This window comes from Oceanimonas sp. CAM02 (assembly GCF_032842915.1).
Lineage (GTDB): Bacteria > Pseudomonadota > Gammaproteobacteria > Enterobacterales > Aeromonadaceae > Oceanimonas > Oceanimonas smirnovii.
Map to the genome: position 1 here is coordinate 114,368 of NZ_JAWJBK010000024.1, position 47,593 is coordinate 161,960.

The 47,593-nt window shown below is 57.9% G+C and carries 44 protein-coding genes (1 of these 44 only partly in view); 20 read left to right on the plus strand and 24 right to left on the minus strand.

Annotation, left to right across the window (positions count from 1 at the left end; all coding sequences use genetic code 11):
• Positions 1–2,116, minus strand: partial view of a putative bifunctional diguanylate cyclase/phosphodiesterase gene (locus R0I78_RS07905; RefSeq protein ID WP_317074953.1) — the 5' portion only. Its footprint begins 287 nt before the window's first position; the window shows 2,116 of its 2,403 coding nt (coding positions 1–2,116); it begins with the start codon at positions 2,114–2,116; the stop codon falls past the left edge of the window.
• Positions 2,117–2,229: 113 nt separating this feature from the next.
• Positions 2,230–4,272, minus strand: a complete 2,043-nt coding sequence (gene prlC / locus R0I78_RS07910; protein WP_317074954.1) for an oligopeptidase A — start codon at positions 4,270–4,272, stop codon at positions 2,230–2,232.
• A gap of 215 nt (positions 4,273–4,487) precedes the next feature.
• Here prlC and gorA point away from each other — a divergent pair, with 215 nt between their 5' ends.
• Together gorA and phaR are read left to right on the plus strand one after the other, a co-directional pair.
• Positions 4,488–5,840, plus strand: a complete 1,353-nt coding sequence (gorA, locus tag R0I78_RS07915; protein WP_317074955.1) for a glutathione-disulfide reductase — start codon at positions 4,488–4,490, stop codon at positions 5,838–5,840.
• A gap of 132 nt (positions 5,841–5,972) precedes the next feature.
• Positions 5,973–6,488, plus strand: coding sequence for a polyhydroxyalkanoate synthesis repressor PhaR (gene phaR, locus R0I78_RS07920; RefSeq protein WP_019934543.1), 516 nt, complete (start codon positions 5,973–5,975; stop codon positions 6,486–6,488).
• Positions 6,489–6,659: 171 nt separating this feature from the next.
• Here phaR and R0I78_RS07925 read toward each other — a convergent pair whose 3' ends face one another.
• Together R0I78_RS07925 and R0I78_RS07930 are read right to left on the minus strand one after the other, a co-directional pair.
• Entirely contained in the window at positions 6,660–7,142 is a 483-nt protein-coding gene (locus R0I78_RS07925) for a peptidylprolyl isomerase (RefSeq protein WP_019934544.1), read from the minus strand.
• A gap of 126 nt (positions 7,143–7,268) precedes the next feature.
• A complete protein-coding gene (locus tag R0I78_RS07930) occupies positions 7,269–7,907 on the minus strand; it encodes a phasin family protein (RefSeq protein WP_317074956.1) in 639 nt (212 codons plus the stop codon).
• A gap of 642 nt (positions 7,908–8,549) precedes the next feature.
• Between R0I78_RS07930 and gcl the strand changes: the two genes are divergently transcribed.
• The 6 genes from gcl (at position 8,550) to R0I78_RS07960 (ending at position 16,124) form a co-directional block, all read left to right on the plus strand.
• Positions 8,550–10,325, plus strand: coding sequence for a glyoxylate carboligase (gene gcl, locus R0I78_RS07935; protein ID WP_019934547.1), 1,776 nt, complete (start codon positions 8,550–8,552; stop codon positions 10,323–10,325).
• Positions 10,326–10,386: 61 nt separating this feature from the next.
• Positions 10,387–11,169 carry a hydroxypyruvate isomerase gene (gene hyi / locus R0I78_RS07940; RefSeq protein WP_019934548.1) on the plus strand — a complete coding sequence of 261 codons (783 nt, stop codon included), beginning with the start codon at positions 10,387–10,389 and terminating at the stop codon, positions 11,167–11,169.
• Between the two features lie 36 nt (positions 11,170–11,205).
• Positions 11,206–12,093: a 2-hydroxy-3-oxopropionate reductase gene (locus tag R0I78_RS07945; RefSeq protein ID WP_019934549.1), complete on the plus strand. Its 888-nt coding sequence runs from the start codon at positions 11,206–11,208 to the stop codon at positions 12,091–12,093.
• Positions 12,094–12,277: 184 nt separating this feature from the next.
• Positions 12,278–13,546 carry a glycerate kinase gene (locus R0I78_RS07950; RefSeq protein ID WP_317074957.1) on the plus strand — a complete coding sequence of 423 codons (1,269 nt, stop codon included), beginning with the start codon at positions 12,278–12,280 and terminating at the stop codon, positions 13,544–13,546.
• Positions 13,547–13,730: 184 nt separating this feature from the next.
• Positions 13,731–14,834, plus strand: a complete 1,104-nt coding sequence (locus tag R0I78_RS07955) for a carboxynorspermidine decarboxylase (protein ID WP_317074958.1) — start codon at positions 13,731–13,733, stop codon at positions 14,832–14,834.
• 51 nt (positions 14,835–14,885) lie between these two features.
• On the plus strand, positions 14,886–16,124 hold the full coding sequence (locus R0I78_RS07960) for a saccharopine dehydrogenase family protein (protein WP_317074959.1): 1,239 nt from the start codon (positions 14,886–14,888) through the stop codon (positions 16,122–16,124).
• Between the two features lie 65 nt (positions 16,125–16,189).
• Here the strand turns inward: R0I78_RS07960 and R0I78_RS07965 are convergent, their stop codons facing one another.
• The 4 genes from R0I78_RS07965 to phnW all read right to left on the minus strand — a co-directional run bounded on the left by R0I78_RS07965 (position 16,190) and on the right by phnW (position 20,746).
• On the minus strand, positions 16,190–17,536 hold the full coding sequence (locus R0I78_RS07965; protein ID WP_317074960.1) for a DASH family cryptochrome: 1,347 nt from the start codon (positions 17,534–17,536) through the stop codon (positions 16,190–16,192).
• A 67-nt stretch (positions 17,537–17,603) separates the two neighbouring features.
• Positions 17,604–18,614, minus strand: coding sequence for a putative 2-aminoethylphosphonate ABC transporter substrate-binding protein (locus tag R0I78_RS07970; protein WP_019934554.1), 1,011 nt, complete (start codon positions 18,612–18,614; stop codon positions 17,604–17,606).
• A gap of 168 nt (positions 18,615–18,782) precedes the next feature.
• Positions 18,783–19,613: a phosphonoacetaldehyde hydrolase gene (phnX, locus tag R0I78_RS07975; RefSeq protein WP_317074961.1), complete on the minus strand. Its 831-nt coding sequence runs from the start codon at positions 19,611–19,613 to the stop codon at positions 18,783–18,785.
• Positions 19,614–19,627: 14 nt separating this feature from the next.
• Positions 19,628–20,746, minus strand: a complete 1,119-nt coding sequence (gene phnW / locus R0I78_RS07980; RefSeq protein ID WP_410506571.1) for a 2-aminoethylphosphonate--pyruvate transaminase — start codon at positions 20,744–20,746, stop codon at positions 19,628–19,630.
• A gap of 190 nt (positions 20,747–20,936) precedes the next feature.
• On the opposite strand from phnW, the gene R0I78_RS07985 reads away from it, so the two are divergent.
• The 4 genes from R0I78_RS07985 (at position 20,937) to R0I78_RS08000 (ending at position 25,865) form a co-directional block, all read left to right on the plus strand.
• A complete protein-coding gene (locus R0I78_RS07985; RefSeq protein WP_317074963.1) occupies positions 20,937–21,638 on the plus strand; it encodes a UTRA domain-containing protein in 702 nt (233 codons plus the stop codon).
• A 95-nt stretch (positions 21,639–21,733) separates the two neighbouring features.
• The gene (locus tag R0I78_RS07990; protein WP_317074964.1) at positions 21,734–22,789 is read left to right on the plus strand and encodes a putative 2-aminoethylphosphonate ABC transporter ATP-binding protein; all 1,056 of its coding nucleotides are present in this window, start codon (positions 21,734–21,736) and stop codon (positions 22,787–22,789) included.
• Positions 22,786–24,462 carry a putative 2-aminoethylphosphonate ABC transporter permease subunit gene (locus R0I78_RS07995; protein ID WP_317074965.1) on the plus strand — a complete coding sequence of 559 codons (1,677 nt, stop codon included), beginning with the start codon at positions 22,786–22,788 and terminating at the stop codon, positions 24,460–24,462. The genes R0I78_RS07990 and R0I78_RS07995 overlap by 4 nt, the downstream gene beginning before the upstream one ends.
• On the plus strand, positions 24,462–25,865 hold the full coding sequence (locus R0I78_RS08000; RefSeq protein WP_317074966.1) for an FAD-dependent oxidoreductase: 1,404 nt from the start codon (positions 24,462–24,464) through the stop codon (positions 25,863–25,865). The genes R0I78_RS07995 and R0I78_RS08000 overlap by 1 nt, the downstream gene beginning before the upstream one ends.
• A gap of 50 nt (positions 25,866–25,915) precedes the next feature.
• Here R0I78_RS08000 and glpX read toward each other — a convergent pair whose 3' ends face one another.
• The 6 genes from glpX to ftsY all read right to left on the minus strand — a co-directional run bounded on the left by glpX (position 25,916) and on the right by ftsY (position 31,741).
• Complete coding sequence (gene glpX / locus R0I78_RS08005) at positions 25,916–26,923, minus strand: class II fructose-bisphosphatase (protein WP_019934561.1); 1,008 nt, start codon at positions 26,921–26,923, stop codon at positions 25,916–25,918.
• A 21-nt stretch (positions 26,924–26,944) separates the two neighbouring features.
• Entirely contained in the window at positions 26,945–27,601 is a 657-nt protein-coding gene (can, locus tag R0I78_RS08010) for a carbonate dehydratase (RefSeq protein ID WP_019934562.1), read from the minus strand.
• 107 nt (positions 27,602–27,708) lie between these two features.
• Positions 27,709–28,566, minus strand: a complete 858-nt coding sequence (gene rpoH, locus R0I78_RS08015) for an RNA polymerase sigma factor RpoH (protein WP_019934563.1) — start codon at positions 28,564–28,566, stop codon at positions 27,709–27,711.
• Between the two features lie 176 nt (positions 28,567–28,742).
• Positions 28,743–29,693 (minus strand): permease-like cell division protein FtsX, encoded by a 951-nt coding sequence (ftsX, locus tag R0I78_RS08020; RefSeq protein WP_019934564.1) that lies wholly within the window; start codon positions 29,691–29,693, stop codon positions 28,743–28,745.
• Positions 29,690–30,355 (minus strand): cell division ATP-binding protein FtsE, encoded by a 666-nt coding sequence (gene ftsE / locus R0I78_RS08025; protein WP_317074967.1) that lies wholly within the window; start codon positions 30,353–30,355, stop codon positions 29,690–29,692. The genes ftsX and ftsE overlap by 4 nt, the downstream gene beginning before the upstream one ends.
• A complete protein-coding gene (gene ftsY / locus R0I78_RS08030) occupies positions 30,356–31,741 on the minus strand; it encodes a signal recognition particle-docking protein FtsY (RefSeq protein ID WP_317074968.1) in 1,386 nt (461 codons plus the stop codon).
• 155 nt (positions 31,742–31,896) lie between these two features.
• Here ftsY and rsmD point away from each other — a divergent pair, with 155 nt between their 5' ends.
• Together rsmD and R0I78_RS08040 are read left to right on the plus strand one after the other, a co-directional pair.
• Entirely contained in the window at positions 31,897–32,490 is a 594-nt protein-coding gene (rsmD, locus tag R0I78_RS08035; protein ID WP_317074969.1) for a 16S rRNA (guanine(966)-N(2))-methyltransferase RsmD, read from the plus strand.
• Between the two features lie 2 nt (positions 32,491–32,492).
• A complete protein-coding gene (locus R0I78_RS08040) occupies positions 32,493–32,777 on the plus strand; it encodes a DUF1145 domain-containing protein (RefSeq protein ID WP_019934568.1) in 285 nt (94 codons plus the stop codon).
• A gap of 4 nt (positions 32,778–32,781) precedes the next feature.
• Here R0I78_RS08040 and R0I78_RS08045 read toward each other — a convergent pair whose 3' ends face one another.
• On the minus strand, positions 32,782–33,099 hold the full coding sequence (locus R0I78_RS08045; RefSeq protein WP_019934569.1) for a DUF2007 domain-containing protein: 318 nt from the start codon (positions 33,097–33,099) through the stop codon (positions 32,782–32,784).
• A gap of 587 nt (positions 33,100–33,686) precedes the next feature.
• Here R0I78_RS08045 and sseA point away from each other — a divergent pair.
• Positions 33,687–34,547: a 3-mercaptopyruvate sulfurtransferase gene (gene sseA / locus R0I78_RS08050; RefSeq protein ID WP_317074970.1), complete on the plus strand. Its 861-nt coding sequence runs from the start codon at positions 33,687–33,689 to the stop codon at positions 34,545–34,547.
• Positions 34,548–34,597: 50 nt separating this feature from the next.
• Here the strand turns inward: sseA and R0I78_RS08055 are convergent, their stop codons facing one another.
• Together R0I78_RS08055 and fabR are read right to left on the minus strand one after the other, a co-directional pair.
• Positions 34,598–34,975 carry a YijD family membrane protein gene (locus R0I78_RS08055; RefSeq protein ID WP_019934571.1) on the minus strand — a complete coding sequence of 126 codons (378 nt, stop codon included), beginning with the start codon at positions 34,973–34,975 and terminating at the stop codon, positions 34,598–34,600.
• Between the two features lie 22 nt (positions 34,976–34,997).
• Positions 34,998–35,609 carry an HTH-type transcriptional repressor FabR gene (fabR, locus tag R0I78_RS08060; RefSeq protein WP_019934572.1) on the minus strand — a complete coding sequence of 204 codons (612 nt, stop codon included), beginning with the start codon at positions 35,607–35,609 and terminating at the stop codon, positions 34,998–35,000.
• Between the two features lie 310 nt (positions 35,610–35,919).
• Here fabR and R0I78_RS08065 point away from each other — a divergent pair, with 310 nt between their 5' ends.
• Positions 35,920–37,263 (plus strand): sodium-dependent transporter, encoded by a 1,344-nt coding sequence (locus R0I78_RS08065; RefSeq protein ID WP_019934573.1) that lies wholly within the window; start codon positions 35,920–35,922, stop codon positions 37,261–37,263.
• A gap of 59 nt (positions 37,264–37,322) precedes the next feature.
• On the opposite strand, the gene R0I78_RS08070 is transcribed toward R0I78_RS08065, so the two are convergent.
• The 4 genes from R0I78_RS08070 to R0I78_RS08085 all read right to left on the minus strand — a co-directional run bounded on the left by R0I78_RS08070 (position 37,323) and on the right by R0I78_RS08085 (position 41,926).
• Positions 37,323–39,503, minus strand: a complete 2,181-nt coding sequence (locus R0I78_RS08070; RefSeq protein ID WP_395535324.1) for a S9 family peptidase — start codon at positions 39,501–39,503, stop codon at positions 37,323–37,325.
• A 146-nt stretch (positions 39,504–39,649) separates the two neighbouring features.
• Entirely contained in the window at positions 39,650–39,964 is a 315-nt protein-coding gene (locus R0I78_RS08075; RefSeq protein WP_245541395.1) for a YdbL family protein, read from the minus strand.
• Between the two features lie 10 nt (positions 39,965–39,974).
• Complete coding sequence (locus R0I78_RS08080) at positions 39,975–40,157, minus strand: YnbE family lipoprotein (protein WP_019934576.1); 183 nt, start codon at positions 40,155–40,157, stop codon at positions 39,975–39,977.
• Positions 40,154–41,926, minus strand: coding sequence for a YdbH domain-containing protein (locus R0I78_RS08085; RefSeq protein WP_317074972.1), 1,773 nt, complete (start codon positions 41,924–41,926; stop codon positions 40,154–40,156). The genes R0I78_RS08080 and R0I78_RS08085 overlap by 4 nt, the downstream gene beginning before the upstream one ends.
• A 65-nt stretch (positions 41,927–41,991) precedes the next feature.
• On the opposite strand from R0I78_RS08085, the gene R0I78_RS08090 reads away from it, so the two are divergent.
• A complete protein-coding gene (locus R0I78_RS08090) occupies positions 41,992–42,348 on the plus strand; it encodes a DUF2500 domain-containing protein (protein ID WP_317074973.1) in 357 nt (118 codons plus the stop codon).
• Here R0I78_RS08090 and R0I78_RS08095 read toward each other — a convergent pair.
• Positions 42,329–42,766, minus strand: coding sequence for a DUF411 domain-containing protein (locus R0I78_RS08095; protein WP_317074974.1), 438 nt, complete (start codon positions 42,764–42,766; stop codon positions 42,329–42,331). The genes R0I78_RS08090 and R0I78_RS08095 overlap by 20 nt on opposite strands.
• Before the next feature lie 132 nt (positions 42,767–42,898).
• Between R0I78_RS08095 and R0I78_RS08100 the strand changes: the two genes are divergently transcribed.
• Complete coding sequence (locus tag R0I78_RS08100; RefSeq protein WP_317074975.1) at positions 42,899–43,288, plus strand: SirB2 family protein; 390 nt, start codon at positions 42,899–42,901, stop codon at positions 43,286–43,288.
• On the opposite strand, the gene R0I78_RS08105 is transcribed toward R0I78_RS08100, so the two are convergent.
• Positions 43,240–44,733 carry a M14 family zinc carboxypeptidase gene (locus R0I78_RS08105; RefSeq protein WP_317074976.1) on the minus strand — a complete coding sequence of 498 codons (1,494 nt, stop codon included), beginning with the start codon at positions 44,731–44,733 and terminating at the stop codon, positions 43,240–43,242. The genes R0I78_RS08100 and R0I78_RS08105 overlap by 49 nt on opposite strands.
• A 289-nt stretch (positions 44,734–45,022) precedes the next feature.
• Between R0I78_RS08105 and R0I78_RS08110 the strand changes: the two genes are divergently transcribed.
• Positions 45,023–45,985 (plus strand): helix-turn-helix transcriptional regulator, encoded by a 963-nt coding sequence (locus tag R0I78_RS08110; protein ID WP_317074977.1) that lies wholly within the window; start codon positions 45,023–45,025, stop codon positions 45,983–45,985.
• 63 nt (positions 45,986–46,048) lie between these two features.
• Positions 46,049–47,131 (plus strand): cell division protein FtsZ, encoded by a 1,083-nt coding sequence (ftsZ, locus tag R0I78_RS08115; RefSeq protein WP_317074978.1) that lies wholly within the window; start codon positions 46,049–46,051, stop codon positions 47,129–47,131.
• A gap of 114 nt (positions 47,132–47,245) precedes the next feature.
• Here ftsZ and R0I78_RS08120 read toward each other — a convergent pair whose 3' ends face one another.
• Entirely contained in the window at positions 47,246–47,446 is a 201-nt protein-coding gene (locus tag R0I78_RS08120) for a sodium/glutamate symporter (protein WP_317074979.1), read from the minus strand.
• Between the last annotated feature and the right edge of the window lie 147 nt (positions 47,447–47,593).

Sequence of the window (47,593 nt, forward strand, 5' to 3'; positions counted from 1 at the left end):
GATAATTCAGCGCCGAAAAGCCGGTGCCGAAGTCGTCGATGACAATGCGGCAACCCGCCTTGCGCAGAGCGTCAATGCGCTCCAGATGGTGTTCATTGCCCTGCATAAACAGCGATTCGGTAATTTCAAAAATAATCTGCTGAGGATCCAGCCCGTGGCGTTCAATAATGGATAACCATTCGTCGCCGTCCAGCCCCAGACTCTGAAACTCCAGGCTGGAACGGTTAATGGCCATATGCAGAGACTGGCCGGCCAGCTTGAGCCGGTGCAGATCGGCACAGGCGCGGTTCAGCACCCAGTCGCCCAGCGCCTGCACCATGCCGCACTCTTCTGCCACCGGCACAAACTCCATGGGCGAAATGGGGCCAAGCTCGGCATGATGCCAGCGCACCAGCGCTTCCAGCTTGGTGATTCTGCCGCTGGCAGTATCGACGATGGGCTGATAATGCAGGCGCAACCCGCCCTGACGAATGGCATCGGTCAGATCGTGCTGCAACCGGATTCGGCGGCTCTGACTGCGGTTCAGCTCATCATCATACAGTGCCAGTGACTCGTGCTTTTGCTTGGCACCAAACAAAGCCTGCTCCGCATGCTGCAGTAAGCTTTCGGCATCTTTTTCATTCAGCCCGGGCCAGAGCGCGCCGCCTATGGTGGCATCCACATAGAGCTGCTGCTCGGCCATGGCCAGCGGCCGAGCCAGGGCATTAAGCAGATGGCGGCCAAAAATGCGCGCCTGACGCGGATGGGCAATACCGGGCACCAGCAAAGCAAATTCGTCACTGCCAATGCGTGCCAGATCGTCACCGCTGCGCAGCCGGTCACGCAGCCGGGCGGCTACCTCCTGCAGTACTCTGTCACCTACCCTGTGGTTGATGGCATTGTTGAACATGCGGAAATTGTTAATGTCGAGGATCATCAACGCAAAAGGCTCGTTCAGCCGGCAATAACGCGCCAGCCGTTGCTGAAAGCTGGCACGATTAGTCAGGCCGGTGAGCGTATCCTTTTCTTCCGGCGGCGCATTTTGTTCGGCGGCATCGGGCTGCTTCATCTCACTGAATACCGCCACAAAATGAGCCTGCCCCTGCTGATCATACAAAGAGCTGATGCTGAGCCGCTCCGGATACACCTGACCACAGCGCCGGCGGTTCCACACCTCACCCTGCCAGCGGCCCTGCTCGTTCAGGGCCCGGTTCATCTCCCGATAAAACTCCCGACTGTGCAGACCGGAGCGCAGCAATGACGGGTGACTGCCCTGCACGTCACTGGCCCGATAGCCGGTCACTCGTTCAAAAGCCGGGCTCACTTGCTCAATGCGGCTGCTGGCATCGCAGATCATCACGCCTTCCGGCTGCTCCGGTGCAGGAATAAAACGCAGACTCATGCCCTGAGGGGCCGTCGCTCTGGGTCGCAGGCTGGCCAGGGTGCCCATCAGGCACAGCGGCTGATTGTCGGCAGTGCGCACCAGTGTGAGCTGGGTTTCTCCCAGCAAAAGATGGCCCTTGGGATGCAGATAATGCTTTTCCATTACCGCGATGCCCAGCTCCGGCTCATTTGCCAGCCGCTGATACAAGCGCCGGGTTTCCGGCCAGTCGGCCCCCAGGCTGAACTCACGCAGGGAGCGGCCCGCCATGTTGGCGGCGGTTTTGCCGGCAATGCGGCGCACCGCCCGGTTGGTCCACTCCACCACGCCATCAGGTGTGGCCCGTACCAAAGGCAGCGGAAAATATTCAAACAGGGGTAAAACCGACATCGCCTGCTGAGCGCGGTCGGCATGGGTAAAGACGGAGGCAAAAAAGCCCAGCCAGGCCGTTTTGGATAAACGGACATGACGCCGGCGCTGCAGCAGAAACAGCGCATAACCATCATACTGGGCTGACAGCGACAGAAACTGTCCGGAGCCCATATTCAAATGACGACAAAGGGGATAACTCAGGCGCTGAAACGGCCGTTTTCCCGCCACAGACAAGGGGGCATCCGGTAATGGTACACCCGCTGCCAGCAGCGGTTGCCAGTGCCTGCCATGGCGTTGGCACAGCAGCACACCATCGGCCAGACGCTGCTCTACCAGCTGGCTGATGCACCAAAGACTGAACCAGGAGGTTATCCCATGTTCCATTGCGCTATCTCATGTAAAAAGTTCTCGGTTTATTTTGCCTTTGTATCTGTGTTGGCTCCACACCCGTGCCATTAATAAAAAAGGTGGCCGAAGCCACCTTGTCAGTCACAGGCTCAGGCAGCAATGCCCGAGTGACGCAGCAGGGCGTCTATGTTGGGCTCGCGGCCGCGGAACTGTTTAAACAGCTCCATCGGCTCTTTTGAGCCTCCCTGCTCCAGCACGGCATGCAGAAAATCACGGCCGGTTTTGGCCGAGAACACCCCTTCTTCCTCAAAGCGGGAAAAGGCATCGCTCGACAGCACTTCGGCCCACTTGTAACTGTAGTAGCCCGCCGCGTAACCACCGGCAAAAATATGCGAGAAGCCATGCTGAAAGCGGTTAAAGGCCGGCGGCGTCATCACCGCCACCTGGCTGCGCACCTCATTCAGCACTTGCTGCACCCGGCCCGGCTCGGCGGCGCTTTTATCCATATGCAAACGGAAGTCGAACAGGGCAAACTCCAGCTGACGCAACATCATCAGCGCCGAATGGTAGTTGCGCGCCGCCAGCATGCGATCCAACAAGTCTGCCGGCAGCGGCTCGTGAGTTTCATAATGACCGGAGATAAAGGCCAGCGCCTCGGGCTGCCAGCACCAGTTTTCCAGAAACTGGCTGGGCAGCTCCACCGCGTCCCAGGCCACGCCGTTAATACCGGCCACGCCGGCCACGTCCACCTTGGTAAGCATATGATGAATGCCGTGACCAAACTCGTGGAACAGGGTCAGCACTTCGTTGTGGGTAAACAAGGCGGGCTTGTCCCCCACCGGCCCGTTGAAGTTGCAGGTGAGGTAGGCCACCGGCTTTTGCAGGGTGCCGTCTTCCCGGTAGCGCCGGCCGATGCAGTCATCCATCCAGGCTCCGCCGCGCTTTTTGGCCCGGGCATAAAGGTCAAGATAAAAGCTGCCGCGCAGCTCGCCGGTGTCGTCGAAGATATCAAAGAAGCGCACATCTTCATGCCACACTTCCACCCCGAAGCGCTCCACTACCTTGATGCCGAACAGGCGCTTTACGGTTTCAAACAAACCGTGAATGACGCGATTTTCCGGAAAATAAGGGCGCAGCTCTTCATCGGAGATGGTGTATTTGTGCTGCTTGAGCTTTTCACCGTAATAGCTGAGATCCCAGGCGTTAAGCTCGGTCACGCCATATTCCGCCCCGGCAAATTCACGCAACTCGGCCAGTTCGGCCTTGCCCTGCGGATGGCTGCGATCCGCCAGCTGCTCAAGAAAATCCAGCACCTGCTGCTCACTTTCTGCCATTTTGGTGGCCAGCGACACCTGAGCGTAGTTGTCAAAGCCCAGCAGTCCGGCCAGCTCCTGCTTCAGCGCCAGGGTTTCTTCTATGATGGCGGTGTTATCAAACTCACCGGCATTGGGGCCCTGATCCGACGCCCGGGTGGTAAAGGCAAAATACATTTCTTCACGCAGGGCGGCATTGTCGGCATACATCATTACCGGCAGATAAGACGGAATATCGAGGGTAAATACCCAGCCGTCCAGCTCCCGGGCTTTGGCCTGAGCCTCGGCGGCCGCCAGCGCCGACTCGGGCAGGCCGGCCAGCTCGGCCTGGTCGGTTACCTGCTTGTGCCAGGCCTGAGTGGCGTCCAGCACCCGGTTGGCAAAGGTGGATGACAGCTCCGACAGGCGGGACTGAATTTCACCAAAGCGGCGCTTTTGCTCCGCCTCAAGGGCGATGCCCGACAGGCGAAAATCACGCAGGGTGTTATTCACTTCCTTTTGCTGGGCCAGGCTCAGCTTTTTAAAATTGTCCCGCGCGGCCAGGCTCTGATAAGCCTCAAACAGGCCCTGATGCTGGCCCATCCAGGTGTGGTATTCCGACAGCAGCGGCAGGCACGACTCATAGGCCTGGCGCAGCTCGTCATTGTTCATCACGCTGTTAAGGTGGCTCACCGGCGACCAGATGCGGCTGAGGTGATCATTGACCTCTTCCAGCGGGGCCACCAGGTTGTCCCAGGTGAATGCTTCATCCCGGGACAGCACCGCCTCTACACGCTTTTTACAATCGGCAATGGCGTGCTCTACCGCCGGCTTTACGTGTTCCGGCTTTATCTGACTGAACGGCGGCAGGCCGTCCATGGTGAGAAGCGGGTTTGTCATGTCCTGTACCTCTTATCGTTATGGCCATCGCGCTGCCATGGCAGCCGAGGGAATACCCTCTAACATGGTGATAATGGCGATAATGTTCAAGCCTTTACTGCTCGTGTCCGACAGTTGACCGCCGGACTGCTGTTTTATTGACCATGGCACTCACTCTTACTTGAGGTACAATCGGCCAACGGCTTTGAATGAACCTTCATCCACGGAGCAAACTTATGGCACAGCATTTTGACTATATCGCCATTGGCGGCGGCAGTGGCGGTATTGCCTCCGCCAACCGGGCGGCCATGCATGGCAAAAAGGTCGCCCTGATTGAAGCAAAAGATCTGGGCGGCACCTGCGTTAACGTGGGCTGCGTACCCAAAAAGGTGATGTGGCACGGCGCTCAGGTGGCCGAGGCCATTAAACTGTATGCCGCCGATTACGGCTTTGATGTGGAGCTCAAGGGCCACAGCTGGAGCACCCTGGTAGAAAGCCGTCAGGCATACATTGGCCGCATTCATCAGTCTTACGACCGGGTGCTGGGCAACAACAAGGTAACGGTGATCAAGGGCTTTGCCCGCTTCAAAAATGCCAACACGGTGGAAGTGAACGGCGAGGAATATACCGCCGACCATATTCTGATCGCCACCGGCGGCGAGCCCATTATCCCGCACATTCCCGGTGCCGAGCATGGCATTGATTCCAACGGCTTTTTTGAGCTGACTGAGCAGCCCAAACGCGTCGCCGTGGTGGGTGCCGGCTATATTGCCGTTGAACTGGCCGGCGTGCTGCACGGCCTGGGCAGCGAAACTCATCTGCTGGTGCGCAAACACGCGCCGCTGCGTAACTTCGATCCGCTGCTCACCGACACCCTGGTAGAAGTGATGGCGGCAGACGGCCCCACCCTGCACACTCACTCCGTGCCTCAGAGCGTAGAGAAGCACAGTGACGGCAGCCTGACCCTGACGCTGGAGAACGGTGAGTCACTGACCGTCGACTGCCTGATCTGGGCCATCGGCCGCCGTCCGCTCACCGGCAGCCTCAACCTTGAAAGTGCCGGCGTTGAGCTGGACGACAAGGGTTACATCAAGGTCGACGAATACCAGAACACCTCAGCCCCGGGCGTGTACGCCGTGGGTGACAACATCGGCTATGTGGAGCTGACCCCGGTGGCGGTAAAAGCCGGCCGTCAGCTGTCCGAGCGGCTGTTCAACAACAAGCCCGACGCCAAAATGGACTATGAGCTGGTGCCCACAGTGGTGTTCAGTCATCCGCCCATCGGCACCATGGGCCTGACCGAGCCACAAGCCCGCGAGCGCTTCGGCGACGACAAGGTCAAGGTATACACCTCTTCCTTTACCGCCATGTATACCGCCGTTACCCAGCACCGCCAGCCCTGTAAAATGAAGCTGGTGTGCGCCGGCGATGATGAAAAAGTAGTGGGCATTCACGGCATCGGCTTTGGCATGGACGAAATCCTGCAAGGCTTTGCGGTAGCAGTGAAAATGGGTGCCACCAAGGCCGACTTTGACGCCTGTGTGGCCATTCACCCAACAGCTGCCGAGGAGTTTGTTACCATGCGGTAATGAATTTTCTTGCGTATAAAAAACCGCCGCAAGGCGGTTTTTTTCGTCTGTTGCTCATAATCGTCGCCAAATTGAGCGGCCTGCCCGATTGGGATACACTGACTGTTATTCTTTTTTCAGGGCCAGTGTCGCATGTCAAAATCCCAGGACAGTATTCGCACCATCAAGAAATACCCCAACCGCCGCCTGTATGACAGCCACACCAGCAGCCACGTGACTCTGGCCGATATTCGCCGGCTGGTGCAGGATGAAGAGCCCTTTCAGGTGGTGGACGCCAAAACCGGCGAAGACATTACCCGCAGTATTTTGCTGCAGATTATTCAGGAAGCGGAAAGCGGCGGCGACCCCATCTTTTCCAGCGACATGCTGAGAAACATCATTCGTTTCTACGGCCCCTTTCAGGGCGTGCTCGGCAGTTATCTGGATGAAAGCATCCAGTCAATGATAGAGGTGCAGGCCAGGGCCGGCATGCAGTCAACTCAGGCCTGGAGCGAGTTTATGCAGGGTCAGGTGCCCATGCTGCAGGAAATGATGCGCCAGTATGTAGAGCAGTCGCAACAGTTGTATTTCAACACTCAGAATATGTTCGGTCTGTTTGGTGGCTCCCCGGCGCAGCACGACAAGGATAAAAAAGACGGCGAGAAGTAATTCCCCGCCGCCTCTCTTTCAACATTCCGCCGCCGGCCTGATGTTGCGATTCGCTTCGCTCATCAGCAACCTACGACCCTGTAGACAATACGAAAGCTGCACGAAGCAGCAGTGGGGATTGCCGGAGCCGACCGTGTCGGCGGAGCGCAACCGCGCTGCTGCGCATACAGCTCAGTGCTGATGGCCACCTTCGCCGTGAGCGTGGCCGTGCTCCAGCTCTTCTGCGGTGGCGGCGCGCACCGACACCACTTCCAGATCAAAGGTCAGAGTGCGGCCGGCCAGCAGATGGTTCAGATCCACATCCGCCATAAAGCGGCCCACCTTTACCACTACTACCTGGCGGGGACCATTCTCGGTGTGCACCATGGCCACCATGCCCGGCTCCCAGCGCTTGGCACCCTGCAGGTGACGAATGGATACCCGCTGGATCAGGCTCTCGTCCCGCTCACCATAGGCATCGGCCGGCGGCAGGGTCACACTGAAACGGTCGCCTTCGTTCTTGCCGTCCAGCGCTTTTTCCAGCCCTTCCAGCATATTGTCGTTACCGTGCAGGTACGCCAGCGGTGCCTTGCCTTCGTTGGTGTCCATCACTTCACCCTGCTCATCCTTCAGGGTGTAGTTAAACTGCACTACCGTGTCTTTTACAATTTGCATTGTCCGTCCTGTTAAGAAATAAAAACCGCCGCATAATACCAGAAGCCGCTGCAAGCCCATAAAACAGAAAAAGACGGCAGGGTTACCCCGGCCGTCCAGATTTCAGCTCTGTTTTTATTCTTGGTTTCAGTTTGCCTTGGCAGCACCACGGCCGTTCTTGGCGGCATTGTTATTATTGGCAGCAGCGGCGGCAACGGCACTGATGCCTTTTTCAGTGGCTTCGGCGACCTGACGAGCGGCCTTTTCAGACTGCTCGGCAGCCTGCTTGATCACCTTATCGGCAATGTCGGCAGCGTCTTTGGCGGCTTTCTGGGCACCTTCACGGGCTTCATTGGCCTGACTCACTGCCTGCTTGATGGCAGTCACTGTGTTTTCAGAGCCGGCCGGAGCGTGGGCGGCAAACTGCTCTACCCACTCGTCTACCTGCTGGCTGCCGGCAGCCCACTGCTGCTCACCGTAAGCATTCAGCTGCTGCTGAGCACCGGCGACCACACCAAACACTTCGCGGTTGGTTTCCAGCTGACGATCCAGCAGGCCGCTGGGGCTGAAGGTGGCCTGGTTCAGCTCGGCCAGACCCTTGAGGTCACGAACTGCCAGCAATTTACCGGCATAGTCAAACTGGGCTGCACTGAGTTCGGTAACGGCTTTCAGCTGCAGCTGGCCCAGCTTTTCGGCACTCGCCAGCAGGCTGCTGCTCAGTTCCTGAACCAGAGCAAGATTATCCTGTTGCGCTTTCTGCAGTTTTGCAAAATCAAACCATGACATAGTGGCGTCTCCTGATGAATGAAAAAGGGCTGCTTGGCCCGCACGCCTGCAAAACCCTTTACCTCTGACCGGATTTGGCGCGCACCATCAATATTGCACTGCACAAAAAACTTTTCAAGGCTTCTTTTTGTGCAGCGCAAAAAAGTGCATTTATGCTTCTGTTTGAGGATACCTTGAGTGGCGATAAAGAATAATTTGGCAGCGCAAAGGTATCACTGATTTGTTCAGGTTAAATGAATACAATATGACAACATTTTTGTACTATACTTGCTCCATATCCGGGTGCTCCGCGCGACCGGCTCCAGCGTCGGGAACCTATATAAAAAGAAAAGAAACCCTTTTCCACAAACTGAGAGGTCCTTGCAACAGCTTAACGAAGCACTTTTCCGCTCTGTACTAATACAAGAAAAACAACACTTTGCCCTGCCTTTTGTAGTCTGACACCCATCTTTATTCCCGTTTTGCGTTTCCACATTATAAAAATGATTTCCAAAACTTGTTGATCGTCACATTTTTTTTCGTATCATCAGGGTATGGGTTGCGCAGATGTTAAGGTCCTCACCAGGCCTGTCTGTGCACCACTGTATTAGTGACTTACAACAACATGGTGCCGAGAGCACCTCTGATGAATGGATACACATCATGGCTAAAATGAAAGCAATCGAAGCGGCCGCCAAAATCCTGGAGCTGGAAGGTGTTAATAAAGCCTTTGGCGTTCCCGGTGCCGCCATCAACCCCTTCTACGCCGCTCTGAAGGGTCTCGGCTCCATCGATCACGTACTGGCCCGTCACGTTGAAGGTGCCTCTCACATGGCTGAGGGTTACACCCGTGCCAACGCCGGCAACATTGGTGTGTGTGTGGGTACTTCCGGCCCTGCCGGCACCGACATGATCACCGGTCTGTACTCTGCTTCTGCCGACTCCATTCCGATTCTGTGCATCACCGGTCAGGCACCCCGTGCACGCATGCACAAAGAAGACTTCCAGGCTGTAGACATCGAGTCTATCGCCAAGCCCGTTACCAAGTGGGCGGTTACCGTGCTGGAGCCGGGTCAGGTTCCCGGTGTATTCCAGCAGGCCTTCCACATCATGCGCTCCGGCCGTCCGGGTCCCGTGCTGATCGACCTGCCCTTCGACGTGCAGATGGCCGAGATTGAATTCGATCCGGAAGCCTACCAGCCGATGACTCCCTACAAGCCGGCTGCTACCCGCATTCAGGTTGAAAAAGCCCTGACCATGCTGAACGACGCCGACAAGCCGCTGCTGGTTTCCGGTGGTGGTGTGATCAACGCCGACGCCGCTGCCCTGCTGACCGAATTCGCCGAAGTGCTGAACGTGCCGGTTATTCCGACCCTGATGGGCTGGGGCACCATTCCCGACGACCACGCGCTGATGGCGGGTATGTGCGGTCTGCAGACCTCTCACCGCTACGGTAACGCCAACCTGCTGGCGTCCGACTTTGTACTGGGTGTAGGTAACCGCTGGGCCAACCGTCACACCGGTTCCGTTGACGTTTATACCAAGGGCCGTAAGTTCGTTCACGTAGACATCGAGCCCACTCAGATCGGCCGCGTATTCGGTCCGGATCTGGGCATCGTATCCGACGCCAAAGTCGCTCTCGAGCTGTTCGTTGAGGTCGCCAAAGAGTGGAAAGCGGCCGGCAAACTGAAAGACCGCAGCGCCTGGGTTGCCGAGTGTCAGGAGCGCAAGCGCACCCTGCAGCGCAAGACCCACTTCGACAACACCCCGGTGAAGCCGCAGCGTGTATACGAAGAAATGAACAAGGTCTTCGGCCGCGACACCACTTACGTGTCTACCATTGGTCTGTCTCAGATCGCTGCTGCCCAGTTCCTGCACGTGTACAAAGATCGTAACTGGATCAACTGCGGTCAGGCCGGTCCTCTGGGCTGGACCATTCCGGCTGCTCTGGGTGTGTGTGCCGCCGATCCGGCCCGCAACGTGGTTGCGCTGTCCGGTGACTATGACTTCCAGTTCATGATTGAAGAGCTGGCGGTAGGTGCTCAGTTCAAGCTGCCCTACATTCACGTGCTGGTAAACAACTCCTACCTGGGTCTGATCCGTCAGTCTCAGCGCGGCTTCGACATGGACTACTGCGTACAGCTGGCCTTTGAAAACATCAACGCGCCGGAACTGGGCGAGTACGGTGTGGACCACAAAGCCGTGGTAGAAGGTCTGGGCTGTAAAGCCATTCGCGTATTCAAGCCGGAAGACATCGCTCCCGCGCTGGAAGAAGCCAAGAAGCTGATGGCCGAGTTCTCTGTACCGGTAGTGGTTGAAGTGATTCTGGAGCGCGTGACCAACATCTCCATGGGTGTTGAAATCGATGCTGTAAACGAGTTCGAAGAGCTGGCTGAGAAGGGTGAAGACGCCCCGACCGCCATCTCTCTGCTGGACTGATAGTGATGGGGCCTGCGGGCCCCATACTGACGTTGCCCCCAACTGAATAAAGGACATCGCAATGCCGAAATTAGCTGCCAACCTGTCGATGCTGTTTACTGAAGTCGACTTCCTGGATCGTTTTGACGCCGCCGCCAAGGCCGGTTTCAAGGGTGTTGAATACCTGTTCCCCTATGATTTCTCTGCTGATGAAATCAAGGCCAAGCTCGATGCCAACGGCCTGACCCAGGTACTGTTCAACCTGCCCGCCGGTGACTGGAACGGTGGCGAGCGCGGTATCGCCTGTCACCCGGATCGGGTTGAAGAATTCAAGGCCGGCGTAGACAAGGCCATTGAATACGCCAAAGTACTGGGTAACACCCAGGTGAACTGCCTGGCCGGTATTCAGCCTGCCGGTGTGGCTTACGAAGAAGCGGAAGCCACCTTCGTTGCCAACCTCAAGTACGCTGCCGAAAAACTGAAAGCGGCCGGCATCAAGCTGATTGCCGAAGCCATCAACACCCGTGACATTCCCGGTTTTTTCCTGAACAACACGCAGCAGGCGCTGGATATCATCGAGAAAGTGGGTTCCGACAACCTGGCTTTCCAGTATGACATCTACCACATGCAGATCATGGAAGGTGACATCATTCCGACCATGGAGAAGAACCTGGGCATCATCAACCACATTCAGCTGGCTGATAACCCGGGTCGTCACGAGCCGGGCACCGGCGAACTGAACTACCACAATATCTTCGCCTTCCTGGACAAAGCCGGCTACGACGGCTGGATTGGTGCCGAGTACAAGCCGGCCACCACCACCGAAGAAGGCCTGGGCTGGTTGAAAACTCACGGCGTGGTTTAAGGTTTTTTACTTAATTCAGATAAAAGGATGATGAACATGAAAATTGGTTTCATTGGTACCGGTATCATGGGTAAGCCCATGGCTAAGAACCTGCAGAACGCCGGTCACACCCTGTATTTCTCCGAGCACTTTAACAAGGCCCCGGCTGATCTGCTGGGCGACAACGGCATTGCTCTGGCCAACCCCAAAGCGGTTGCCGAAGCGGCTGAAGTGATCATCACCATGGTGCCCGATACCCCTCAGGTAGAAGACGTGCTGTTTTCTGCCAACGGTGTGGCCGAAGGCCTGTCCGCCGGCAAGGTAGTGGTAGACATGTCTTCCATCTCTCCCATCGCCACCAAGGAAATTGCCAAGCGCGTTAAAGAAACCGGCGCTGACTTCCTGGACGCGCCCGTATCCGGCGGTGAAGTCGGTGCCATCAACGCTACCCTGACCATCATGGTGGGCGGCGACCAGGCGGTGTTCGACAAGATCAAGCCGCTGTTTGAAATCATGGGCAAGAACATCACCCTGGTAGGCGGTAACGGTGACGGTCAGACCACCAAGGTAGCCAACCAGATCATCGTGGCGCTGAACATTGAAGCCGTTGCCGAAGCCCTGGTATTTGCCTCCAAGGCAGGCGCCGATCCGGCCAAGGTACGTGAAGCCCTGATGGGCGGCTTTGCTTCTTCCAAGATTCTGGAAGTGCACGGCGAGCGTATGGTTAAAGGTACTTTCGATCCGGGCTTCCGTATTGCCCTGCACCAGAAAGACCTGAACCTGGCCCTGACCGGTGCCCGCGAGCTGGGTGTTTCTCTGCCCAACACCGCCGGCGCACAGGAGCTGTTCAACACCTGTAACGCCCTGGGCGGTTCCGGCTGGGATCACTCCGGTCTGGTTAAGGCGCTGGAGCACCTGGCCAACCACAACATTCGGGGCGAATAAGTCCTGAACCAAAGGGCGGCCTGAGGCTTCAGCCGCCCCTTGGTAGACCTCGGGGCAAGCGTTGGCGACAAGCTGACTTTCACTCAGGGGGCTTTGTGTTAGACACTGGTCGCTGAATGTTTGCCCCACCCTGTTAATGAATCAACAACCGCAAGAAGACAGCCGTTTTTTCAGGAGTATTGCAATGGATATCCAACCCAAGGAGTTGTTACAGCAGTTATTCGACAGCGCCGTGGCCGCCGCCCTGCCCAAAGGCAACCTGGCCGAATACCTGCCGAAGGATACTCGTCAAAAAGCCGTTGTCATCGGTGCCGGCAAGGCCGCTGCTTCCATGGCCGCCGAGCTCGACGCTATCTGGGAAGGTGAACTGTCCGGCGTGGTGGTGACCCGCTACGACCACGGTGCGCCCTGTGAGCGCATTGAAGTGATTGAAGCCGCCCACCCGGTGCCGGATGATGCCGGCGAGCGCGTGGGCCGCCGCATTCTGGAGCTGGTGGAAGGCCTGGGCGAAGACGATCTGGTGATCTGTCTGCTGTCCGGTGGTGGCTCCTCGCTGCTGAGCCTGCCGGCCCCGGGTCTGACCCTGTCCGACAAGCAGGCCATCAACAAGGCCCTGCTCAAGTCCGGTGCCGCCATTGATGAAATGAACTGCGTGCGCAAGCACCTGTCCGGCATCAAGGGTGGCCGTCTGGCTGCTGCCGCCTACCCGGCCCGCCTGATTGCCCTGGGCATTTCAGACGTGCCCGGCGACGAGCCCACAGTAATCGCTTCCGGCCCCACCGTGGCGGATCCGACCACCTCCGCTCAGGCCCTGGCCATTCTCGACAGCTACGGCATCGAAGTGGGTGCTCATGTGCGCGCCTGGCTGGAAAGCCCTGAGTCCGAAACCGTCAAGCCCGGTGACGAGCGCCTGAGCAAGGCCGAGTTCCACATGATTGCCACCCCGCAAGACGCCCTGGACGCCGCCGCGCACCTGGCCCGCTCCAAGGGTCTGGCACCGCTGGTGCTGGGTGACTGCATTGAAGGTGAGTCCCGGGAAGTGGCCAAGGTGCACGCCGCCATCGCCAAGCAGATCCTCAAGTGCGGTCAGCCGCTGCAGGCACCCTGTGTAATCCTGTCCGGCGGTGAAACCACGGTTACCATCAAGGGTAACGGCCGTGGCGGTCGTAACAGCGAGTTTATGCTGAGCCTGTTCAACGAGCTCAAGGGTCAGGCCGGCGTCTATGCCCTAGCGGCCGACACCGACGGCATTGACGGCGTGGAAGATAACGCCGGTGCCATGATCACCCCTGAGCTGTTTGCCCAGGCAGAAGCCGCCGGCCTGAAGGCCGAAGACTACCTGGCCAACAACGACAGCTACGGCTTCTTCTCCCAGCTGGGTGTGCTGGTGGAAACCGGCCCGACCCGCACCAACGTGAATGACTTCCGGGCCATTCTGGTGCTGCCGAAGTAACCGCCTGCTCAGGCAATAAAGCTGTTTCCGCAAGACCGGCCACTGTGCCGGTCTTTCTTTTTTGCATGGTCACGGTTTTTGATGCCACACTTTTTGCTCGAAGCGCCACCCCCTTTCCTCTATAATCACGCGCTTTCAAATTCCCGGATGCGGGTGGTGTTTACAGCCTGGAGGGTTACCCCGAGTGATCAAGACGCCTTACTATCTCATCGACAAAACCAAGCTGCTGCGCAACATGGAGAGAATCGCCTATGTACGCGAGCACTCCGGCGCCAAGGCACTGCTGGCCCTGAAATGTTTTGCCACCTGGTCGGTATTCGACCTGATGAGCCAGTACATGGACGGCACCACCTCTTCCTCACTGAACGAAGTGAAGCTGGGCAAACAGAAGTTCGGCGGCGAGACCCATGCCTACAGCGTAGCCTATGCCGACGACGAAATAGCCGAAGTGCTGGCCCACTCCGACAAGATCATTTTTAACACCATCGGCCAGCTCGAGCGCTTTGAACAAGCGTCTGCCAGCCATGTGCGCGGCCTGCGGCTGAACCCGGGGGTATCCAGCTCCGAGTTCATTATTGCCGATCCGTCCCGCCCCTTCAGCCGTCTGGGCGAGTGGGATGCCGACAAGGTGTTGCGGGTGATGGACAAGATCTCCGGCTTTATGATTCACAACAACTGCGAAAACAGCGACTTCGTGTTGTTTGACCGCATGCTGGGCGAAATTGAGCAGAAATTCGGCTCTCTGCTGAGCCAGCCGCAAATCACCTGGGTAAGCCTGGGCGGCGGCATTCACTTTACCGGTGACGGCTATCCGGTAGACGATTTCTGCGCCCGGCTTAAAGCCTTCTCCGAGCAATTTGGCGTGCAGGTCTATCTGGAGCCGGGTGAGGCCTCCATTACCATGAGTACCTCCCTGGAAGTGACCGTGCTCGACACCCTGTTCAACGGCAAGCAGCTGGCCATAGTGGACAGCTCCATCGAGGCCCACATGCTCGATTTGCTGATCTACCGGGAAACCGCCAAGATGGCCCCGAACGACGGCGAACATCAGTATATGGTGTGCGGCAAGTCCTGCCTGGCCGGCGACATCTTCGGTGAATTCAACTTTGAACAGCCGCTGCAGGTAGGGGATCGGCTATCCTTTATCGATGCCGCCGGCTACACCATGGTCAAGAAAAACTGGTTTAACGGCGTGCAAATGCCCGCCATTGCCGTGCGTGAGCTCGACGGCAGTGTAAATCTGGTCAGGGAATTTACCTTTGACGACTTTGTAGATGGCCTCTCCTGAGGCATGGAGTAACCACAACGCAGCCTTTCAAGGAGGCTCCAGAGGAAAAAGATGAAGAAGAACGTACTGATTATTGGTGCCGGTGGTGTTGCCCAGGTTGTTGCCCACAAGTGTGCGCAGCATAACGATGTTCTGGGTAACATTCACATCGCCTCGCGCACTGTCGACAAATGTCAGCAAATCGTCGACAGCGTACGGGAAAAGGGCAGCCTCAAGGTTGCCGGTGAATTGCAAGCCCATGCCCTGGATGCGCTCGATATTGAAGCCACCAAGGCATTGATTGACAAAACACAGTCGCAGATGGTGATCAATGTCGGTTCGGCTTTCATCAATATGTCGGTACTGCAGGCCTGTATCGAGACCGGCGTGGCCTATCTCGACACCGCCATTCACGAAGACCCGACCAAAATCTGTGAAAATCCGCCCTGGTACGCCAACTACGAGTGGAAGCGCAAGGCTCTGTGCGAAGAGAAAGGCGTGACCGCCATTCTGGGTGCCGGCTTTGATCCGGGCGTGGTGAATGCCTACGCCGCCGTGGCGGTAAATGAATATTTCGACAGCGTTGACTCCATCGATATCATCGATATCAATGCCGGCAGCCACGGCCGCTACTTTGCCACCAACTTCGATCCGGAAATCAACTTCCGCGAGTTCACCGGCCGGGTCTGGTCCTGGCAGAACAACGAGTGGGTGCAGAACCAAATGTTCGAGCACAAGCGCACCGACGATCTGCCGGTGGTGGGCTCACAGACCAGCTACATGACAGGTCACGATGAAATCCACTCTCTGTCCCAGAATCTGGGCGTGCCCAATGTGCGTTTCTGGATGGGCTTTGGCGAGCACTACATCAATGTGTTCACCGTGCTCAAGAACCTGGGTCTGCTGTCCGAGCAGCCGGTGACAACCGCCGAAGGCCTGGAAGTGGTGCCGCTGAAAGTAGTTAAAGCCGTGCTGCCCGATCCGTCTTCTCTGGCCCCGGATTACACCGGCAAGACCTGCATCGGTGATCAGGTGAAGGGCAAGAAAGACGGCAAGGACAAGGAAGTATTTATCTATAACGTGGCCGACCACGCCGATGCCTATGCCGAAGTGGGCAGCCAGGGCATTTCCTACACCGCCGGTGTGCCGCCGGTGGCCGCCGCCATGTTGATTGCCACTGGCGAGTGGGACGTGAAGAAAATGGTGAACGTGGAAGAGCTTGACCCTAAGCCGTTCATTAACCTGCTGAACGAAATGGGCCTGCCGACCCGCATCAAGGACGAGCAGGGCGACCGCCCGCTGAGCTTCTGAGCTTAGTCAGTGATGCCATTGCAAGCCCGGCGTGATGCCGGGCTTTTTATTTTCTGTCATTCCCTTCAGCATTCCAGAGGCAGCAGCGGGGCTGAATAGTCCAGTAACCGCTCGCCCCGCTGGTGCGCTTCTACCTGTTTTAAGGTTACGGTGCCCAGCTCGGGCAACCACTGGTGCAGATGGGTCAGCCCGGGATCATACTGCCGCCACTGCCGGTGCGGATTAAAGCGGCGGCCATGGCGCGGATCATGGCCGGCACCGGCAATATAAGCCCAGTTGCCCCAATTGCTGGCCACATCAAAATCCACCAGATATTGCTCAAAAAAGCGCGCGCCCAGCCGCCAGTCCAGCCCCAGCTCGTGAATAAAACAGCTGGCCAGATTCTGCCGCAGGCGATTGGAGCAAAAGCCGGTGGCCATCAGCTCTTTTAAGCCCGCATCTATCATGGGCCAGCCGGTGCGCGCCTCACACCAGGCCTGCCAATATTCAGAGTTAAAGGTACCCGGCCCCGCCTTGCCGGTCAGGCCACCGGCCGCAAACAACTGGCTGCCATGCACCCGCAGTGACCAGTGAAAATACTCCCGCCACAACAGCTCAAAACGCAGCCAGTAACTGTGCTCGTCACTGCCCCACTGCTGTTCGTATTCAAGGATTTGATGCCACACAGTGCGCGAAGACAGGCAGCCCCAGGCCAGCGCCGCACTGAGGTGACTGGAAAAATAGCGGCCGGCAAGATCATTGCGGCTGGTCTTGTAATGGGCCAGCGCCCTACGCTCAAACAGGTAATGCTTGAGCCAGCCTTGTGCGGCGGTTTCGCCTCCTTGCCAGGCCGGGTGGACAGGCGCACCTGGCATGGCCGGCCAGTCGAACCCTGTGGTTAAGGGACAATTGGCCGCCTGTAATCGGCCGAGGTCAACCGCCGCTTGTGGTGCCGGCACCGGCCAGGCCGGGACTTTTTCCACTTTTTTGCGAAAACCGGTAAAACTGGCAGGAAACTTCTCAAGCAACGGCGCTACCTGCTCAGGCTCAAACAGCGGCTGAGCTTCAAAAGTCTGCACCTTTACGCCGGCATCACACAACCGGGCCAGCCAGCCGGCTTCTTCCGGTGCCTGCGCCACATGAGTGACCAGCTCAAAGGGCTGCTGTTGATGCCAGGCCAGCAGCAACTCGACCGGCTCGCCCTGCAACAGAGTGAGCGGAAACGGGGCCAGCCGCGCGCTTAAATCCGCCAGTGCCTGCTGCAGATACGCCGCCTTGGCAGCACCCAGCCGGTGCAGCCCGGCGGCATCGGTTTTTTGCCAATGGGCCGGCAGTATATATACCGCCGCCGTCTTACCCTGATAATCCGCCAGTGCCTGCCAGCCGGCATGATCGTCCAGCCGCAGATCATTACGTAGCCACAGCAGCCGCATGGCTTTCTCCCATAAAAAAGAACCCGGTACGCTGACCGGGTTTCGCATGACTATTGTTCACGCCAGTTTATCGGGCTTCGCTCTTGCCGTCGTAGCGCCGCTGCCATTCGGCCAGAATGGCCTCGCGCTGCTCCGCCGCCCAGGCGAAGTCGTTGTCGATCATCACCTTAGCCGGCTCTTCCGGAAAGTATTGCACCGGCTGGGCCACTCCCGGCAGTCCCACCACCGCAAAGCTCTGGTTATACAGCTCGTTGGCCTCACGGGTCACTACAAAATCCAGCAGCTTTTGCGCCGCCGCCTGCTGGTCGGTGCCCTTGACCATGGCCGCCGCTTCCATTTCCCAGCCCACCCCTTCGGTAGGGAAAATCAGCTCCAAAGGTGCCCCCTGCTGCTTGAGGCTGGCACCGCGGTAGGCCATGGAAATACCGATAGTCGCCTCACCCGAGGCCGCCTGCACGCAGGGCTTGGAGCCGGAGTGAGTGTAGTTGGCGATGTTCTGGTGCAGACCATCCATATAGGCCCAGCCCTGCTCTTCACCGAACTGCTGCAGCCAGGCCGATACATCAAGGAAGCCGGTGCCGCTGGAGGCCGGATTGGGCATTACAATATGGCCCTGGTATTCCGGTTTGGTCAGATCCTGCCAGCTGGTGGGCTTGGTCAGGCCGTGCTTCTCGGCTTCGATGGTGTTATAGCAAATCACCCCCAGCCAGGCATTCATACCAACCCAGTGCGGCGTGTCGCGTGGGTCACGGAATTCCGGCGACAGCTGGTCCAGACCGGCAGGCGCATAAGGTGCCAGCATACCGTGCTTGTCCATCAGCATCAGGCTGGTGGCGGCCAGTCCCCAAATCACGTCGGCCTGGGGATTTTCCTTTTCCGCCAGCAGACGGGCGGTGATAATGCCGGTAGAATCCCGCACCCAGCGAATGGCGATGTCCGGGTTTTCCTGCTCAAAGGCGGCCTGATAGCGCTTCAGCTGATCCAGCTCCAGAGCGGTGTAGACAGTCAGCTCGGTCTTGGCCTGGACGCCGGCGGCGGCCAGGGCCAGCAGCAGGGCCAGGGGAGTCTTCTTCAGCATGATTTCTCTCCAGTTGGTATATACCAAAAAAACAAGCTCAGCTTAAGAGTGCCCCATGACAGTCCGGTGACAGTTCCGTGAAAAAACCGGGTCTTCGCGCCGGCGCCGGTCAACAAGAAACGGCCGGGCAAGCCCGGCCGTCATTCACTTTCCACTTTTCATCCGCCCTCAAGGGCGCTCGCCCCGGGCCAGACGGCCGTTAATGTCGTCGATCACCCCCGGCAGCCCGGCAATGGTGTCGATCACATAATGGACCCCGGTACCGGCCAGGCGGGCGTGGGCCTTGCTGCGCAGACGCTGCTGCTCATCGGGTGCCAAGGCCTGCCAGTCTTCCAGTGACAGACCCACCTCGTTGCCGGACACCGCCAGCGCCACCGTCCACATGCCGGCGTTCAGACCTTCCTCAATGCCCACACCGGTGTCATCCACCTTGACGCAGGCCTGCACGGCGCTCGCCTCCAGAGCACAGGCCGCTTGCAGGCTCATTTCCGGCCAGGGCCGGCCGCGGCGCACGTCACTGGCGGTGATCACCACCTCGGGGCTGTATCCCTGCTCGGCAGCATGCTGCACCAGCTCGGTTATCATGTCGCGGCTGTAGCCGGTGTTGGCACCCAGGCGAATGCCGCGGCCGGTGAGCTCAGCGGCCACCTCGGCCATGCCCGGGATCAGCACGGCGCTGTCGCGAATGCACTCAATCTGGATCTGCACGAAGTCCTGATACAGGCGATCGATGTCCGCCTCGGTCGGCGCTTCGCCCTTGATTTGGATCCAGGCCTCACCAATGCGGGGCATGGCCAGCATTTGGCGAATATGCTCGCGTTTTTCGCTGCCCATGGGCGCCCGGCACTCGGCCAGGGTGACCTCGATGCCTTCGCCGGCAAACAGCCGCTGAAAGGCGCGGATCGGCGCCATGGAGCCAAAATCCACGGTAGTGCCGGCCCAGTCCATGATCACCGCCTGCACGGACCCAGTGTAACGACGTTCAAAACGATAGCTCATTGTGGTTTCCTCATTTACCAGAAAATAACGTCTTCAATGGCCGCCAGCAGGCCGGCCACATCCTGTTGATACACTTCGCCTATGGTGCCGATGCGAAAGCAGTCCACCGCCGACACCTTGCCCGGATAAATCACGTAACCCCGCTCCTTCAGGCCTGAATAGAAACGCTTGAAGTCATAAGCGGGGCTGGTGGGCGCGGCAAACACTGTGATAATGGGCGACTGCCAGTCCCGGGCCACCAGCGGCTGAAAGCCGAGCCGCTCCATGCCGGCCACCAGCGCCCGCTGGTTGCCTTGATAGCGCTGATGACGGGCGGCCACGCCCCCTTCCCGTTTCAGCTCGGTCAGCGCCTGGGCAAAGGCGCGCACCACATGGGTCGGCGAGGTAAAGCGCCACTTGCCACCCTGGCGCTCCATGCACTGCCACTGGTCGAACAAGTCCAGGCTGACCGAACGGGCTTGCCCCTCGCACTGCGCCATGGCCGTTTCCCGGGCGATGATGAAACTGAATCCGGGCACGCCCTGAATGCATTTATTGGCGCTGGAGATCAGAAAGTCGATGGCCAGCTCCCCCACCTCCATGGGCACACCGCCAAAGGAGCTCATGGCATCCACAATCAGGGTCTTGCCCGCCTGTTTGGCCGCCCCACACAGCTCGGCCAATGGGTTAAGAATGCCGGTGGTGGTTTCACAGTGCACAAAGGCCACGTGGCTGATGGCGGGGTCCGCCGCCAGCGCCCAGGTGAGCAACCCGGCGGACAGCGGCTCGGTTTCCGCCACTTCCACGGTGGCCAGGTTCAGCCCCAGGCAACGGGCAATATCGGCCATGCGCCGGCCATAGGCACCGTTGATCAGCACCAGCAGCTTGCCCTCGGCGGGGACCGCCGAACCCAGCACCGCCTCCACGCCGGCGGTACCGCTGCCCTGCATCAGTACACTGGTATAGCCCGGCTGACGGGTGGCCAGGCGCACCAGCTGGCGGCGAATGGGCTGCACCACGCCCTGGTTGTAGTCATCGTCCCAGGTACACCAGTCCTTCATCATGGCCTCACGCACAGTGGCGGAGGTGGACAGGGGGCCGGGGGTCAGCAGCAAATAGGGGTTGTTCACGTTTACTCCTGGTATATACCAAATTTGCAAACACGATAGACGCCCCACCAGCACGGAGCAAGACGGCAAGCCGCTCTGCAATAAAAAATTCATCTGCCACGGGCCTGTGCATCACCGCCGGCAGGGGTAATAATGGCAACAGATTTCAATGCGTTGACGACGACCATACCGCCCCTGCAACAACGCAAGTGGTGTAGTCCATATGGAAGGACCAATGAGCAAACCCCATTACCAGCAGATCAGCGACAGCATCGAGGCCCAGATCCGCAGCGGCGCCCTGCTCGCCAACAGCAAGCTGCCCTCGGAGCGCCAGCTCAGCGACGCCTTCGCCACCACCCGGGTCACCCTGCGTGAAGCCCTGTCCCGGCTCGAAGGCAAGGGCCTGATCTACCGCGCCAACCGCCGGGGCTGGTATATCACCCCCAGCCGCATCAACTACAATCCGACCCAGCGTCTGCCGTTCAACGAGGTGGTTTCCAACCAGGGCCGCCACCCCGACACACACGTGCTGTCCCGCCTGCTGGCACCGGCCGAGCCGGCGGTGCACAAGGCGCTGGGGCTGGCACCCCTGACCCCGCTGCACCGGGTACGCCGGCTGCGCTCCATTGATGGCCATGCCGTGCTGCTGGAGGAAAACCACCTGGATCCGGCCCGTTTTCCCGGGCTTGAGCGGCACGATCTGAGCCGCTCCCTGACCCGGCTGTTCGAGCAGGAATACGGCGTGTGCATCGCCACCATGGAGCTCAACATGTATCCGCTGGCGCTGGACGAAGAGCGGGCTCAGGCCCTGGGCGTGGCCACCGGCGCGGCCGCCCTGTTTATCAGCCGGCTGTCCCGGGATGAAGCAGGCAGGGTGATCGAGCTGGACTGGGAATACTGGCGTCACGACGCCCTCAATATTCAATTGTCGGTGTGAGCAGGGACATGGCTTTTTCAATAAAGTGTCACACCAGCGTCACATAGGCTTTGTAGATTGCTCGAAACTGGTCTAAACCAGATGAGGGTAATCTGATGACATATCTGACAATCGACAATGTGGTAAAGAACTTCGGTGACTTTCGCGCCCTCAAGGGCGTCAGCCTGACCGTGGAAGAAGGGGAGTTCATCTGTTTTCTCGGCCCCAGCGGCTGCGGCAAGACCACGCTGCTGCGCGCCATCGCCGGCCTGGATCTGCCCAGTGACGGCCGCATCGAGCAGGCCGGCCGCGATATCACCCAGGCGCCGCCGGAGCAGCGCGACTTCGGCATCGTATTCCAGTCCTACGCCCTGTTCCCCAACCTCACCGTGTATCAGAACATCGCCTTTGGCCTGGAAAACCTGCGCCTGCCCAGGGCCGAGATCCAGCACAGAGTACAGTCGCTGCTCGAGACCATCGGCCTGCCCGACAGCGGCAACAAATATCCGGGGCAGCTCTCCGGCGGTCAGCAGCAGCGGGTAGCGCTGGCCCGGGCCATCGCCCTGTCGCCGGGTCTGCTGCTGCTGGACGAACCGCTGTCGGCGCTGGACGCCCGGGTGCGCGTGCAGCTGCGCGCCGAGATCAAACGGCTGCAACGGGAACTCAAGGTCACCACCATCATGGTGACCCACGATCAGGAAGAAGCCCTGGCCATGGCCGACCGCATCGTGGTAATGAACCACGGCGACATCGAGCAGATCGGCCCCCCCGAAGAAATCTACTACCAGCCCGCCACCCCCTTTGTGGCCCGCTTTATCGGTGCCATGAACTTTCATGCCACCGTCGCCGACTGCGATGGCCGCCTGAGCCTGGGTAAACATACCCTGCCCCGTCAGGTAGCCCCGGGCAGCCGCCATTTGCTGGCCTGGCGGCCGGAGCTGACCCGGCTGGCGGACACCGGCGAGGGACCGGCTCTGCGCGGGCGTATTCAGCAGCTGTCTTTCCTCGGTGCCTTTATACGGGCCGAAGTGGCGGTGGACAGTCATCCCGAGCCTATCCTGGCCGATTTATCGGCCCGGGACTGTGACCTGCGGCGGCTGCAGCCGGGTCAGGAAATCGCCCTGGCGCTGCCGATGGAGCACACTCATCTGTTCAGCGAGGCCTGTACATGATCAGCCTCAGCCTGCCCCGGCCGCTGAGCCGGGATGACAAGCTGCAGCGGGGCCTGTTGCTGCTGGCCTGCGTGCTGTTTCTGCTGGCCCTGGTGCTGCCACTGGGGCAGATACTGCATACCGCCCTGGTGGACGACCAGGGCCGGTTCGCCGGCCTCGACAACATTCGCCGCTACCTGACCACGCCGGCCCTGGGCCACTCACTGCTCAACACCCTGACCATGGGCCTGCTGGTCACCGGGCTGGTCACCGGACTGGCCTTTCTCTACGCCTACGGCCTGACCCGCACACGGCTGCCGGCCCGCACCCTGTTCAAGGTGGTGGCCATGGTGCCGATACTGGCGCCGTCGCTGCTACCGGCCATCAGCCTGATCTACCTGTTCGGCAATCAGGGGATACTGCGCCACTGGCTGGGCGGGGAAAGCATCTATGGCCCCATCGGCATCGTGCTGGGGCTGTCATTCTGGGCCTTTCCTCATGCGGTGATGCTGCTCAGCACCGCCATGGGCGCCACCGACGGCCGCCTGTTCGAGGCCTGCCGGGTACTGCGTGGCGGCCCGGTGCGCGCCTTCTTTCAGGTCACCCTGCCCGGCATCAAGTATGCCCTGCTCAGCACCCTGATGGTGGTGTTCACCATGGTGATCACCGACTTTGGCGTGCCCAAGGTGATTGGCGGCCAGTATTCCATGCTGGCCACCGATATTTACAAGCAGGTGGTGGGCCAGCAGAACTTCACCATGGGTGCCCTGATCAGCACCCTGTTGCTGTTGCCGGCCCTGCTCGCCTTTGCCGCCGACAGCTGGCTGCAGCGCCGCAAGAAGCAGCTGATTGACAGCCGCTCCCTGCCCTACCAGCCAGAGCCCAATGCCTGGCGTGACGGCTTTTTCCTGCTGTTCTGCAGCCTGATTGCGCTGGCCCTGCTAAGCGTAATCGCCATGGCCGCCTACGCCTCCCTGGTGCAGTTCTGGCCCTACAACCTGAGCCTGAGCCTGGATCACTACCGGTTTGATCTCATCGACGGCTGGCAGGCCTATGGCAACTCGCTGCGCATGGCCGGCCTGACCGCCCTGTTTGGTACCCTGATCATTTTCCTGGCCGCCTACCTGGTGGAAAAAGGTCAGGGCCAGGGCGGCCTGCGCAAGCTGCTGCACGGCCTGGCCATGGTGCCCCTGGCGGTGCCGGGACTGGTGCTGGGCCTGGCCTATATCTTCTTCTTCAACCAGCCGGGCAATCCGCTCAAGGTGCTGTACGGCGGCATGACCCTGCTGGTGGTGTCGACCATAGTGCACTTCTATACCGTCGGTCACCTCACCGCCATCACCGCGCTCAAGCAGCTGCCGGCGGAAATCGAGGCCGTGGCCGCCTCGCTGCGCATCAGCCGGTTCAAGGCCATGTGGCGGATCAGCCTGCCCATGTGCCTGCCGGCGGTGCTGGACGTGGCCATCTACCTGTTCGTTAACGCCATGACCACGGTATCGGCGGTGGTATTCCTGTACGGCCCCGACACCATGCTGGCCTCCATCGCCGTGCTCAATCTGGACGACAGCGGCAACATCGCCCCGGCGGCCGCCATGGCCATGCTGATTTTCATCACCGCCCTTGGCGCCAAGCTGCTGCACCTGGCCGCCAGCCGGGGCCTGCTGCGTCTGACTCAAGGCTGGAGACAACCATAATGACCACCCCCCAACGTCCCTTCTGGCTGCAACAGGCTCTGGAGCGGGAACAGCCGGCCCCGGCCACGCCGCTGCAGACACATGTCGAGGCCGATATCTGCATCATCGGCGGCGGCTACACCGGGCTGTGGAGCGCCATTCAGCTCAAACAGGCCGAGCCGGCGCTCAACATAGTGGTGCTGGAACGGGAGCTGTGCGGCAGCGGGGCGTCCGGGCGCAACGGCGGCTGCCTGCTGACCTGGTCCACCAAATACCCCTCGCTGCGCCGCCGCTACGGTGCCCGGGAGGCAGCCCGGCTGGTGCGGGCCTCGGAGCAGGCAGTGCTGGAAATTCGGGACTTCTGCGAGCAGCACGGCATCGACGCCGAGTTGCGCATCGACGGCACCTGCTACACTGCCACCAACGGCACCCAGCGCGGTACCATGGACAAGCTGGTGGCCGGGCTGGAACGGGAAGGGCTGAACAGCTGGTCGAGCCTGAGTGAGGCCGAACTGCTGGCCCGCACCGGCTCCGAGGCCCACCTTGAAGGGCACTTTTCGCCCCTGGCCGGCTCGGTGCAGCCGGCGCTGCTGGTGCGCGGGCTGCGCCGGGTGGCGTTGAAACTGGGCGTGAGTATTTTTGAGCACAGCCCCATGACCCGGCTCAGCCGCAGCCGGCCGGCGCTGGTGGAAACCGCCCACGGCAGCGTAACCGCCGACCGGGTGATCCTGGCGCTCAACGCCTGGACTCCCGGCCTTTTCCGGGAGTTCGACAAGCATCTGGTGCTGGTCTCGTCCGACATGGCGATCACCACCCCGGCGCCGAGCGAGCTGAAGCGCCTGGGCCTGAACCACGGCACTGCCGTGGTCGATGGCCGCACCTTTGTGCACTACTACCGCACGACTCCGGACGGGCGGCTGATGCTGGGCAAGGGCGGCAACCTGTTCGCCTTTGGCAACCGCCTGCACCGGGCCTTTGATCGGCCGAGCCGCTACCAGCGCATGCTAAAAACGGCGCTGCAGCGTTTCTTTCCCGATCTGAAGGCCGATATCGCCGCCACCTGGACCGGACCGTCGGACCGCTCCGCCACCGGCCTGCCGTTTTTCGGCCGGCTCGAGGGCGACGGCAACATCTATTACGGCTTGGGCTATTCCGGCAACGGCGTGGTACAGAGCCTGCTGGGTGCCAAAATCCTCACCAGCCTGGTGCTGGGCCGGAACGACGACTGGGCCAACTGCGGCCTGGCACAAGGGCCCCGGGGGCGGTTTCCGCCCGAGCCGGTGCGCTGGCTGGGAGCCATGACGGTGCGCAACGCCATTCGCCGCAAGGAAAACGCCGAAGACAGGAGTGAAACACCCTGGCCCTGGGACCGCTGGCTGGCCCGTTTTGCTGATGCCGCCGGCAAGGCCGACAAGGAGGCCTGAAAAGCAAAAAGGGATGCCGCAGCATCCCTTTCTCACCCGTCAGACTCGCGTTACAGAATGATTTCCTGCAGTCTGGGATCCTTGCGGGACAGAATGTGGGTGGAGCGAATGCGGCGCACGGTGCGGGACTTGCCCCGAATCACCAGGGTCTCGGTGTGGGCATAGTTGCCGTCGCTACTGATGCCTTCCAGCAAATCCCCCTTGGTGATGCCGGTGGCGGCAAAAATCACGTTGTCGGTGCGGGCCATGTCTTCCAGCTTCAGCACAGTACCTACTTCAATGCCCATTTCCTTGCAGCGTTCAATCTCCGCCTTGCCGGCTGCCAGGCTTTCTTCATCCGGGCCTTTTACTTCATAACGGGGCAGCAGGCGCGCCTGCATGTCGCCGTCGAGGGAGCGCACCACGGCAGCGGAGATCACGCCTTCCGGCGCGCCACCCACGCCATACAGCATGTCCACTTCGCTTTCCGGAATACAGGCCAGAATGGAGGCGGCCACGTCACCGTCGGGAATGGCAAACACCCGTACACCCAACGCCTGCATGGTCTTGATGGCCTTGTCGTGACGCGGCTTGGCCAGGGTGATCACGGTAAAGCGGGACAACGGCTTGTTCAGCGCTTTGGCCACCGACTTGATGTTCTGCTCAATGGACTTGTTGAGATCGATGGCGCCCTTGGCACCGGCACCCACAATCAGCTTTTCCATATACATGTCTGGCGCACGCAGAAAAGCACCTTTTTCACCCACTGCCATCACGGCCAGGGCGTTGGACTGACCCATGGCGGTCATGCGGGTGCCTTCAATGGGATCCACGGCAATATCGACCTGATCCCCGCCCAGGCCTACCTTTTCACCGATATAGAGCATGGGCGCTTCGTCGATTTCACCCTCGCCAATCACCACTTCACCGCTGATTTCAATCTCGTTCAGCACATGACGCATGGCCGCCACAGCCGCGCCGTCGGCGATATTCTTGTCGCCCCGGCCCAGCCACTTGTAGCCGGCCAGTGCGGCAGCTTCGGTGACCCGGGAAAATTCGATGGCCAGTTCACGTCTCATGAAAATTTCCTAATCAGTTATTTATTGTTCTTCGCCCAGAATACGCTGGCGGAATACACGATAGACATCAGGGATCTGATCCATGCCCGATACACACACATCCAGATCATGCAGGCGACCGTCTTTAATGCCATAGACCCAGCCATGCACCGACAGGGTCTGGCCTTGTTTCCAGGCGTTCTGAACAATGGTGGTGTGACACAGATTGGCTACCTGCTCCACCACATTCAGCTCGCACATATAGTCTTCCCGCGTTTGCTGATCTTCAATGGCGCTCAGCGCTTCTTCGTGTTTATGACAGATATCCTTGATATTACGCAGCCAGTTATCGATGAGCCCCAGCTCTTTGTTCTGCATGGCGGCCAGCACGCCGCCACAGCCGTAGTGGCCGCAAATAATGATGTGCTTCACCTTGAGCACTTCAACGGCATATTGTACCACCGACAGGCAGTTAAAGTCCGTATGCACCACCAGGTTGGCCACGTTGCGGTGCACGAAAACATCACCGGGCAACAGGCCGGTGAGCTGGTTGGCGGGCACCCGGCTGTCGGAACAGCCAATCCACAGATATTCCGGTGCCTGCTGCAGTGACAGCTTTTCGAAAAAGGAGGGATCTTCCGCTTTAATACGCTCAGACCATTCGCGGTTGTTATCAAACAAATGCTTCAGAATTCTCATAATACAATCTGCCATTCTGTGTTTGGTATTGTTAAAAGGTAGGCGGAAAAAAGGCCCCTGGGGGGCCTTTTAAACACCGGTCATCCGCAAATGTCCGCTGCGGCTGATTATGCCTCCATGGCGGCTTTCAATTTTTTCAGTGCGGTTTTCTCCAGCTGGCGAATACGCTCGGCAGAGACACCATATTCGTCGGCCAGGCTCTGCAGGGTGGTTTTATCATCTTCGTCCAGCCAGCGGGCCTGAATAATATGCTGGCTGCGCTCGTCCAGGGTACGCAGGGCAGCACGCAAACGCTGGTTAGCCGCCTGTTCCCAGTTCGATTCTTCCACCTGAGTGGCCACATCGGAACTTTTATCTTCCAGATACTGCACCGGGGAAAAGCTGCCTTCACGCTCATCGTCATCCGATGCCAGATCAAATGCCTGATCCTGAGCACTCATGCGGGATTCCATCTCCAGCACTTCTGACGGTGACACGCCCAGATCTTCAGCGACCCGGTTGACTTCCTGCTGATTGAACCAGCCAAGACGCTTTTTGGACTTGCGCAGATTAAAGAACAATTTACGCTGGGCCTTGGTGGTGGCCACTTTGACCACCCGCCAGTTACGCAGTACGTATTCGTGAATTTCGGCCTTTATCCAGTGCACCGCAAAAGACACCAGACGCACACCCACACCCGGATCAAAGCGTTTTACCGCTTTCATCAGGCCAATATTGCCTTCCTGGATCAGATCTGCCTGAGGCAGCCCATAACCGGCATAACTCTTGGCAATGTGCACTACAAAGCGCAGGTGAGACATCACCAGCTGCCGGGCTGAACTCAGGTCACCCTCATTTTGCAGGCGCTCTGCCAGGGATTTTTCTTCTTCCGCACTGAGCACGGGAATCGTGTTCACTGCCTGGATATAGGCCTCCAGGCTGCCCTGGGGAACCAGGGCAAAGTGGCGCTGTAAATCTGTCGTCATCAAACTCGTGTTCATTACATGACTCCGTATATACGGCTTCGGTTGCTTGCTCTGCAATGACTTTGTCGACTCGTCCGGACGCTTGCCGGCGAGTGAAATTTATTCATTTATCACTAAAAGTCAAGGTAAGCAGCAAGCTGTGCTGCTCCCATAAGACCACACTCTGCCCTTATGGTTCAAGCCGGCTCTATGGCTCTTATGTGTCGGCGCACGGAAAAACCCGACGCCAGCAGGCTGAGCAGGGTGCCGGTCAGTACCAGCCAGAAGCTTTCATTCAGCCCCAGGCCCAGCAGCTCAAAGTCACTCTGATAAAGCGACGCCAGTGCACTGACCTTGTGGCTGAGCCAGAACACCATCACCAGCGTCAGCCACCAGGCCAGCAGCCCGCCGATAATGCCGTACCAGAGCCCCACATAAAGAAAAGGTCTGTGTATAAAGCCGTCGGTAGCACCCACCAGCTTCATTACTTCAATTTCGTAACGACAGCTGAGAATATTCAGCCGCAGGGTATTACTCACTACCAGCAGCACACCTGCCAGCAGCAGTACCGCCATGCCCACCACCGCCTGACGCAGCAACTCCACTATGCCCGACAACCGGGCCAGCCAGGCCATATCCAGGCGGGCTGTGTCTACCAGCGGCTCGGCATTCATGTCTGCCAGCAGCAGCTCAGCCATATCAGGCTGACGTCCGCTTTCCGACAAATTAAGAATGAGTACTGCCGGCAGCGGATTTTGCTCAAGCAGGTCCAGCGCCTCGGCAAAGCCGGCAGCACCACTGAAGTCGGCCAGCCCCTGCTCCGGGCTGATAAAGGTGACCTGACGAATTTCGCTCATACCCTCAAGCCGGGTTTTGAATTCCTTTATCTGAACCTCATCGGTGTTTTGCTTGAGATAAAGGCTGATCTGCGCCTGACTTTGCCAGAAACTGCTCACCGACTCGGCGTTTTTCAGCAGCACATAGAAGCTGGCGGGCAGCGCCAGGCTCACACCCAGCACCGCTATGGTCATCAGCGAGCTTAACGGCGTGCGCCACAGCTCACCCAGACTGGCGAATAACTGACGCAGGTGATCCACCAGATACATGGCAAAACGCCGGTGCCAGCCCAGCTTGTGGATATTGCTCATACCGGCACCTCCTGCTCCATGCGTCCGGCGTTAAGCCGCAGGGTACGGTAGCGCTGGACGTTGATAAGACCGGTATCATGAGTGGCGATCAGCACACTGACGCCTACCCGGTTAAATGATTCAAACAACCGTAAAATATCCATGGACAGTTCAGGATCCAGATTACCCGTGGGCTCATCTGCCAGCAGCAGCAGGGGTTTGTTCACAATGGCCCGGGCAATACCTACACGCTGCTGTTCACCACCGGACAGCATGGGCGGAAAGTAACGATCCTTACCGTGCAGACCGACCTTGTCGAGGGCAGCCGACACCCGCCGCTGAATATCGTGATGGCTGTAACCTTCAATCACCAGCGGCAGCGCCACGTTGTCGAACACGGTACGGCCCTGAATAAGGTGATGATCCTGAAAAATCATACCGATGCGCCGGCGCACAAAGGGAATATCCCGCCGGGCAATGCGGCTGACATTACGGCCGTTGAAAAACACCTGGCCGTCGGTGGGCCGCTCCATCACGCTGATCAGCTTGAGCAAAGTACTTTTACCGGCCCCGGAGGGGCCGGTTAGGTATGCCATTTCACCCTTTTCCAAATGAAAGCTGACCTTCTGCAGCGCCTGAAAGCCGCCGCTGTATACCTTGCTAACCTGCTCAAAGCGGATCATTTAGTCTTCCCGGCTGAATAGCGCCTCAATAAACTCGGAGGCATTAAAGGGACGCAGATCGTCGATTTGTTCACCCACACCGATATAGCGAATGGGAATACCGAACTTATCGGCCACCGCAAAAATCACACCACCCTTGGCGGTGCCGTCCAGCTTACTGAGGGTAATGCCGGTAATGGGCACGGCATCGTTGAAAATTTTGGCCTGGCTGAGTGCATTCTGACCAGTGCCCGCGTCCAGGGTGAGCATGATCTCGTGAGGTGCAGCCGGGTCGATTTTCTGCATGACCCGCACTATCTTTTTCAGCTCTTCCATCAGGTGTGCCTTGTTCTGCAGGCGACCGGCAGTATCGGCAATCAGTACATCCACCTTGCGTGCCTTAGCCGCTTCAACGGCGTCATAAATCACGGAGGCGGCATCGGCACCGGTGTGCTGTGCAATCACCGGAATGTCATTACGCTCACCCCACACCTGCAACTGTTCAACGGCGGCGGCACGAAAGGTATCGCCGGCAGCCAGCATCACCGACTTGCCCTCGGCCTGAAACTGACGGGCCAGTTTGCCGATGGTGGTGGTTTTGCCCACACCATTGACGCCCACCATCAGGATCACATAGGGCTTGTGCTCGCTGTTAATTTCCAGCGGCTGATCTACCTTGGCAAGGATTTCTCCCATTTCTTCCTTGAGCAGCTCATAGAGGGCTTCGCCGTCTTTCAGCTGCTTGCGGCTGGCCTGGCTGGTGAGATTGTCGATAATCGACATGGTGGTTTCCACCCCCAGATCGGCGGTCAGCAACTGGGTTTCCAGCTCCTCAAACAGATCGTCATCAATCTTTTTACCGCGAAACAGGCCAAAAAAGCCGGAGCCCAGATTTTGCCGGGTTTTCAGCAGCCCAGCCTTAAGACGGGCAAAAAAGCCTTTTTTCGGCGTTTTTTCTGCCTGAGCAGCGGCTTCGTCAGCAAGGCGCTGTTCTTCCGCTTCCTGTGCCAGACGCTCCTGCTCGGCGGCTTCCGCTTCGGCGGCAAGACGCGCCTCTTCTTCTACTGCCAGGCGAGCTTCTTCTTCAGCCTTGGCTTCTGCGGCCAGCCGCGCTTCTTCAGCGGCCTTGGCTTCCGCCGCTAACCGCGCTTCTTCTGCCGCCTTGGCTTCCGCCGCCAGCCGGGCCTCTTCCGCCGCCTTGGCTTCCGCTGCCAGCCGCGCTTCTTCCGCCTTGGCTTCGGCTACGGCTCGCTCTTCGGCCGCACGCTCTTTAAGTTGCGCTTCTACTTCGGCACCGTGGCCGACTTCCGCTTCCGACTCTATTGCATTCTGTTCCTGTGTCTCTTCCGGCTGCTCTTCTTTCTTTTTGCCAAAGCCAAGCCAGGAGAAAAAACCTTTTTTCGCCATTATTGCCAATACTCGCTGTTGTTCGGAACGATTAGGGCTGGCCGCGATTCGGCCGCTTCATTAGAATATCCGTCTTTTAATGCAGATATGCTCGTCCCTTAACGGGATGAAAAACCGCCTTATACTAGCACTTTATTGAAAGACGGCGAAACGAGATGGCAAAAGCAAAACCGGCAAAAAAAACCACATCGGCCACGGGCCAGATAAGAATTATCGGCGGTCAGTGGCGCGGGCGAAAATTGCCGGTGCTGCACAGCGAAGGCTTAAGACCCACCACAGACAGAGTAAAAGAAACTCTGTTCAACTGGCTGATGTTTGATATTCGCGACAAGCGCTGCCTGGATCTGTTTGCCGGCAGCGGCAGCCTGGGGTTTGAAGCCCTTTCGCGCCACGCCGCTGAGGTAGTGATGGTGGAAAAAGACACAGCAGTAGCCAGCCAGCTTACCCGCAACCTGACCAGTCTGCCAGAAGCGCCGGGCACAGTGGTCCAGGCAGATGCGATACAATATCTGCAACAACCGGCTCAGCCGTTTGAGCTGGTGTTTCTTGATCCGCCTTTTCATCAGGAGCTGTTGCCCCGAGTCTGTGAGCTGCTGGAAAAAAACGGCTGGCTCGCCGACAACGCCCTTATTTATATCGAACGGGAGCAGGGCCTGGCACTACCGGCACTGCCCGCCCACTGGCAGCTGCATAAAGACAAGCAGGCTGGTCAGGTCATTTACCAACTCTACCAAAGGGAGCAATGTTAATAATGAAGGTACTCAACCTGCTGATGCGGCTGATAATGCTGATGTTCTGGGCTGGCATTATTTATGCCCTGCTCGGCCCCGGCTTTGATGAAGCCGGCTCTACACCGCTGATTCTGGGTGCTGTTGTGCTGGTGATGCATATTCTTCAGATGGTGATGCTGAAACAGGTATCCAATCTGCTTAACCCCAGTGCCGGCGATTATCTGGAAGTGCTGGTCTTTGGCTCTTTTGCCATGCACCGCCACCGCGCCCGCCTGAAAGAACTGACCGGGCAGCAAAAACGATAAGTCACTACTCCGGGCCTTCGGGTCCGGAGCCACACTGCCAGCAAATTTCAAAACTGACATCGTTTTCTTCTCCACACGCACGGCAAAACCAGCTGCCATCCTCTTTGTGCTGATAGTGCTGTACAAACTCACGAGCCTGCTGCCAGTTTCCCGCGGATACCAGCAGAGTAATCTGAGCCACATCCATGGGCAGCTCACCCAGCGCCCCTGACAGCGCTTCGCCTTTTAACCGCACATCAATACCCCGACTTTCCAGCGCTCCTTTAAGAGCATGGGCTTCCAGGCTGTTGGCGGCATCAAATACTCGTATCCAGTCGTTCATTCACTCACTGCCAAATGCACAATAGAAAAAGGGGGTGACGTCATGTCACCCCCTTTTGGGTTGTCGTATGGTTAATCCGTAAACCAAGTTGCTCCCTGCAATCCCTGACAATACCTTTTCCTTAAGGTGTTCCTCTTACCGTTCCTTCGGCACGTCCTTATGGTCTTCCTGACCGCAGTTCATCCTGAGCTGCCTGACTGTCTCCGTCCGGGGAGGTGTCCTTTACCGCATCCTGCGGTGATCCTTATGCCGTTCCTGGCAGCCGGTCTGTCCTGACCAACTTCTCTTTGCTTCCTGCACCGCTAACTATAGAGAAGTTTTCTTTTGCCTCAAGCGGCCCACAGACCAAAAAGACTGCCCGCTTACTCGCTTAAAACCAACGAACAACACAAAGCACTGTTTAATAAAACAAATACCAAAAACAGAAGCATAAAATCCGCAACTGAAAGCGCCTTCTCCCACACTCAAAGTAAGAGATCTCTTACACGCAAACAGGCCGTTTTCCTTATACTGTCTCGCGGAAACAAAAACAGTGGCACCCCGGCCTGCGCTTTCTTAGGATAAACCTGTCTATATAAGGAGGGTTTATGAACCAAATAGAATTACCTTCATCATTGGTATCTCCCGAGTGGCTATCGAAGCATCTGACACACCAGGATGTGGTGGTGCTGGACGCCAGCTGGCATATGCCCGCCAGCGGCCGCAATGGCGCAGAGGAATGGCAACAACAGCGTATTCCCGGCTCCCGCTTCTTTGATTTTGATGGCCGGATTAAAGATCAGCACACCAGCTTGCCCCATATGCTGCCGGACGAAAAACTGTTTTCAAAAGAGGTGTCAGCACTTGGTATCAGCAATCACCACATTGTAGTGATTTACGACAGTCTGGGGCTGTTTGCCGCCCCCCGCGCCTGGTGGATGTTTCGCGCCATGGGTCACCACAAGGTGGCCGTGCTGAACGGCGGCCTGCCGGCCTGGCAGCAAGCCGGTCTGCCGCTGGAAAAAACTGCACCGGCGGCGGTACCTCCCGGCCAGTTCAGCGCCAGGCTGCAGCCGGGCTGGATCGCCGATGCCGATATCGTAGCCCGGGCACTGCAGCAAAATAACTCGCGCGTACTCGATGCCCGCAGCCGGGAGCGCTTCAGCGGGACGGCTGCCGATCCTCGTCCGGGCGTGCGTGCCGGTCATATGCCCGGTGCTCTGTGCCTGCCTTTTAATGAGTTGCTGCAAGACGGCCACATGCTGCCGGAGCAAGAGCTGGCAGCCATTTTCGCACCTCTGCTGACGCCGGAGCAGACACTGATTTGCACCTGTGGCTCAGGAGTAACTGCAGCCATTCTGGCACTGGGAGCAGAACTTGCCGGCCATAAGAACATTGCCGTTTATGATGGTTCCTGGACCGAATGGGGAGGATCCGCGGACCGGCCGGTAGAAAAAGACGTCTGTTGATAATAAAAAACCCGCCAGGATGGCGGGTTTTTTATTCATGGCACAGCGGCTTATTTCTGAGCTTCCGCATCGGGGGCCGGACGCTCAGCTACCCCCATTTTGAGGGCAAGCCAGATTACCAGAACCAGAGTAATCATCACTGACAGGAAGTTGGTACCCATTTCCGGGAACTGAGTACGCAAAAACGCTGAATAACCAAATACCCCGATCAAAAAGCTCAGCAAGGTACAAACCGGAGTGTCACCTTCCATCGGTGCGCTCAGATACTCCTGATACAGCATGTAGGCTGCCAGCACCAGAGAGATGATGGGAAACACGGAAAACGCCAGTTCACTGACACTCAGAGTAGCCAGGGTGGCGTTACCACACAGGCCTACCAGCAGCGCCAGCAGTATGGGTTTACGGCGAACATTCTTCTTTCCAGACATAGTGATCCTTCCTGATTTAGGCCTAGAGCCGTTTTGCTTTATTATATGCATCTGCGCCCTTGGCGATCATGCGCAGCTGCAGAATCATGCGTTCCGCCAGCACGGCACGCTCATCTTCGTTCATATCCAGTGCATCGGCACCGGCACTGAACACCAAAGTGACCATGGCCTGGGCCTGAGCCTCAGCATAATCACGGCTGGTCTTCTGCTTTTCTTCGAGGTAGTCGGTCAGTTCAGCGGTAAAATGCTGAATCTCCCGCGCCACCGCCTGACGAAAAGCTGCAGAAGTGCCCGATCGCTCCCGCAGTAACAGACGGAACACATCAGGACTGTTGTCGATAAATTCCATAAAGGTTTTTACCGAGATTTGTATAACGCTGCCCCCGTCGGCAATACGCTGACGGGCTTGCCGCATCAGCTGACGCAGGGTCAGTCCGCCTTCATCTACCAAGGTCAGCCCCAGCTCTTCCATGTCTTTAAAATGACGATAGAAAGAAGTGGGTGCAAGCCCGGCCTCCCGGGCAACCTCTCGTAAGCTGAGACCGGAAAAGCTTCGCTCGGCACTTAACTGTCGAAAGGCCGCTTCAACCAGAGACCGACGGGTTTTTTCTTTTTGCTGCGCGCGAACGCCCACGACACACCAGACTCAAAACTTTAGTGGACCGATCATACCCTGTTTGTAGCAGAGCAGTCAGCCCCAGTGGCTGAATTTGTGACTATTCGCGCCAATGTCGATGGATGAGCACAGTGAGCGTAAACCCTCTTTCGCCGCCTCAATTTTAATCATTTCATGATGTTTGGCTTTCGATAGCGCCCTGATCACTATGTAACCCTAAGTGCCAGAGTTTTCTTTGACAAAAACTCTGCAAAACTCCATAGTTTTCGCAATTTTCTATTGAAGTGAAGTGTACACTTTAGTTTACACCTATCAGGAGCAAGCAGACGTGAGTGCAAGGGCGCAATTCAGCAGCAAGCTGGGATTTGTCATGGCCGCCGCCGGTTCGGCGATTGGCGTAGGAAACATCTGGGGCTTTCCCACTCAGGCCGCCAGTAATGGTGGCGGTGCTTTTTTGCTGGTATATCTGCTGATGATATTGCTGCTGGGATACCCCATGCTGGTGGCAGAAATTACCATAGGCCGCCACGGTCAGGCCGGTCCTTTTCATGCACTGCAAAAGCTCACCGGCAACCGCTCGGGCAGGGCCATTGCCGGCCTGGTGGGGCTGGCGGCAGTCGTTACGGTCAGCTTAATCTTTACCTTCTATGCCATTGTATCCGGTTGGTTTATTGCCTATGCGCTGGATCCGCTGAGCAACATGCTGGGCATGAAAGGAGACTGGCTTACCGCTTTTTCTACCTCCCGTAACCTTGTGTTCACGCTTATGTTTGCTCTGCTCAGCCTGTATGTGGTGAGCAGAGGGCTGGAGCAGGGCATTGAAAAATGGTCGAGCCGGCTGATGCCGCTGCTGCTGCTGATGCTGATTGCACTGACTGCTTATATGCTCACTCAGGACGGTGCAGGTGAAGGTCTGCACGCCTATCTGGTTCCGGACTTTTCCCGGGTGCTGAACCGGGATGTGCTGATCGGTGCACTGGGCCAGAGCTTTTTCTCATTGTCGCTGGGGGCAGCCGTCATGATGCTGTACGGCTCCTACCTCAGCCGTCAGTCCAGCATTCCGGCGCTGGCCGCTCAGGTGACTCTGCTTGATACCAGCGTGGCGTTTTTGGCTGGCCTGCTGATTTTGCCGGCCATGTATGTGGCCCAGCATAATGGCGTGGCGATTTTTGCCGACGATGGCAGCCTGCTCAGCTCCGATACACTGGTGTTCTCTGTGCTACCGGCATTGTTTGAAACCATGGGTCAGGCCCAGCATCTGATTGCCTTTGCCTTCTTTTTGCTGATGATAGTGGCGGCACTGACTTCCTCCATTTCCATGCTGGAAGCGCCGGTGTCCCTGACCATAGAAAGCACCGGCATGTCCCGCATCAAGGCCACCTGGCTGATGACCGCACTCTGTACTCTGATCAGCATTATTATTGTGTTTAACTTCGGCAGCCTGTTTGGCCTGGTGATCACCGCTACCACCCAATATGCTCAGCCTCTGGTCAGCCTGTGCATCACCCTTTATGCCGGCTGGGTATGGCAGCGCAACAAGGTGCTGGCAGAGCTCAAAGCCGGCTGCCCTGATGTAGAGCAAGGTCTGTTCTGGAAAATCTGGCCCTGGTATGTACGCTTTGTGTGCCCGGTGCTGGTACTGGTGGTGATTATTCAGTCCATCGGTGGCTGATCCTTTCACCACTGTTCAAACACAAAGGGCCGCAATGCGGCCCTTCTTTATTAACCCGGTTAACGGGTTTCCCGATCTTGTGGGGCACTCGGGCCGGCGGCCAGGCGAGTGCTCTGCTCTTCATCGGCCAGGGCCAGCAAAAAAGCGTATTCCCGGGCCAGTTCATGATAAGCCTCAAACCGACCTGACTTGCCGCCGTGGCCGCTGTCCATATCACAATGCAGCAGCAGCAGGTTATCGTCGGTTTTCATCTCCCGCAGCTTGGCCACCCACTTGGCCGGCTCCCAGTATTGCACCTGAGAGTCGTGTAAACCGGTTGTCACCAGCATGTGCGGGTACGCCTGGGGTTTTACCTGATCATAAGGACTGTAAGACTTCATATAGTGATAGGCGTCGGCCTGGTTGGGGTTACCCCATTCACCGTATTCGCCGGTAGTCAGCGGAATAGACTCATCCAGCATGGTGGTTACCACATCCACAAAGGGCACCACGGCAACCACGCCCCTATACAGCTCAGGGGCCATATTTACCACCGCTCCCACCAGCAGACCGCCGGCACTGCCGCCGGAGGCAAATACTCTGTGCTCATCACCGTAACCTTGCTGCACCAGAGCGCGGGTCACATCAATAAAATCATTAAAGGTGTTCTGCTTGCTCATCAGCCGGCCCTGGTCATACCAGTCCCGGCCCAGCTCCTCTCCCCCACGCACATGGGCAATGGCATACACAAAACCCCGGTCCAGCAGGCTTAAACGAGCGCTGCTGAAGTCCGGATCCATACTGGCACCGTAAGAGCCGTAGGCATATACCAGCAGCGGATTACTGCCATCGCGCTTAAACGAATCAGCCCGATATACCAGCGAGACCGGCACTTTGGTGCCGTCCCGGGCGTTCACCCACAACCGCTCACTGCGGTAGTCGGCAGTATTGAACTGCTCGCCCACATATTGCTGTTTCAGCTCCCGCCGCTCACCGGTATCCATGTTTACTTCATACACGGTAGATGGCCGGGTCATGGAAGCATAGCCATAACGCAGCCAGGGCGTATCGGCTTCCGGATTGGTGCCCAGCCAGCTGACATAGGCAGGATCATCAAAGGCGATTTGGTGTTCGGTATTATTATGTCTGTTCACCTGACGCAGGTGCAGCAGGCCTTCACTGCGCTCTTCCAGCACCAGCCAGTCGCGAAACAGAGCAAAACCTTCCAGCAGCACATCGGCACGGGCAGGAATCAACGGCTGCCACTCATTCGGCTCGCTGACCCTGTCGGTCACATACAAGCCAAAGTTGGCACCGTCTTTGTTGGAGCGTACATAGAAGCGGCCATCATAATGGTCCAGATCATATTCATGACCATGCTGCCGGGGCCAGAATAACTGAGGCGCGGCAGCGGGATTGTCGGAGGGAATAATACGCAGCTCGCTGGCATCGGTGTTCCAGCCGCCAATCACAATATAATCTCCCGAACGGCTCTTGTAGAGGCTGGTATAAAAGCCGCTGTCGGGCTCTTCATACACCAGCACATCCTGGCTCTGTTCGGTGCCAAGGCGGTGGCGGTATACCTGAAACGGCAGCAGGGTACCTTCATCCTGTTTCACATAAAACAGAGTTTTGCCGTCGTTGGCCCACACCAGATTGCCCGAGGTATTTTCCAGCACTTCGTCATAAAGCTCACCGGTTTGCAGCGATTTGAAACGGATCTGATACTGGCGGCGGGAAATAAAATCTTCCGAAAAGGCCAGGGTCTGCTGATCCGGGCTGACCGCCATCTGACCCTGATCATAATACGCTTTACCGTCTGCCCGCTGGTTGCCGTCCAGCAACACTTCAATCTGCTCGGGCCGGCCATCAGGATAACGCTCGGTAATGCCATATTCCTGCCCTTGCTGATAGCGGGTACGATACCACCAGCCCTGCTTGAAATAAGGGACAGTGTTATCATCCTGCCGTACCCGCGCCACCATTTCCTGAAACAGGCTTTGCTGAAGATCATTAAGCGGAGTGAGCACACGCTCACTATAGCGATTTTCCTGCTCAAGATACTGAATCACTTCAGGATCTTCACGCTGGTCATCGCGCAGCCAATGATAATTGTCTACACGAATATCATCATGATGACTGAGCACATGGGGAATTTTTCTGGCGACAGGCGGTTGCAGCTGCACGTCGGCTCCTTTGGCATAGGATAGGGTACACAGCACCCATGCTAACATCAGGCAAAGCCCTGCCCTATTCCCCATGCATCACCTCCGGCACACCTGCTCAAAAAACCAGCAAATATTACTCACGAAGTGCCACAGCAGCCAGTAAAACCGGTGAAAAATGCCAAATAAAACGAAAAACAAAGTCAAATGAGGCCGCAACTGCAGCCTCAGGGGAGAAGTGATTACTTACGTTGCCAGCGACCGTCAGCCAGCTGCACATACTGGCCCGGAGGGGTGCGATCAATATTCAGCTGACCGGCACGGCTTTGCACTATCGTCAGACTGGTGCCGGTTTTTTGAGCAATATCCCGGTAGCTGTCGAGCCGCTTGCGGTTAATGTCATTCACAATGGCGCTCACCTGAGCACCACCTTGCACCGCACCCACCAGACCATTTACCTGTTCACCAATCAGCCCCTGCTGTTTAGCCTGCTGCAGATCCAGTGCCCAGGCCGACAGGCTGAGAGTTGCTGCCAGAATCATAGCCAACCATCTCATATCAGTCTCCTCAGAACAGTTCCTGCTCTTGTTCAAACAGTTTTTCCAGCTCCCGATCTACCCGCACCCGAATCTCGTGATCTACCTTCACATTTAAATTCACGGTGATGGGCTTGTCGGGAACCATGACTTCCACCCTGGGTGTGCAGGCACCCAGCAGCAACACTGCCAGCACCATAGCGGTTTGTTTCATTGTTCCTTACCCCCTTGCCACTGCGCCGGCAGCCGCTCACTGAGATCTTCGGCAAAGCGCAGGCTCTGCAGCAACTGTAACAGGTTTTCCTGATGGCGGTAATTGAAGTTAACCGGGTGCATTCGCTCGCCTACCGGAGCCCGGCCCTGCAACCGCGTCATGATCACCGCCTCACCGTCAACAGCCATGGTCATGTCGGCGCTAAGACGCTGGTAACGTAAATCTTCCAGCATGCCCAGGGTAAGCGCTAACGACATATTGTCTGCGGCAGAATCACGCAGCGCCTCACCGGCCTGATAAGACACCCAGCCGTTATGGCTCCAGAGACGACCGTTATGAACACTGACAGCACCATCAAATACAAAGGGCAGCCGGCCATGCAAACGGCCGTCACCAGTCAGTCCCGACACTGTGGTCAAATTCAACAGACTGGCCAGCGATACATCCTGAATATGCAGCTCACCCTGTAAGTGAGCACTTAATGGCATTGGCGACAATGCCAGCCGGCCTTCCAGCACATTGGCGGTAAGCCCTGACAGCCAGGGCCTGTTATTACGCCAGCTTAATGCAGCGTGAATATTAGTGACGGGCACACCGGTACTCAACGCCTCTATGGTCAGACCGCTGCCGGCATTCAATCTCAGCCGTCCCTGCTGCCAGCGACCGGCGAGCTGGCCGCTCACGCCAGTGGCGCTCAGCTCTCCCCGGCTCAGCCGGCCATCTTCAAGCCGCGCCAGTAATATCAGCGGCTGAGCAGCACTCAGTACATTGGCTGATTGCAGCGCCAATACCAGTTGCCCTTGCTCCACGTCTACATCAGGCAGCGCCAGCCAGCGGTTCAGCCAGGCCAGGCCAGCGGCCAGCGACAACCTCTGTTCAGGCAGCTCAAGGGCCAGCCCCTGCTGCCAGCGCCAGTTAGCCTTTACTTGCAACTGCGGTGACAATATCAGTTCCGCGCTGCCGTGTTCATAACTGTTAAGCAGCAAAGCCAGCTGTGCCTGGGGCAGTGCCTGCTGTTGCCAGCGGCCGCCCTGCCAGCTCAGCTCCCACCGGCCAATACCGCCCAGGGGCAAAGCCGCCGCAGGCTGCAGCATCAGCTCGTCGAGCTGCAAGTGCTGCCAGTTGAGCCGGTTTATATGCAACCGTGAGCCGGGATCCCAAAACCAGCCATCCTCACCGGTATGCAGCTGTGCGTCCAGTTGCAGCCGGCCGCTCAGCGGGGCAGGCAACCCCGTCTCTGCATTCAACCGCAGCCCTTGCCCGGGCTGCCAGCTGCCCTGCATACTCACCGGCTGTTTCAGTGCCGGCAGTAGCAGGCTGCCGGGCAGGATACCGCGCCAGCGCCAGCCGCCCTGATCCGGCGTCAACACGATAGCAAGCGGGCTGCCTTCAGCCTGCCAGTCAATCATGATGTCGCCATTATGATGGCGCAACCTAGCCGGACCATTAAGGGTCCGGCCAGGTAAATGCAGCGTTAACTGATCAATGGCAAAATCGACCGGCGGCAGGGTCAGCAGCACAGAAAGGGCATCTCCTTCACCTTGTGCGCCGGTATTACCACTACGGGAACACCCCAGATCCAGACCCAGATATGCCAGCGTGCCGGTGACTTTACCATTGTGCCAGTGCAGCCTGAGTGAGTGAGCTCGTTCTTTAGGGCAGGCTGGTACTACTGCTCGTTCCATCTGCGCCGTCAGTTCAATGCCGGCGGGCAAAGCCGCCGCCGCAGGTAAACTCAGCAATAAAACCGGCAACAGCCATTTCATCATGCCAAACTCCTTGCACTACTCCGCTCAGCTCTTAAGCTAAATCCAGTAACAGGGGGAAACCGTAAATGGATAAATTGGTGCTTTGGGGCATTGTCGTAATTGCTTTTTTGGTGCTCGGAAGGCGGCTTTATCAGCGCTTTTATGATCATACTCAGCCTGAGCACAGCATCAGGGTTACGGTCAGTGGCAAGCATATAAAGCAGTTTATGGGGCGCACCTCCAAGGAGGAAACTGAACTGCCGGCTCAGCGACAACAGTTCTATGTCAGCTTCCGGGCGCGCCCGGGAGACCAGGAACAGGAATTCCAAGTAAGCGAGCTTCTCTATGAGCAGCTGCTGCTGAACAGCACCGGCACCCTGGTGTTCCGGGGCCGGCGCTTTATTGCCTTTGAGCCCGACGACACTAGCCAGGATAGCGACTGAATACCGCTGTGTTGCCCTGTGCGTCAAAACCCAGTACTTCATAGGGGGTGCCGGGAATATCCATGCCCGGTGCACTCTGGGGCATGCCCGGAATGGTCAGGCCGCGATGCTCTGGCTGGTTCTGCAGCAGCTGCTTTACATCATGTGCCGGCACATGCCCTTCAATCACATAGCCACCAACCTGAGCGGTGTGGCAGGACGCCAAAGACGGTTTGACACCGGCCCGCACCTTCACCGATTCCATATAATTGGTGTCTACGCTGGTCACGTCAAAGCCGGACTCGCGCATGTGCTCTACCCAGTCTTCACAGCAGCCACAGGTAGGTGACTTGTATACGGTAACCGAAGGAAGTGCTGCAGGTGCTGCCAGCGCAGGCCCGGACAGCAGCAGTGCCAGACTCATCAAGCTTTTTTTCATCATGCTTTCCTGTGTTGAATGACCCGCCACCAGACTAGCAAAGCTCGGTCTTCGGGTCGCCTGTTGTCGGTATTCAGACCGGCGTCAAACGGTTATGCTTACCACTTTATAAAGTATAACTCCGGAGCCAATATGTCTTATCTTGCCCTTAAGCATGCACACATGATGTTTGCCATTATCAGCATAGTGCTGTTTATGCTGAGAGCCTGGCTGGCGGTCCCCTCTCCCGCCCGCATCAACAACAAGCTGCTGAAGATTTTGCCTCATATCAACGACACCCTGCTGCTGATATTTGGCATCTGGCTGGCGGTCAGCCTTAAGTTCAACCCCCTTGAGAACAGCCCCTGGCTGGCAGCCAAAATTATTGGCCTGGTGCTCTACATCATAGTGGGCACCATTGCCATCAAACGCGGCAAAACCCGCGGCCAGCGTCTGATGGCTGCGCTCGCTTCCATTGCTATTTTTTCCTACATCTATGGTGCGGCAGTCACCAAGTCACCACTGTCCTGGCTGGTGCTGTAACGCGCTTTGCCGGGGTTAACCGGAAACACCGGAAACGGCCCCGGCTTCAGCCAGCGCCAGCCTGCTTCCTGATACAGGGCGTTGGCTGAGCGCGGATCCAGCATCATTGCCGCCAGCGGCCCCAGGGGTTGATCCATGGGGACCAGTATATCTCCCGGCCCCAGCCTCAGCTCACCGGCTTCAGTACGCGCCTGTACCCGCCATTTTTCTCTGACACCCGGCTTTATTCTGGGCTGTGGCTGCAGCGCCTCTATCAGGATGCGCTCGGCCCGGACGTCTTGAGGTGCCCGTAACGTCATAAAGCGAATATGATGCCGTTCAAGCCAGCGAGCCATTCGTTCACGTTCCCGGGTGATGGCATAGGCTGGCGGCAACAATACCTGCTCCCCGGCCACGATGGCGTTGTAATTGACAAACTCATGATAACGGCGCTCACCGCTGCTGAGTCTGACCAGTGGCAGCCTCACCTCGGGCTCGGCATGATTACGGGCAAAGTGCACATCCATGCTCAGGGAGCGATCCGCGCTGGCAGACTGCCACTGTGCACGAGCCTGACGCGACACTGCCATCAGCCGCCGGCTGTCAGTGGCAGCCAGCTGCAACAGGCTCAGCAGTGCCAGATGTTGCTTGCGTACCCGTTCGGCAATATTACGCGGTGTGGCATAACTGCCGCTTTTATTATCCAGCCGGCTTTCTACCAGTACAGACACCCGCCCCTGCATGGCCGCATAGTTACGCAGATTGGTAATGCCCAGGCCCCCCCGGGCCACCCGCTGCCCCAGCTGCGTAATTTCCCCCCGGTAAGCCTCGGCCCTGACGCCGGCTTCGCTGACCTTGCTGATCAGTGCCGGCAGCAGAAAACCGGCGGTATAATCCTGCAGGCGCGCATCGATATTGGGGTTATTGCCTACCTCAAACTGTACTTCCACATCGGTCAGCCAGCCCTGCTCTCTGGTCAGTACCCGCTTCCAGATCCCCGACTCATGGGCGTCATATACCAGATCCGGATCAAAACGCTGCAACGTATTGACCAGCAGCCGGGTCTCACCGGCATTCAGCGCCACATAGTCGATGTTGGTGTTTTCGTCGTTGGCATTGTGGCGGCGGGACAGATCCCGGCCATCAGGATTGGCCATGGCCACCAGCACCAGATTCAGCCGCTTCAGCAAAGCCTCATGCCGGCCCAGAGTCAGCTCCTGTGCCAGCTGCTGTACCGCTTCGGCACCGGCAGGCTCGTTGCCGTGCTGAGCCGCCAGCACCAGCACTGTGGCCTTGCCGGGCTCGGGCCGGTAATGCCGCATAAAGGCCGGTGAAGAGGACATCAGCAGGGCATGAACCGGACGGCCACCGGCAGAGGTGCCAATGTGAACCATACGAGCCCGGTCGCTGTGTTCGGCCAGGGTGAACAGGTAGTGGTCAATGTCACGACTATCGGGCAACGACAAATAATTTGCTTTTTTTAATGGCGTCAAGGGTTCCAATCCGGACCAAGCCTGACCTCCCCAGAACAACAGCAGCAACACTAAAAGACGCATAACGAGACCTGAAAGTTATATCAATATCAAAAGGTTATAGGACCAAAACCCTATTCCGGCAAGTCTCGCTCAGCGTCAGGATCAGACCAAAAAATGGCGACTGTAGAAAAATGGCGACACTCACTCACGAAAAACATGCGTCAAAACTTGTCACACCTACTGCCTAGGATACAATCATCCCAAGCAAGAGGGCATCACCATGAGTAAGAAACTGCTGAGACAACTGACCCTGGCGCGCTGTGTTCCCTACCGTCCATACAAGCTGACCGCACGCCAGCTGCAAGAAAAACTGGAAGAAGAAGGAATTCAGGTAAGCCTGCGGACCGTACAGCGGGATCTGGAAGAAATGTCGGGCATGGGCCTGTTTGATCTCACTTCCGATGATCGCAGCAAACCCCACGGCTGGTGTTTCGAACGCAATGGTTTGAACGACTTCGCCAACTTTATGCCGCTGGGCCTGGCCATGGCACTGAAAACCTGGAACGACCAGGCCGCCGACCTGCTGCCTGCCAGTGTACTGACCGAACTGACGCCCATTATCGACAAGGCGACTCAGGTTATTAACGACAGCCAGAGCGAGCTGGCCGGTCGCTGGATGGAAAACGTGGTGCAGCTGCCCAAGCCGTTTGCCGGCAGCCCGGAAATGCGCCGCGCCACCACTATTCGCGATGCCCTGTGGCGTGGCCGCAAATTCACCGCTGAAATCAAGCGCCAGATCAAGGGCCGCACCGTGTGGCTGCGTTATGAGCAGGTCAACCCGCTGGGCATTGTCAGCCGTAAAGACGGCACCATGCTGCTGTGCACCATGACCGACATGGACCCCAAGATTTACGGCATTCCTTTTGAACACATCAAGGATGTTGAACTGACCAGCCGGCCGGTTACCCAGCCCCGTGAGTTCAGCACGCACAAGCTGGTGCGGGAAAAAGGCTACCAGGAAGAGGCAGAAACCATCCATTTTGTTGGCCGTATTGCCAATACGGGCCGGCCGCTGCTGGAAGACACCATTCCGGGCCACAATCCGCGATTGACCCGTTATGACAAGCAAAGCATGATGGTGGAAACCGATGTAAAAGATTCTCCCGAATTTCGCCGCTGGCTGACTGATATGGGCGGTAAGGTAGAAATACTGGCACCGGAGTCACTGAAGTCCGCCAAATAACGGCACCCATACCGATGATAAGGGCTGACTGGTTCAGCCCTTTGTTTTTTCACGGAGACCAGGATGGATCAGATTTTTTTTGAGCCCGCCGAACCCGACTGCGACACCATTCGCATCAGCGTAGTGGGTGTGGGCGGCTGTGGCGGTAATACCGTCAACCTGCTGGCCGATCACCAGTTGCCGGCCCACGTCAGCACCATTGCCATGAATACGGATGCCAAAGCTCTGCAGCAAAGCCGGGTAGAAATTCTGCAGCTGGGCCGTGAACTGACCCGTGGTCTGGGTGCCGGTGCCGAGGCCGAAACCGGCCGCAAGGCCGCAGTAGAAAGCGAAGCCGATATTCGTGCCCGTCTGCAAGGCGCGGATCTATGCTTTATTACTGCCGGCATGGGTGGCGGCACCGGCACGGGTGCGGCTCCTGTGGTGGCTCAGCTGGCCCGGGAAATGAACATAATGACGGTGGCCATTGTCACCCGCCCCTTTGGCTTTGAAGGCAAAAAGCGCGCCAAGGCGGCGGAAGATGGCCTGGAAACCCTGGCAGAACACACCGATGCCCTGCTGGTACTGCCCAACGACTACCTGCTGCGGGTATTGGGTGCCCGCACCCCGCTGATTAAGGCCTTTTCTGAAAGCAGCAAGGTGATTCAGAATGCGGTGCGTGGTCTGGCGGACATCATTGGTCAGACCGGCCTGATTAATATCGACTTTGCCGATGTGCGCACCATTATGAGCCAGCAGGGCAAGGCGGTGATGGGCATTGGCCTGGCCAGCGGTGAAAACAAGGTAGAAGAAGCCACTCTGCAGGCACTGAATAATCCGCTGCTGGAAAAAGTAGAGCTGGAGCGGGCCCGGGGCGTGCTGCTTAACGTGGTGGCATCTGCCGATATTGGCCTGGACGATTTTCAGAAAATTGGTGATCGCGTGGCAGAAAGCGTGGGTGAAGATGCCACTGTGGTATCGGGCATTACCCTGGATCCGGACTTAACCGACAGCATTCAGGTCACTATGATCGCCACCGGTATTCAGCCGCCAAAAGAAACCATAGCGCCGGTGCAGCAATCTCAGCATCAGCCCGGCCAGCCAGCAGAACAGCCGCTGCAGGAAGGTCTGGATATTCCGGCGTTTCTGCGCCAGCGCCAGCAATAATTTCAGGTACAAAAAAAGGCCGACGCAATGCATCGGCCTTTTTTAACGCTCAAACCCGGACTCAGCCAAACACGTTCAGGCACCAGGTAATGGCCGGAATGGCCACGATATCGATCAGTACGGCGCCACAATAAAGGCCTTGTGGGAGAAAACCCGATAACGATCGCACACAGCACCCATATTGGCCACCGCATTGGGAGTGGCGCCCAGACCATGACCCACAAAGCCGGCACAAAGCACGGCAGCATCATAGTTACGGCCCATCAGCCGGAACATCACAAAGTAGCCCAGCAGAATAATGGCCAGGGTCTGCACCGCCAGATTGACTGCTCCCCTCCCTAAAGGAAGGGGATTCCCAATTCACCGAGAACCGGACACGGAGACTGGCCCCATGCCGCTTACATTCTCTCCAAGGGCTAACACCGCCAGCCCGACGGCTTTAATGTTGGTCGCGGCGTTAAT

What these genes read in the sequence shown, in the direction of transcription:
- rsmD (WP_317074969.1), top strand. Translation starts at nt 31,897, where the DNA reads ATGGCAAAAGCAAAACCGGCAAAAAAAACCACATCGGCCACGGGCCAG.
- prlC (WP_317074954.1), bottom strand. Translation starts at nt 4,272, where the DNA reads ATGACAAACCCGCTTCTCACCATGGACGGCCTGCCGCCGTTCAGTCAG.
- R0I78_RS08000 (WP_317074966.1), top strand. Translation starts at nt 24,462, where the DNA reads ATGACCACCCCCCAACGTCCCTTCTGGCTGCAACAGGCTCTGGAGCGG.
- R0I78_RS07930 (WP_317074956.1), bottom strand. Translation starts at nt 7,907, where the DNA reads ATGTCATGGTTTGATTTTGCAAAACTGCAGAAAGCGCAACAGGATAAT.
- R0I78_RS08085 (WP_317074972.1), bottom strand. Translation starts at nt 41,926, where the DNA reads ATGATGAAATGGCTGTTGCCGGTTTTATTGCTGAGTTTACCTGCGGCG.
- R0I78_RS07965 (WP_317074960.1), bottom strand. Translation starts at nt 17,536, where the DNA reads ATGCGGCTGCTGTGGCTACGTAATGATCTGCGGCTGGACGATCATGCC.
- R0I78_RS08075 (WP_245541395.1), bottom strand. Translation starts at nt 39,964, where the DNA reads ATGAGATGGTTGGCTATGATTCTGGCAGCAACTCTCAGCCTGTCGGCC.
- hyi (WP_019934548.1), top strand. Translation starts at nt 10,387, where the DNA reads ATGCCGAAATTAGCTGCCAACCTGTCGATGCTGTTTACTGAAGTCGAC.
- R0I78_RS08080 (WP_019934576.1), bottom strand. Translation starts at nt 40,157, where the DNA reads ATGAAACAAACCGCTATGGTGCTGGCAGTGTTGCTGCTGGGTGCCTGC.
- R0I78_RS08070 (WP_395535324.1), bottom strand. Translation starts at nt 39,503, where the DNA reads ATGGGGAATAGGGCAGGGCTTTGCCTGATGTTAGCATGGGTGCTGTGT.
- gcl (WP_019934547.1), top strand. Translation starts at nt 8,550, where the DNA reads ATGGCTAAAATGAAAGCAATCGAAGCGGCCGCCAAAATCCTGGAGCTG.
- R0I78_RS07925 (WP_019934544.1), bottom strand. Translation starts at nt 7,142, where the DNA reads ATGCAAATTGTAAAAGACACGGTAGTGCAGTTTAACTACACCCTGAAG.
- R0I78_RS07970 (WP_019934554.1), bottom strand. Translation starts at nt 18,614, where the DNA reads ATGCTGAAGAAGACTCCCCTGGCCCTGCTGCTGGCCCTGGCCGCCGCC.
- R0I78_RS07995 (WP_317074965.1), top strand. Translation starts at nt 22,786, where the DNA reads ATGATCAGCCTCAGCCTGCCCCGGCCGCTGAGCCGGGATGACAAGCTG.
- glpX (WP_019934561.1), bottom strand. Translation starts at nt 26,923, where the DNA reads ATGAGACGTGAACTGGCCATCGAATTTTCCCGGGTCACCGAAGCTGCC.
- can (WP_019934562.1), bottom strand. Translation starts at nt 27,601, where the DNA reads ATGAGAATTCTGAAGCATTTGTTTGATAACAACCGCGAATGGTCTGAG.
- ftsY (WP_317074968.1), bottom strand. Translation starts at nt 31,741, where the DNA reads ATGGCGAAAAAAGGTTTTTTCTCCTGGCTTGGCTTTGGCAAAAAGAAA.
- R0I78_RS07960 (WP_317074959.1), top strand. Translation starts at nt 14,886, where the DNA reads ATGAAGAAGAACGTACTGATTATTGGTGCCGGTGGTGTTGCCCAGGTT.
- gorA (WP_317074955.1), top strand. Translation starts at nt 4,488, where the DNA reads ATGGCACAGCATTTTGACTATATCGCCATTGGCGGCGGCAGTGGCGGT.
- R0I78_RS08045 (WP_019934569.1), bottom strand. Translation starts at nt 33,099, where the DNA reads ATGAACGACTGGATACGAGTATTTGATGCCGCCAACAGCCTGGAAGCC.
- ftsZ (WP_317074978.1), top strand. Translation starts at nt 46,049, where the DNA reads ATGGATCAGATTTTTTTTGAGCCCGCCGAACCCGACTGCGACACCATT.
- R0I78_RS07985 (WP_317074963.1), top strand. Translation starts at nt 20,937, where the DNA reads ATGAGCAAACCCCATTACCAGCAGATCAGCGACAGCATCGAGGCCCAG.
- R0I78_RS07990 (WP_317074964.1), top strand. Translation starts at nt 21,734, where the DNA reads ATGACATATCTGACAATCGACAATGTGGTAAAGAACTTCGGTGACTTT.
- R0I78_RS08090 (WP_317074973.1), top strand. Translation starts at nt 41,992, where the DNA reads ATGGATAAATTGGTGCTTTGGGGCATTGTCGTAATTGCTTTTTTGGTG.
- R0I78_RS08040 (WP_019934568.1), top strand. Translation starts at nt 32,493, where the DNA reads ATGAAGGTACTCAACCTGCTGATGCGGCTGATAATGCTGATGTTCTGG.
- phaR (WP_019934543.1), top strand. Translation starts at nt 5,973, where the DNA reads ATGTCAAAATCCCAGGACAGTATTCGCACCATCAAGAAATACCCCAAC.
- ftsX (WP_019934564.1), bottom strand. Translation starts at nt 29,693, where the DNA reads ATGAGCAATATCCACAAGCTGGGCTGGCACCGGCGTTTTGCCATGTAT.
- phnX (WP_317074961.1), bottom strand. Translation starts at nt 19,613, where the DNA reads ATGAGCTATCGTTTTGAACGTCGTTACACTGGGTCCGTGCAGGCGGTG.
- R0I78_RS08055 (WP_019934571.1), bottom strand. Translation starts at nt 34,975, where the DNA reads ATGTCTGGAAAGAAGAATGTTCGCCGTAAACCCATACTGCTGGCGCTG.
- ftsE (WP_317074967.1), bottom strand. Translation starts at nt 30,355, where the DNA reads ATGATCCGCTTTGAGCAGGTTAGCAAGGTATACAGCGGCGGCTTTCAG.
- R0I78_RS08110 (WP_317074977.1), top strand. Translation starts at nt 45,023, where the DNA reads ATGAGTAAGAAACTGCTGAGACAACTGACCCTGGCGCGCTGTGTTCCC.
- R0I78_RS07950 (WP_317074957.1), top strand. Translation starts at nt 12,278, where the DNA reads ATGGATATCCAACCCAAGGAGTTGTTACAGCAGTTATTCGACAGCGCC.
- sseA (WP_317074970.1), top strand. Translation starts at nt 33,687, where the DNA reads ATGAACCAAATAGAATTACCTTCATCATTGGTATCTCCCGAGTGGCTA.
- R0I78_RS08100 (WP_317074975.1), top strand. Translation starts at nt 42,899, where the DNA reads ATGTCTTATCTTGCCCTTAAGCATGCACACATGATGTTTGCCATTATC.
- R0I78_RS07945 (WP_019934549.1), top strand. Translation starts at nt 11,206, where the DNA reads ATGAAAATTGGTTTCATTGGTACCGGTATCATGGGTAAGCCCATGGCT.
- R0I78_RS08095 (WP_317074974.1), bottom strand. Translation starts at nt 42,766, where the DNA reads ATGAAAAAAAGCTTGATGAGTCTGGCACTGCTGCTGTCCGGGCCTGCG.
- rpoH (WP_019934563.1), bottom strand. Translation starts at nt 28,566, where the DNA reads ATGACGACAGATTTACAGCGCCACTTTGCCCTGGTTCCCCAGGGCAGC.